The following is a 43,508-nucleotide window of genomic DNA, read 5'->3' on the forward strand; positions in this document are numbered from 1 at the left end:
GCCCTGGTCGAAATTGGGGATGATGGTGCCGGAAAATCCGGTGACCGCCATCGAGCCGGGATAGATGATCTGGGTTTGGCTGTCCTGCGCCCGGGCGGCGCTCCCCAGCCAGAGGCCGGCGATGAGCGCCAACCCCAGCAATCCGCCGGCATGCATGGCGCGGCGCAAGCCGCAATCAAGAGAAGACACAAGCGTGCCGCGGACGCGAGACATGGCGCTACCCCCGTTGGCCACGGGAGAAACATCCGGCCTTGCCGCGCAAATCAGGGCAAGGCGCGGTGGTCCGGCACGTTCTTCCCTGATCGAATTGTCTGCTTTCCTCAGTTTTACGATACGCCTGCTGTTACGCAGGGTCAACGGAATCAGCGGAAAGCCCAGCGCATCGACCCCGTCCCGAAGGCGGTGGTCGCGCCGAGCTCCTGTTGGTCCCGGAGACCATGGAGTCTCTGGGTTGCTGGTCATGGAGGGCTTCCTTTCCGGTCCGCACCATGCGGCACCTGGACGTCAGTCGCAGGCGCGGGTGGAAAGGTTCATGGAAGGCTTGCGCAGAATGCTTGCGCGCGATGCTGCCTGTTCTTATATACGCGCCAGCCCTGCGGCGCCGGTACACCGGTTGCCGAACGGGGATTTCTTGTGAACAGGGGCTTTCGTCGGAACGCCTTACGGGTCCTGAGAGCCTGCTTAGCGGAGAGACTAGAAAAATGGCAAAAGTAATCGGTATCGATCTCGGCACCACCAACTCCTGCATCGCCATCATGGATGGCAAGGAGCCCAAGGTAATCGAGAATGCGGAAGGCGCGCGCACGACGCCCTCCATCGTCGCCATCAGCGGTGACGGCGAACGTCTCGTCGGCCAGCCGGCCAAGCGCCAGGCGGTCACCAATCCAGAAAACACCATCTTCGCGGTCAAGCGCCTGATCGGCCGCCGCTATGACGATCCGGTGACGGAGAAGGACAAGAAGCTTGTCCCCTACAAGATCGTCAAGGGCGACAATGGCGATGCCTGGGTCGAGGCCGGCGGCAAGAAGCAGTCGCCCAGCCAGATCTCGGCCATGATCCTGCAGAAGATGAAGGAAACGGCGGAAGCCTATCTGGGCGAGAAGGTCGAGAAGGCGGTCATCACCGTTCCGGCCTATTTCAACGACGCCCAGCGCCAAGCGACCAAGGATGCCGGCAAGATCGCCGGCCTCGAAGTGCTGCGCATCATCAACGAGCCGACCGCGGCGGCACTTGCCTACGGCCTCGACAAGAAGGAAGGCAAGACCATTGCCGTCTATGACCTTGGCGGCGGCACGTTCGACATTTCGGTGCTCGAAATCGGCGACGGCGTGTTCGAGGTGAAGTCGACCAATGGCGACACCTTCCTCGGCGGCGAGGATTTCGACATGCGCCTGGTCGAATATCTGGCGGCTGAGTTCAAGAAGGAACAGGGCATCGACCTGAAGAACGACAAGCTCGCCTTGCAGCGCCTCAAGGAGGCGGCTGAAAAGGCCAAGATCGAGCTGTCCTCGACGACGCAGACCGAAATCAACCTGCCCTTCATCACCGCCGACGCGACCGGGCCGAAGCATCTGACGCTGAAGCTGACGCGCGCCAAGTTCGAAAGCCTGGTCGAGGATCTCGTCCAGCGCACCATCGATCCCTGCAAGGCGGCGCTCAAGGATGCGGGCCTCAAGGCCGGCGAGATCGATGAGGTGGTCCTGGTCGGCGGCATGACCCGCATGCCCAAGATCCAGGAGATCGTGAAGCAGTTCTTCGGCAAGGAGCCGCACAAGGGCGTCAACCCGGATGAGGTCGTCGCACTGGGTGCCGCCATCCAGGCCGGCGTGCTGCAGGGCGACGTCAAGGACGTGCTGCTGCTCGACGTGACGCCGCTTTCGCTCGGCATCGAGACGCTGGGCGGTGTGTTCACCCGGCTGATCGAACGCAACACGACGATCCCGACCAAGAAGAGCCAGGTGTTCTCGACCGCTGAGGATTCGCAGTCGGCCGTGACCATCCGCGTTTTCCAGGGTGAGCGTGAAATGGCCGCCGACAACAAGGCGCTCGGTCAGTTCGACCTGGTCGGCATCCCGCCGGCCCCGCGTGGCGTGCCGCAGATCGAGGTCACCTTCGACATCGACGCCAACGGCATCGTCAACGTCTCGGCCAAGGACAAGGGCACCGGCAAGGAGCACCAGATCCGCATCCAGGCCTCGGGTGGCCTTTCGGACGCCGACATCGAGAAGATGGTCAAGGATGCCGAAGCCAATGCCGAGACCGACAAGAAACGTCGCGCCGTGGTCGAGGCCCGCAACCAGGCCGAAGCTTTGCTGCATTCGTCCGAGAAGTCGCTGAAGGAATATGGCGACAAGGTCTCGGAAGCCGACCGCACGGCGATATCCGATGCGATCGCGGCGCTGAAGACCGCCGCCGAGGGCGACGACGCGGCCGACATCGAGGCCAAGTCGCAGGCACTTGCCGAAGCTTCGATGAAGCTCGGCCAGGCGATGTACGAGGCCTCGCAGAAGGAAGCCGCGGAAGCCGATGCCAAGGCGGACGCCGCCAAGGACAGTGACGTGGTCGATGCCGATTTCGAGGAAATCGACGAGGACGACGAGAAGAAGAAGTCGGCCTGAGCGGCCTGACGGCAAGAAAAGCGCATGACCCCAAAATCGGAATCGATTTTGGAAAGGATCATGCGCCATCAGAAGTGCTACAGCGTCGCGCGTCCGAGAAGACGCGCGGCGCTGTAGAAAAGCCCGGCGCAAAGCCGGGCTTTTTGCAACCCTTTCCAAAAAAATGACAGAAAAAACCGGACAGGCGCATGCCGGCCCTAGCATCCAGGCAGCACCGCTCCTAAATCGAGGCAACGTGCCGGCAAACGACGCACATTTGCATCAAGACGTTGAGTATCCGGACTGCGGGAAAAAATGAAAGCTGATTTCTACGAAACGCTGGGCGTGCAAAAGGGTGCCGACGACAAGGAGCTCAAGAGCGCTTTTCGCAAGCTCGCCATGCAGTTCCATCCCGACCGCAACCCCGGCGATCATTCCTGCGAGCACAAGTTCAAGGAAATCAACGAAGCGTACGAGACGCTGAAGGACCCGCAGAAGCGCGCGGCCTATGACCGCTTCGGTCACGCCGCCTTCGAGCAGGGCGGCATGAATGGCGGCGCCCAGGGCTTTGGCGCCGGCGGCTTCGCCGACATCTTCGAGGATATTTTCGGCGATATGATGGGCGGGCGCCAGCGCCGCTCGTCAGGCGGCCGCGAGCGCGGCGCCGACCTGCGCTACAACATGGAAATCTCGCTGGAGGAAGCCTTCGCGGGAAAGACCGCGCAAATCCGCGTGCCGGCCTCGATTTCGTGTTCGGAATGCTCTGGGACCGGCGCCAAGCCTGGTACCCAGCCGGTCACCTGCTCGATGTGCAACGGCCACGGCAAGGTGCGTGCCACGCAAGGCTTCTTCTCGATCGAGCGCACCTGCCCGCAATGCCAGGGCCGTGGCCAGACCATCAAGGACCCATGCCCGAAATGCGCCGGCCAGGGCCGCGTCACCGAGGAACGCTCGCTGTCGGTCAACATCCCGGCAGGCATCGAGGACGGCACCCGCATCCGCCTTGCCAATGAGGGCGAGGCCGGCCTGCGCGGCGGTCCGTCGGGCGACCTCTATATTTTCCTGGCGGTGAAGCCGCACGAATTCTTCCAGCGCGACGGCGCCGATCTCTATTGCAAGGTGCCGATCTCGATGACGACGGCGGCGCTCGGCGGCTCCTTCGAGGTGACGACGTTGGACGGCACGCAGACCAAGGTGAAGGTGCCCGAAGGCACCCAGAACGGGCGCCAGTTCCGGCTCAAGGGCAAGGGCATGCCGGTGCTGCGCCAGCCCAATGTCGGCGACCTCTACATCCAGACCGCGGTCGAGACGCCGCAGAACCTGTCGCGCCGGCAGCGCGAGCTGCTGGAGGAGTTCGAACAGCTCTCCTCGCAGGACAATTCGCCCCAATCGAGCGGCTTTTTCGCCCGCATGAAGGATTTCTTCGAATCCTTCGGCGAGCGTTGACCGAGCAGAATGGCGCGTGAACCGATCAAACGCGCCGCATCTCGGGACGCGACGAAATCTATCTTATCCACGACATCGGCAGGGTCGCGCCTTGCCTTGCGCCGCTCAGGTGTTAAGTAACCTGAGGGGGAAGCGCTGAGGAGAGCTTGCATGACACGTGGTCCCGGGCTGCGGAAGGCGCTTGCCGAGAAATTCGACGACGAGCTCAAATTCTTCAAGGGCTGGATCGACAAGCCGAAGACGGTCGGTTCGATCGTTCCGACCAGTTCGATCACCGCCCGCAAGATGGCCTCGATCGTCAATCCCAGGTCCGGCCTGCCGGTGCTCGAGGTCGGTCCCGGCACAGGCGTCATCACCCGTGCCATCCTGGCGCAGGGCGTGCGGCCCGAAAACCTCTACGCGGTCGAATATTCCACGGATTTCGTGCGCCATCTGCGCCAGCTCTATCCAGGCGTCAACGTCATCGAGGGCGACGCCTTCAACCTCAACGCCACGCTTGGCGAGCGGAGCGGGATGATCTTCGATTCCGTCGTTTCAGGCGTGCCGCTGCTCAACTTCCCGGTCGCCCAGCGCATCGCCTATATAGAAAGCCTGCTCGACCGCATCCCGGCGGGACGGCCGATCGTGCAGCTGACCTACGGCCCGATGTCGCCGATCCCGGCCGGCCGTGGCGACTACACGGTCAAGCATTTCGATTTCATCTTCCGCAACATCCCGCCGACGCAGCTGTGGATCTACCGGCGCGAGCCGCACTGAAGAGAGGGGAGTAAGGCAATAGGGGAGTAAGGCAGTAGGAAATGAACGGTTCAATTTCCGGACTATTCCTTACTGCCTTACTGCCTTACTCCCCTATTCCCCATCCAGCCGTTGATTTGATCGAACCTTGGCTGTACCTGTCCGGGAACAAGGTTGGCCAATGGCAGTGATCCCGAAAATCCTCGTCTTCGCCGGCTCGGTGCGCAGCGGCGCCTATAGCGGCAGGACCGCTGACGCGGCGCAGAAGGAACTTGCGGTGCAAGGTGCCGAGGTGACCCGGATTTCGCTCGCCGACTATCCCTTGCCGATCCTCGACGAGGACCTGGAAAAGGAAAACGGCGTTCCCGAAAACGCCGTCAAACTCGGCCGTCTGATCACCCTCCATGACGGGCTGCTGATCGCCGCGCCGGAATATAACGGTTCCATTCCGCCGCTGCTCAAGAACACGATCGACTGGGTGAGCCGGGTGCGCAGGGACGGCGTCCGGCCCGTCAGGCCGCTTGCCGGCAAGGTCGCTGGCCTTTGCTCGTCCTCCAAGGGCCATTTTGCCGGCATCCGCTGCATCAACCATCTGCGCGCCGTGCTGGTGCGCTGCCAGATGGAGGTGGTGACGCCGGAATGTTCGGTCCCGGACGGCGGCGACGCCTTTGACGAAGGTGGCAATTTCCGCGATGAGAGACTGCACAAATCGATGGAGCACCTATGCCGCACGCTGATCGAAACCTCGCGCATGATGTCCACCCGGATCGAGACGTGACTGCCGCAACCATGCAGGCCCAATCCATGCAGGAAAGATTGATCGTCGGCCTTGACGTGCCGACCGTGAAAGAAGCCGAGCAGGCGGTGCGCGAGCTCGACGGCATCGTCTCCTTCTACAAGATCGGTTATCAGCTGGCCTTCGCCGGTGGATTGGACTTCGCCAGGGAACTGGCCAGCGGCGGAACCAAGGTCTTCCTCGACATGAAGCTGCTCGACATCGACCACACGGTTGCGAAGGGCGTCGAGAACATCGTCAAGATGGGCATGACCATGCTGACCATCCACGCCTATCCAAAGGCGATGCAGGCGGCGGTGGAAGCGGCCAGGGACAGCGAGCTTTGCCTGCTGGCGGTCAGCGTGCTGACCTCGATGGACGAGCAGGACGTGATCGACGCGGGCTATGAATATGACCCGCATACGCTGGTGCTGCGGCGCTCGGAACAGGCGCTGCATGCCGGCATGGGCGGCATCGTCTGCTCGGCCGCGGAAGCCGAAGCAGTGCGCCGCATAGTTGGACCCGACATGGCGGTGGTGACGCCCGGCATCCGGCCGGCGGGAAGCGACCATGGCGACCAGAAGCGCGTGGTGACGCCGGCCCAAGCCATACGCAACGGCGCCAGCCATCTCGTCGTCGGCCGGCCGATCGTCGCGGCAAGCGACAGGCGCGCCGCGGCGGAAGCGATCCTTGACGAAATGCGCTCTGCATAGTTTCCAAAGACAGCTTCGGAGAAGAAAGCATGCCCAAGGGATATTGGATCGCCCGCGTCGATGTGCGTGACGCGGAAGGTTACAAGGACTACGTCGCCGCGGCCAAACCCGCCTTCGAGCGGTTCGGCGCGAAATTCCTGGCGCGCGGCGGCGAGCATGAAAAGGCCGAAGGGCCGGGCCGCGCCCGCAATGTCATCATCGAGTTTCCGTCGCTCGCCGCCGCGCGCGACTGCTATCATTCGCCGGAATATCAGCGCGCGGTCGCCATCCGCCAGAAGGTCGCCGACGGCGAGATCGTGCTGGTGGAAGGCATCTGAGATCTATTCCGGTCTTTCAGTGCTTCAGACGAAATCCTGCAGGTTCGCGTCCCGCAGCTTGGCGCCGCCAAGTAGGGCTCCGACCAACTGGTGCTTGAGGGCAAGGCACTGCGAGCGGGCAAGTCTTGCGATGCCCGGGGCGTCGCTCTTTTCGCAAGCCTGCAGCAGCTGTTTCTGCTGTTCGATGATCAGCGGCATGAAATCGCGCGACTTGAAGCCGAGATGGAGCGTCCGTTCCGACTGATCGAGGATCTGGTTGAGCAGCTGTGCCAGCCGCAAATTGCCGGAAAGCTCGGCAATCGCCAGGCGGAAGGCGCGGTCGGCAGCCAGGAACGCAACGGGACTGCGCAGCGTCTCGGGCTTCAGCACCTTTCTGGCCGCCAGCCTGATCTCCTCCAGCCCGCGCTCGGTGATCACAGAGGTGGCGACCCTGAACACTTCCGGTTCGATCAGGCTACGGACGTCGAAGATCTCGTTGACGTCGCGCAAGGTGAGCGTGGTGATGACATAGCCACGGCGCGGCTCGCTCCTGACCAGTCCCTCCTGCATGAGGCGGGCGAGCGCCGAGCGGATCGTCGCCTTCTTGATGCCGTAGCGGGCCTCGATCTGTTTCTCGGTCAGCGCTTCACCAGGCGACAGAACACAGGCGACGATATCGCTCTTCAACTGTTCGTAGGCCTGTTCGCTGCGCAGCACATCCGCCGTCGACAGCGCCGTCGTCCCGCCTGGGGACGTGGTCGATTTCGACGGCGCGGCTTTTGTCGACTTCATGCTTCTCTCGCTTTTAGCGCCTGGCTGCTCGAACATGATCTCGACCTTTCGGGGCCATGCTCTGGCCCGCGGTTGACGCCGGCATCGGCATTGGCTAGCGTTGGACGGCTTAGATACCTTTGCTGAGCATCTCAGAAAGGAGTTGTGGAATGCCCCTATCCGCCGAGTCTCCTCTCTACCCCGCCATCAAGGATATCGTCAACGCGGCGGCAGGCCCCGATCCCTTTGAGCAGGTCAAGGCCGTCCTGAGCGACTATACCAATCGCTTCCACGCGCTCGGCAGACTGGTTCACGAGGAAGAGGACGACGAACTGCTGCTGCACGCAAGCCCGAAGCTGACGATCTACCACATCACGCTCTCGCCCGGCGTGCAGTATCCGCCGCACAACCATTTGATGGATGCGTTGATCGGCATCTATCGGGGCGGCGAGACCAATTTCATCTACCCGCTGGCGGGCGATCGGGTCGACGAACCGGAGCGGCAGGATTTTGCGGCGCCGGCGCTGGTGCACATGTCCTCCAATACCATTCACTCGGTCGCCAACACCGGCAACGCCCGCTCCGGGGCTCTGCATGTCTATCTGGGTGATCTGCCGGGCACCGATCGCCAGCTGTGGAGCCTGGCAGACCACCGGCCGGAGCCGTTCGACAACGTCAGGTACATGGCCGGCGCTCGGCCCATCGAGCAATCGACGTCCGAATCCGAATAGCGCATCGAACATTTGCGAAGCAGCACAATTGACGATTGACATGCAGGTATTTACCTGCATATTGTGACCTCACAACAGAGTGAGGCCTATGGACGCCGACAAGGTTTTCAAAGCGCTGGGCGACCCGACACGCAGAAGGCTGCTTGACCTTCTGTGCGAGAAGAACGGGCAGACGCTCGGCCAGCTTTGCGAACATCTGGACATGGCAAGGCAATCCGCCACCCAGCACATCGACCTCCTGGAGGCGGCCAACCTGGTGAGCACGGTCAAGCGCGGCCGCGAAAAGCTGCACTTCATCAACCCGGTGCCGCTGCACGAGGTCTACGAGCGCTGGGTGCGGAAATTCGAACGGCAGCGGCTCAGCCTGCTGCACGACCTGAAACAAGAACTCGAAGGAGAGGACCAATGACCAGAGAGACGACCAGTTTTGTCTACGTGACCTATATTCGCTCGACGCCGCAGAAGGTGTTCGAAGCCATAACCAGGCCCGACATCGCGCGCCGCTACTGGGGCCATGAGAACGTCTCCGACTGGAAGGCGGGATCGAAATGGGAACATATCCGCGCCAATGACGAACGCACCATCGAACTGGTCGGCAAGGTCGTCGAAATCTCGCCGCCGACCCGACTGGTGATGACTTGGGCGAACGCCTCGCAGGCCGACGACCCGTCGAAATACAGCCGGGTGACGTTCGGCATCGAGGAATACGACACCATGGTGCGGCTGACCGTAACCCATGACGAACTCGAAGCCGGCAGCGGCATGGCGAAAGGCGTCAGCCAAGGCTGGCCGGCAGTGCTGTCCAGCATGAAATCCTTCCTCGAAACTGGCAGCGGCATCGATATTTTCGCCAAGCCGAAATCGGCCTGACTCGGGGTGACAATGACTAAGCACTATAGAGGCGGATGTGCGTGCGGCGCGATCCGCTATGAAACGAGCTGCGAGCCGGTCTTCGAGAACCACTGCCAATGCCGCGACTGCCAGAAACGAAGTGGCACGGGGCATGGGTCCTATCTGACCTTTCAGCGGGCGGATGTGACAACCACGGCCGAAACGAACACCTGGCGTTTAGCGAGTGACAGCGGGAACGAAAAGGTGCACGCCTTCTGCCCGACCTGTGGAACGCCGGTCTATCTGACGAACGTCGCAATGCCGGATCTGATCGCGGTGAACGCGACCAGCCTTGACGACCCCGGCCAATTCAACCCGCAGGTGGTCACATATGCCATCCGCGGCCATGCCTGGGACACGATCGATCCATCATTGAAGACATTCGATCGCATGCCGCACGGATAGTTCCGGAACGGCGGCACCGTCGACAGCTGCGGGTAGGCTTGGAGCGCGCCGTTTAGACGCGACGGTCCGGGCCGGACAGCCGGCTGGCGGCGGTTTCCGCCATGGCGTCTGCAAGCTCCAGGCCCCATTGCTGGCGGCAATAGGCGCGGAAGTCGAAGCAAGGCAGGCCGGGACAGACCTCGAATTCGATGAGATGGATCGTGTCGTCGGCTTCGACCCGCAGGTCGATGGAAAAGACGTCGCGCAGGCCAAGCCCGCTCATCAGCCGCCCGGCGATCGCACGAACCCTGGCATCGGCGGCCGGCTGGATATCGGCAACCGCGACAAGTTCCGGTTCGGTATAATGTCCTGCCGATTTCGCCGCCTCGCCGGTTTCGCCGTAGAGCGCGAGGCTGTCCGCCATGGTCTGGAAATCGGCGCCTGAATCGACATAGGCGACGCCGAGCGCCTCGACCCCGACTTGCGGCGTCAGCCCGAGGAAGCTGGCGCGCACGTTGCGGCCGGCGACATAGGGCTGCACGACGACATCGTCGCGATAGGCGGCGAAAACACGCCGGCTAAGCTCCAGTGCGTGGCCGAGATCATCGCTGCGCGAATCCGGCCATATGCCGATCTTGGCGCCGAGCCGGTTGGGCTTGACGAACCAGCCGGCGGCCGAGGCCGGCGGCTTGACCAGCCATTTTCCATCGCGGGCAAGGCCGGCCCGCGGCACCGGCAGGCCGAGCGCGCCAAGCACGGCGCCGGAGCGGAACTTGTCCTGGCAGAGCGCGAATAGCGAATCATCGGCGCCGATCGTCTTGAACCCACCCAGTCTTGCCAAAGCGGGGGCCGCGCCGCCACGGAAATAGGCGATGCCGTCGGTCAGCGTCCAGACCAGCGTCGTGCCGGGATCCTCGCCGGCGAGTGCCTTTGCGGCATCGTCGAGCAGAACCGGCGCGAAAGACAGGCCGCGCGCCCGGCAAGCGCCGGCAAGCATGTCGAACTCTTGGGCGAGGTCCGTCGACTGCGCCAAATAGAAGGCGATTTCGGCGGCGCGCTCGGGCGCATGACCGTCGGCGACCAGACGGTCGACGCAGGCCCTTTCCGGCTCATGGACGAGGATCAGTCTTGGCGTGCGGCTCGACATGAAACGAACGGTCTCCGGCGCTGCGATCGCCTACCATCGCACGGCCGGCGCAAACGGCTTTCGCGAAACCGACCCGGGCCGGGCGCCTGCGTGACAGCGCCAATGCGCGATAGGGGAGGCCGTTGCGAACGCCCTTGTTCAGGCGATCAGCACGCGCGGCTCGAAGCGGCCGTTGACGGGAATGTCGAGCACAAAGGTCATACCTCCCTGCAGATCCAGCAGGCGCTGCTTCTCGCTCTTGCCCGACCAGGCGGAGGTGACCGCCAGCCGGTCGGCATTCTTGCCGATGAAGGCCGGACAGGACGGTTGCGTCACCGGCATGGCGACCGAGCGGACGAGCTTGCCGTCGGGCCCATAGGCTTCGACGACGCTGCCGCCCCAGACGGCGTTCCACAGGATGCCGTCGCGGTCGAGCACTGAACCGTCGATATAACCCTTGGCCGAACGGTGATCGACGAATATCTTCGGCTCGCCGATGGGCAGGCCGGTGGCCGGATCGCAGTCGACGCGCATTAACAGTCCGGTCGAGGTGTCGGTGTAGTGGGCGAGCGCGCCATCCTGCGAAAAGCAGATCGAGTTCGACACGGTGATATCCGGGAACAGCTTGCGCAATTCTCCCTTGAAGAACCAGTAGATCGAACCGGCGCCCTTCTCCTCCTTCTTGCCCATGGTGCCGACCCAGAAGGCGCCACAGGGATGGACGCGCGAATCGTTCGAGCGCGTGACCGGATTGTCGGCTTCGATCGGCGTGTGCAGCGTCATCTTGCCGGTCGCTGCGTCGCGGACATAGAGGCCGGTCTCGGCGGCGATGAGCTGGCGCTTGTCGTCGATGACGGCGATGGCGCTCGCCATCCGGCCAAGCTCGTGAACGGTCGTCGCGCCGCCAGACAGGGGCTTCTGCAGAAGCTGGCCGTTGACGATGTCGAACCAATAGAGAGTGTCGGTCGCGGGATCGTAGCTCGGCCCTTCGCCGAGCTGGCAGACATGGTCGGAAAAAACGGAAACGATCGCTTCGCTCATCATGCTTCCCCGAACGCTGCATCCCAGGCCACGACGGCGGCGTGGGCCCGCGCGGCCACCTCATCGACGCTCATGCCCGGTTTGAACAGACTGGAGCCAAGGCCGAAGACGGTGACGCCAACCGCCTTGTAGCCGGCAAAGTCCGTCTCCGAGACACCGCCGACGGCGCCGACCAATGTCTGCGCCGGCAGCACCGCCCGGATGGCGGAAATGCCTGAAGCACCGAGCACGCTGGCCGGGAAGAATTTCAGCGCCGAGGCGCCAAGCCGGATCGCCTGGAAGGCCTCGGTGGGCGTGAACACACCCGGCATGGTGACCATGCCGTAATGCATGGCGCGGGCCATCACGTCGGCGTCGATGTTGGGGCTGACCAGCAGCCGCCCGCCGGCCTTGTGCAAGCCGTCGACATCGGCCGGCGTCAGCACGGTGCCGGCGCCGACCAGGGCTGACTTCGGCAGCACTTCGACAATCCGGGCGATCGACGAGAACGGCTCGGGTGAATTGAGCGGCACCTCGATCGCCTCGATGCCGGCATCGAACAGCGCCTGCCCCATGGCAATCGCCTCGGCGGGCTTCAGGCCGCGCAGGATGGCGACCAGCCCGCGCTTGAGCTTCGGGAAGGCTGCGGTCTCAGTCATGCCAAGGCTCCGGTTCTGGCGATCATGCCGTTCTCGCGCGCGGCCTCGACAAGGCCGGCCCGCACCGCTTCATCCGCGTCGACGGCACGGAAGGCAAGTCCTGCAAGCTCGAGTGCAGCCGAATAGAGCGAAGCGAGCGAGCCGGAAGCGATCAGCACGACCGGCGCATCGCCGGCGCCATAGCGGCGCTTCGCGGAGGCGATCTCGCCGCCGATCAAAAGCCCGGACAGGCAGGCCGCCGCGTCCTGCGACTTCAGGTCCTGCAACAGCCCGGCGGCGCGGATGGCAAACAGCTTCGACGTGACATCGCCGCCCTCGTCAAGCGCCCGTTCGCACCATTGCCGGAAGAACGGACTGTCCACCGCCACCGGAGCCGGATGCTCGCCCAGCGAATGCTTGAGGATCGAATGTGCGGCCAGCACCGAAAACAATTCGCCGGTCGGCCATGTGCCGAAGCCGGCAACCGCGCCATCCTCGACCACGACCCATTTCGAGTGCGTGCCCGGCATGCAGGCGAGATGCCGCCCCTTTGCCGGCAAACCAGCGCCGGCAAGCTGTGTTTCCTCACCGCGCATGACGTCGGGCGCGTCGGCCAGACGCTGGGCGAGGCCCGGCACGATGCGGATGTCGCGGCGCTCGCCTTCGATGCGGGCCGCGCCGCGCAGGATGGCGCCGATCGGCGCCGGCACGCTCACATAGGGCGCCTCGATCCAGCCCTGACGAGAGCCGGCCATGCCGCAGATGATGACGGGCAACGCGTCAGGCGCGCCCATGGCGGCCAGGTGGCTTTCCAGCACGTTCGAAAACCCTTTTTCGCGCGCGGTGATCAGGCCGTCATCGCCGCGGCGTTCCGCAAGCAGCTTGCCGCTGCCGTCGATCAGCCATGCCCGAAGCCGGGTCGTGCCCCAATCGAGCGCTGCTACTGCTGGAACATTGCTGGCAAAACCTGGGCTCACAGGAAGCCTCCATCGACGATCAGCATCTGCGCGGTCAGCATGCGCGAGGCATCCGAGGCCAGGAACAGCACCGTGCCGACCATGTCGTCCGGCCGCATGACGTCCTTGATGCACTGCTTGGCGACATGGGCGGCAAGCGCCTGTTCGGTCACCCAGCGTTCCTGCTGCCGTTCGGTGATCACCCAGCCGGGCGCGACGGCGTTGACGCGGATGCGGTCGGGCCCAAGCTTGCCCGCCAGGCCCTTGGTGAGGCCGAGGATGCCCGCCTTGGCGGCGGTGTAGGCCGGCATGTCGGGATGGTTGATCAGATAGGATGTCGAGGTGAAGTTGATGATCGAGCCGCCGCCGGCCCGCTTCATGCCCGGCGCCACCGCTTGCGCGGTGAAGAAATGCGGCCTGAGATTGATCGCCTGGTTGTTGTCCCAGAACTCCACCGTCACGTCCTCGACGGCGTGGCGTTCGTCCCAGGCGGCATTGTTGATCAGCACCGTGACGTCGCCATGCGCCTCGGCCGCCTTGGCCGCCGAGGCCCGCAGCGCCTCGACATCGCGCAGATCGGTCTTGAGGTAGAGCGGCCGGCGGCCAAATTCTTTCTCGATGCGGTCGGCAAGCGCGGTGCTGGGCTCATCGGCGATGTCGATGAAGGCGACATTGGCGCCCTGGCGCACAAACCCCTCGGTCAGGGCCGCGCCGATCCCGGAGCCGCCGCCGGTGATCAGCACCGAGGCTCCCTTGAGGTCGGCAAAATCCGCCGATGGCATCATGTCTTTTTTACTCCGCGCTTAACCGGCGCGCATCCTAGCCAGAGAAGCCGGGCGGGCAAGGGCGAAACGTCGGATTTTGCGGGCTTATGTCAGACAAAACGACAATGCGCCGCACGCGACGGCTGGAGCGGCATGATCGGAACGCTGATTGCCTCGTGGTCGCCGGTCAGATCGCCTTGGCGCGCAGTGCGCCGCGGAACGAGTCCCGGAGATAGCCGAGCGTGGCGTCGGCATCGACCGGTTTGCCGAACAGATAGCCTTGCCCGCCGGCGCAGCCGAACTGGACCAGCCGGTCGGCCTGCGCCTCCTCTTCGATGCCTTCGGCGACCACATCCATGCCGAGCCCCTCGCACATGGCGAGAATAGCGCGGATGATGTGTTCGGACGGACGGTCGTCGAGAATGGAAGAGACGAAGGCGCGGTCGATCTTGAGCTTGTCGAAATGGAATTCGCGCAGGCGGCCGAGCGAGGACTGGCCGGTGCCGAAATCGTCAAGCGAGACGCGGATGCCGACGCGGCGCAGATCCTCGACGATTTGCGCCGCCGATGCCGGGTCGTTCATCAGGCCGGTCTCGGTGATCTCGATTTCCAGCCGGCGCGGATCGAAGCCGGTTCGGTCGAGGATCGCCAGTATGTGCAGGCCGGTGTTCTGGTCGACGAGCTGCGAGGGCGACAGGTTGAAGGACAGGAACAGGTCCTTCGGCCAGCTCCTTGCCGCCTCGGTCGCCTTGCGCAGCACCAGCTGCGACAGCGGGCCGATGATGCCGCGCTCCTCGGCGATGGGAATGAAGACCGTCGGCGGAACCGCGCCAAGGTCGCGATCGGTCCAGCGCGCCAGCGTCTCGAAACCGATGGTGCGGCGGGTGGTGAGGTCGACGATGGGCTGGAAATGCGGTTCCACCTCGCCGGCCGAGACGGCGCGGCGCAGCGCCTGCTCGATGCGGGTGACGCGCTTGGCCGCCTCTTCCATCTCGCGGGTGTAGACGACGACCCGGCCGCGGCCGGAACGCTTGGCGTGGTAGAGCGCCGTTTCGGCCTTGTTGATGAGGATTTCGGTGGTCTCGTCGCCGGAATAGAACAGCGAGCAGCCGACCGAGGCCGAGAGCCTGGCGGTGCGTTCGCCGACATCGTAAGGCGCCGACAGGATCTCGATCAGCATGCGGGATTTTTCCGCCGCCGCCTCCTCGCTGAACACCAGCGGATAGAGGAAGGCGAATTCGTCGGCGCCGATGCGGCAGACCGTCGAGTGGTTATCCATCGAGGCGCGCAGCCGCATGGCCACCTGGATCAGGATGTCGTCACCGGCCTTGTGGCCGAACAGATCGTTGATCGGCTTGAAGCCGTCGAGGTCGAGAATGCCGACGGTGAAGGGTGCGGGATCGTCGGCACGGTCGCTGATCAGGCGATCGACCTTGTCGAAGAAGCGGCGATGATTGCCAAGCCCGGTCAACGGATCGGTGAAGGCCAGATCCGTGCTCTCCCTGTTTGCCTGACCGGTGCCAAACGGAGCTTGCATCGGTGTCCCTGTTTTTTGACGTCGGAATTTATGATCGAGACTGGCAGCAAACCCTTTAGGAAACGTATCCTGAAAATCGATTTTTTCGCGGCCAAATGCATTGCGTCCGCGAAGGTGTCCGTAGCGCTTGAAAAGCCTTCGCCTTTACGCGGATTCTTAGCCGGTGGGCCGGACGCGATAGAGTTCCAGCGCGGCGCCACGGGTTTCCTCCACCGGCTCCAGCCATTCCGGCAGGCTCCCGCGCATCAGCCCGGCGAGAAAACCGTCCGGCGCCCTGGAGGCGAACAGCCGGCTCTCCGGGTTGCCGCGGCAGAGCGCGACAAGGCCGACATGATGGCTTTCAACGATGGCTTTCGCCTCGGCGGCAGAACCCAGCAGGGCATCGAACACCAGCAGGTTTCCGGCGACGTTGCGATGATACGGCCCGGCGAACACGCGATGGCCGGTGAAGGCGAGGATCGGCGAGCCGAGATTGGAGACGGCAAGGACCGTGGTGGCGGGCATGCCGCCAAGTGCCGCGAATGAAGCTTTGCTGTTGCAGGGTGCATCGATGCCGGCGTCCGTGGCGGGTGCACCGGTTTCGAAGGCGCTCGATGCCGCTTGAGCGGCGCCCGACCAGATCGCATTCACCGAGATCAACCAGGCCGCGGCCATCCTGAGCACCGAACCGCTGGACGGGCTGGTCTCGGCCTGCTGCCGCCATTTGGCGATCCAGGCCGAAAGCGGGATCACCGCAAACGCAATCGAGAAGGTCGAGCCGCGCACTTCCCAGGCGCTGACCAGGACCGCCATCACCAGCAGGGCGCCGACGAGGCTGTCCTGCCGCCGCCAGCCGCCTCGGCTGAAGCGAAGCGCCATCAGGATGATCGCCACCAATGGCGTGGCAAAGCGCGCCACGACCCTGGCCGGATTATCGGAGACCAGCTGAACGATGGACTGCGCCTCCTCGATATAACCGAGCCACATCTGCTGCAGGCGCGGGTCGAGATTGGCATAGGGCGCCGCCAGGCATTGCGGGAACAAGAGCACGACGACGACAGCGATGCCCGCGGCAAGCAGACCGAGCGAGACCAGGCGCCGGGCGGGCGTGGCGTTGGCGGCCCTCAAAGACGTGATAACAGCCAAACCGGCACCGGCAAGCCCGGTGACGGCGAACTGCACGACCGAGAATGTGTCGCACTGGGCCTGGCCCCAGGACGACATGGGGATGGTGGTGACGAAGACGAGAGCCGAGGCGCCGGCGACGCCGAGGCCGAAATTCCTGGCGATCTCCCTTTCGCCGTCACGATTGCCAAGAAACAGCATGGCGACGACGGCACCGAGGGCGCCGGCATAGGGCGCGCTTTCCATGCCGATGGCCAAGGCCAGCGTGGCGCAGATGCCGGCGACAAAGGCGGCCGGCCGGCGCGTGAGCGCTTCAAGCAGCAGAGCGAGGCTGGCCAGCGTCAGCACCAGCTGGACATTGTGATGATCGAGCGAACCGGGGGAAAAAATGCCGATATAATACAAGGCTGCCCCGCCGACGACGGCAGCAGGCAGCACCGCGCGCGCGTCGGCGAAAGCACGCGCGGCGCGGATGACGAAGAAGATCGCGATAAAGAACTGCAGCGCAGGCCAGAGGATTTGCACGATTTGTTCGGCCAAAGCGGTGCTGCCCGTCAGGGCCGACATGGCAAGGATGCTCAGCGCCAGCGGCGCATCGAGCAGACGCGACCAGTGCATGACGAAGCCGCCCTCCAGCCCCATCCTGTACTGGTGCAGGTCGAACCAGCCCTGGCCGCCCATGAGGTCGCGGACTTCTACCAGTTGCAGCAGGCTGTCATTGTCACCGGCCGGGTTGGCCAGCTGCGGGAATCCGGCATGGGCATTGATGGCCAGCAGCAGCAAGGCGGCAAGCAGCGCGAATGCGATATCGGACCTCCAGGTGGAGGTTCCGTCCCTTGCTATGCCCATCCCGATCGCCCCTGGCGGGAATGCCGGAACCTTTTCAGGCCAATCGACACTCATGAAGTCGGTCTTAAACCTAGCCTTAACGGCTTCAATAAATAGTAAAACCGCCTGAACGAGGCCGGTTTCCGGCGCGCGGCCGCGTGGCCGGCAAGGCATTCGGAGACGAAAATGCCGCAAGACATCCGACACGAACCTGTCATCGCCGTGCTCCTGCCTTGCTACAATGAGGAGCCGACCATCGCCGAGGTGGTGCGGCGGTTCCGTGAAACGCTGCCGGCGGCAACCATCTACGTCTACGACAACAATTCGAAGGACCTGACCGCCCTGCGCGCCCGTGCGGCCGGCGCCATCGTCGTTCGCGAGCCACGCCAGGGCAAGGGCAATGTGGTGCGCCGCATGTTCGCCGACATCGACGCCGACATCTATCTGATGGCCGATGGCGACGGCACCTATGCGCCCGAGGATGCGCCGGAGCTGATCAACACGCTGTTGACGGAGCGCTGCGACATGGTGGTCGGCACCAGGCGCGGCATCACCGACGATGCCGGCCGGGCCGGCCATGCCTTCGGCAACCGCGTCTTCAACAGCCTCTACAAATGGCTGTTCGGCAGTGATTTCACCGACATCTTCTCCGGCTACCGCGTCTTCACAAGGCGTTTCGTCAAGAGCTTTCCCGCCGTCTCCGGCGGTTTCGAGATCGAGACCGAAATGTCGGTGCACGCCTCGCAGCTCAAACTGCCGGTCAGCGAAATCGCGCTCGACTATGGCAGGCGGCCCGAGGGCTCGTCGTCGAAGCTGTCGACCTGGCACGATGGCGCCAAAATCCTCTGGATGTTCACCATGCTGATGAAGGAGACGCAACCGCTGCGCTTTTTCGGCGCCTTTTCGCTGTTCTTCCTGGCCTCGAGCCTGTTCCTGATGGCGCCGGTGCTGGTCGAGTTCGCCGAGACCGGCCTGGTGCCGCGCATACCGACCTGGGTGCTGTCGGTCGGCCTGCTGCTCTTGTCGATGCTGGCGGCGGTCACCGGGCTGATCCTCGATTCCGTCTCGCGCGGCCGTGCCGAACAGAAACGTATCTTCTACCTTTCCATGCCTTCAGGGCGCGTCGAGCGACGCACTGGCGAGGTGGTGCAAAAGCCGCAACCGGGCAAGACCCCGCGCGCGGCCTGAACGATGCAACGCCTCGTCCGGTTTGTCTTCGCCGGCGGCATCGGTTTCGTCGCCGATGCGGCGGCACTCTGGCTGCTGCTGGCGGTCACGCCGTTTGGGCCTTTCGCCGCCCGCGCGCTCTCGATCGGCTTCGCGCTCTGCGTCACCTGGCAGATCAACCGGCATTTGACCTTCTCGCCGTCGCGCCGCGGCATCGCACAGGAAAGCGCCCGCTATGGCGGCGTCGGCATCGCCACCAGCGTCGTCAACTATCTCGTCTATTCCGCCATCCTGCTCGCGCTGCCCTCGACACCGCCTCTGGCCGCCCTTGCCGTCGCTTCGCTGACCGCCATGGCGCTGTCCTTCCTCGGCTATTCCAGGCTGGTCTTTGACCGTTAATGCATGTCGCCCAAAAGTGGTTTTGGGAACACGACATGCAGAGAACAAAGGCCTAAAGCGCGCCGTATGGACGCGCTTTAGGCCGCTGGCCCGATTGGCAGAAGGCGCCGGGACCCTTATATCGCTCTCGTCGCTTGCGTTGGGGACCTGCCATGAAGCTGAAAATCGCCGTCCAGATGGACCACATCTCCACCGTGTCGATCGCCGGCGACACTTCGTTCGCGCTGTCGCTGGAAGCGCAGCGGCGCGGCCACCAGCTTTTCCACTACACGCCCGACCGGCTGTCGCTGCGCGACGGCAAGGTGTTTGCCCGCGTCGAGGAGATGCAGGTGCGCGACGAGAAGGGCAGCCACTATTTTCTGGGCGAGAAGGTGCGCACCGACCTCTCGGAGATGGATGTGATCCTGTTGCGCCAGGATCCGCCCTTCGACATGAACTACATCACCACCACGCATATCCTCGAACGCATCCATCCGGGAACGTTGGTCGTCAACGACCCGGCCTGGGTGCGCAACAGTCCGGAAAAGATCTTCGTCACCGAATTCCCAGACCTGATGCCGGACACGCTCATCACCAAGGATCCGCTCGAAGTCGCAGCCTTCCGCAAGGAGTTCGGCGATATCATCATCAAGCCGCTCTACGGCAATGGCGGCGCCGGCATCTTCCATCTGCTCGAGGGCGACCGCAACCTTGCCTCGCTGCTCGAAATGTTCGGCCAGATGTTCCGCGAGCCCTATATCGTGCAGCGCTATCTCAAGGACGTGCGCAAGGGCGACAAACGCATCATCCTGATCGACGGCGAGCCGGCCGGCGCCATCAACCGCGTGCCGGCCGAGCATGATTCCCGCTCCAACATGCATGTCGGCGGCCGCGCCGAGAAGACCGAGTTGACGGAACGCGAGCGCGAGATCTGCGCCCGCATCGGGCCCTCGCTGAAGGAGCGCGGTTTCATCCTGGTCGGCATCGACGTCATCGGCGACTACATGACCGAGATCAACGTGACCTCGCCGACCGGCGTGCGCGAAGTCCAGCGCTTCGGCGGCGCCGACATTGCCAGCCTGTTCTGGGATGCGGTTGAAGCGAAGCGGCGGTAGACCGCTCCGCCACGGCGAAAGCTGCCGAGCCAGGATATGTGCCCTGGCGCGACCCGGGCATACGCCGATCAGTCGTGCCGTTTCTGCGCCGCGGTGACCAGTGTCCGGATGGCCCAGCGCTTGACTTCGCGCGCTTCGACATCGTCCAGCTGCAAGACGTCCTTGCACACGACCATGGCCTCGGGCCCCAGGATGAGCGCCAGCGTCTTTGCCAGCCTGTCGAGGTCTTCCGGGTCGTACCGACCGCGGGCGGGCTCGAGCGCCGCTTCGATCAGCGGTGTGCGGCGGTTCTGGCGGGCGGGGAGATCGCCATCGTCGACAGTTCGGTTCCGCCGCTCGATGGACTGCGCAAGCATTGCACGGAGCGGGGCCTCATTGGCGAGTATCATGTCATGCAACGCTCGATCGGCGCGCTCTACGCGCGCCACTGGATCGATCGACGACTCATTGCCGAACAACTCTTCGGCTCCCGGCACAGCGATGTCGATGGAGGCTTCCAGAAGCAGCGCCTCGATGCTCGGGAAGTAGCGGTAGGCGGTGGCCCGTGAGACCAGCGCCTCTGCCGCGACATCTTCCAGCGCCGGCTGGCGACCCTGTTTCATCAGCCGTGTCGCGGCCTCAAGCAGGTCCTTGCGGGTTCGCCGCCGCTGGTTCGGCCGTCCCGCCTTGCCCACTCCAGTCATTGATCAGTCCTGTGGCAGTTGCTGAATAATTGCTGCGAGGTCGAGCCAGACGTTTTCCCGCCTGATATTGCCTTGATCGTTGAACTCTATGACATGCAGCAGCCGGAACTCCAAAGGGCGATCGCGGCCTTCAAGGCCAAAGGGACGTCCCGGCGCGCGGCCCCGCCATAACGACTCATCGACGAGGAAGCCGTCGCCGTAGAGCCGCCGAACGCGTTTGATGGAGCTTTCGGCGAGATCCGAGAACGTGGCCTCATAGAAGGCGCGGGCTTCATCCCGTCCATGGGAAGGGCCGAAAGGCCAGCCGACGACGTCATGCTCGACATCGTCGGATAGTGTTCGCAACACGCCTTCGACATCGTCGCTGGCCTCGAAACCGAAATGCTCGTCGATCTTCCGATCCATGTCCTTGGAGGTAAGGGTCATCTTGATACTCGCTGTTTTCGTTGGGAATTGATGGGTGATGCTGGCGGCCTGCGCCGCAGCGAATGATTGTTTGATCGGTAGGACCGGTCGAACGCGTGCTTCATAATGAGACCTAAATCTCATTGCAATAAAAATCTTATCACTAGATTTCTTTCATCATTGGACATGCTATCGGGGCGCGCCCGGATGCGCGTTAGCGTGACCCGGCCAACGCCTCGTCTGGCAATTTGGAAGGAGCAATGGTAATTTTCGGGAGTTTGGAGCACACCTCGGGGGAGGCTCATGGCTTTGGACGTGATAGGAGCGGGTATGGGCCGCACTGGCACGTACTCTCTGAAGCTCGCCTTGGAGCAGCTTGGATTCGGACCGTGCCATCACATGGCTGAAGTCCTTCGCGACTCCGAGCAAAAGGCGCTCTGGCGTGCCGCTGGTAAAGGAAAGCTCCCCAATTGGGACGTGGCCCTCGCAGGCTACCGCTCCGCGGTCGATTGGCCAACCGCGCACTTCTGGCGGGAATTGAGTGCCTACTATTCGGACGCGAAGGTGATCCTCACCGTTCGCGATCCAGGGCAGTGGTACAAAAGCATGATCCAAACGATATGGCTCACTTGGGATGCCGTCACCAATGATCCAGAGTCTTTTGGCATGGCGGTTGTTGGAAACGGTGTCTTTGGCGGGCGCTTTGACGAGCGTGATCATGCCATCGCGATTTATGAGGCGCACAACAAGGCAGTAAGAAAGGCAGTGGCATCGGAACGCCTGCTTGTCTATGACGTCTCCGAAGGGTGGTCGCCGCTATGCGCCTTTCTGGATGTACCGCTGCCTTCCGAGCCGTTCCCACGCACCAATTCGACTGCCGAATTTCGCGCCCGTATCGGGCAATGAAGGTCGGCGATCCACCTTTTGCCGTCGTCTGCAATTATGAAGATATGGCGGGCTCGTCCGCATTGATCTGCACCCGACGCTGACATTGCACTATTAGGCGGCCGACAGCAGAAGCTGCCGGCGGCACAGGTCATACGATAGCTATCTCGTTTTGCGGGAACATGGCGCGACGTGATTCAGTATCGAGCTCAGCCTTGAATGTATGCTTCGTCTTCATCGCCAAGGCGTGCTGGACGGCAGGGCGTTCGGTCACTTCATCCATGAAGCGTATGACGTTGGGATAGTCGCCAAGACCTTTCGCGCCGAATACATATCCGGCCGAGGCGGCCCAACCCCAAAGCGCCATGTCCGCAATCGTGTACTCGTCGCCCGCCAGGTATCGGGCCTGCCCAAGGCGATGGTCCAGAACTGCGTAGTGGCGCTCGACTTCCTTCACGTAACGATTTTTCGCATAGGCGATATCTTCCGGCGCGTAGTGGAGGAAGTGGATCGCCTGGCCGGAAAACGGCGACAGGCCCGTTGCCACGAACTGCAGCCATGACAGCATGACAGCCCTATTCTTCAGTTCGCTGGGAATGAATCTTCCGTGCTTCTCGGCGAGGTAGAGGAGGATGGCATGCGAGTCGAATATCGTCACATCGCCGTCCACCATCGCCGGAACCTTGCCGTTTGGATTGATCTCCCTGAATTCAGGTGCGTGCTGTTCGCCTTTGAAGATATCGACCGGCGAGATGTCGAAGGGCAATTCCAGTTCTTGCAGCAACACCGCCACCTTCATCGAATTCGGCGTGGCATGAAAATACAGATTGAGCATTTTTTCTGTCTCATCGTTGAACATCTACCCAGACCGCCCGATTGGCCGTCTGCTGATGTTGAAATCAGAACATGCTGGCTTGCGCACCAACGCGCCAATCGATCTTGCGGATTGGTGGCATCGAGCCCGTTCATGGCAGGCGGGCGATGGGGTGGGTGGATTTAAGCAAGCGCCAGACCCATGAACACGATCGATTCGTCCGATCGTGAGGGGCGATTTCTCAAGGCGCGCGCGGGGTTCTAGAGCGGTGACATCAACCGATCGAAAAGGAACCAATCATGATCTCTCGCTCTCTAATGGCTGGCGCGGCCGCCATGGCTTTCTTCATCGCGTCGCCATCGATGGCCGACAGCACGGCCCAGGGAATTTCATTCACCTCCGACCAGAGTTATCCGGAAAGTGTCACGTGGTCGGCAAGGCAGGACAGCTTTATGGTCGGCTCGGTGCGTCATGGCCTGGTGGCCAAGGTCGATCAAGCCGGGAAGTACACGGAGTTCGTCCACGACGCGAAACTGATTTCAACGGCGGGCCTGCTCGTCGACGACAAGCGCAATATGCTTTGGGTGACGAACTCCGACCCGGGCGTCGGCGATCGCACCAATGCGGTGACCCAGGGCAAACTTGCGGGAGTTGCCAAATATGATGCCACGACCGGCCAGCCTCTTGCCTACTATGATCTCGGCAGCCTCAGCGAAGGCACGCATTTTGCCAATGATATCGCGCTCGACGCCGACGGAAACGCTTATGTGACCGACAGCTTTGCCCCGATCGTCTACCGGATCGATAAGGCGGGCAAGGCGACGATCTTTGCACGGGACCCGCGCTTCAAGGATGGCGATGGCTTCAATCTGAATGGCATCGCCTGGCACAAGGACGGCTATCTGCTCGTGGGCAAATACAATACGGGTGAACTGTTTCGCGTCAGCATCGCCGATCCCGGCAAGATCGAGCTGGTGAAACTGCCGGAGCCCCTGACCGGTGCCGACGGCATTCAGCTGATCGATGACCAGCATCTCGTCGTCGTGCAGAACCTTGGCGCCGATCGTACCGTCGAACTGGTTTCCGCCGACGGGTGGGCATCGGCAACGATCGTCCGGCAGGAGCGCAGCATCATGTCGATGCCGACGGCCGCGGCGATCCTGGGCGACGACATCTACGTGCTGAACTCGCGGCTCGACACGCTGTTCGATCCCGCTGCCGGCAAGGTCGGTGACTACCTGCTTCAGAAGTTCTGATTGCGCGACATACGGTGGCCGGAATGGCGTCCGGCCACTACTCCTCGTGAGCGTCGCGCACGCTTTGCATCACCAGTTTGCGCAGCCACATATGGGCTGGGTCGCTGCGCATCCGCGGGTGCCAGAACAGGTTCATGGCGAACGGCGAGAGCTCCAAGGGGGCTTCGAACAGATCGAGGACCTGAGCGAAGCGCTTCAGGAAACGCCGGGGCAGGGTGCAGATCAGATCGCTGTTCGCCAGAACGAGGGGAGCCAGGGCGTAGCTCTGGATGGAGACCGTCACGTTGCGCTCGCGGCCAATCTCGGCAAGCGCGTTGTCGATCATGCCTGCAAAATGGCCGCCGCTTGTCGAAATCAGCAGATGGTCGAGGGCACAGAATTCGTCCAGGGTGATTGGTCCCTTGCCGCGCGGATGGCCGTGCCGCTGGGCCGTGACGAATTCCTCTTCGAACAATTTTTGCCCGATCAGACCACTCGAACCGTCTTCCGCGGCTCCGATGAAGAGGTCGATTTCACCTTCCTCCAGATGCTCGACGATCCTCGGCTTGTCGGGCACCGTAAAGGCGACCTTCGCGTTGGGAGCTTGGGATTTGAACCGCGGAATGAGGTCCGGAGCCAGGATCGCCGCCGGATTGTCCGTTGCGGCAATGCGATAGACACGTTTGCTTGTCGCAGGGTCGAACAAATGGGCGGTATTGACGAAATCGCTCAACCGTTCGAGCAGCCGCGTGAGTTCGGCCTCAAGTGCCAGGGCGTGAGGCGTCGGGGTCATTCCCCGTCCGGAGGCCGCCGTGGTGAAGAGTGGATCGTTCAGCAATTGACGCAGCCGCGTCAGGCGGGCCGACAAGGCCGATTGGGTGATGTTCAATCTCGACGCCGCATGGGTGACGTTCTGGTGCTTCAACAGCACATCAAGTGTCAGCAGCAAGCCAATGTCGAAATCCGATAATCGTTGTGTCAATGGGACCTCGCAAGAGCAGGCGCTATTCAACCGAAGCGATCTCTAGCACGGCTCCCCTGTTTGCCGAGCATGAGGTTGCAGTCAAACTTGCGATGGCTTCCAGCCTGATCCTGTCGTTGGCTGCTTCCAACATCCAGCGGGCCTTGTTCTCCTGACGTCGTGCTATGAGGCCAAGCGGCCGTAACCCGTTTTCATTTTGTCTTAACCATGTTCCGTCTTTGCAACCAGACGCGATACGGCTGCAACCAAAGCGATTGCCTGTTCCCGTAATGTTCTTGATTTGACCGGGGAATTGTGATTGTCTCCCCGAAGGGCCATTCTTGGCCAATCGCAGGGGTTGCGGCCGGGGGCAAGACATGGTGGCGCGGGTTCGTACGGTCGCTTTCCAGGGCATCGAGGCCGTGCCGGTCGACGTGCAGGTGATGATCGCGCCCGGCAAGGTCAACATGCATATCGTCGGCCTGCCTGACAAGGCGGTGGCCGAAAGCCGGGAGCGGGTGCAGGCGGCACTGCATGCGTCGGGCCTGTCGATGCCGTCAAAGAAGGTGACGGTCAACCTGGCGCCCGCCGACCTGCCCAAGGAAGGCAGCCACTACGACTTGCCGATCGCGCTTGGCCTGATGGCCGCCCTTGGCGCCATTCCGGGCGACATGCTGGCCGGCTATGTCGTGCTCGGCGAATTGTCGCTCGATGGGACGATTACCGCAGTCGCCGGTGCCTTGCCGGCGGCGATCGGCGCCAATGCCGAAGGCAAGGGCCTGATCTGCCCATTCGCCTGCGGCCCGGAAGCGGCCTGGGCCGGCAAGGATTTCGACATTCTGGCACCGCGCAGCCTGATTGCCATCGCCAATCATTTCCGCGGCACGCAGGTGCTGTCGCGACCGGAGGCCGGCATCCATGCCTCGGCGCGCGACCTGCCTGATCTCGCCGACATCAAGGGCCAGGAGACCGCCAAGCGGGCGCTGGAAGTGGCCGCGGCCGGTGGGCACAATCTCTTGATGATCGGCCCTCCGGGTTCGGGAAAATCGATGCTGGCGCAGCGGCTCCCATCGATCCTGCCGCCGCTGGCGCCGAAGGAATTGCTCGAAGTCTCGATGATCGCCTCGGTGGCCGGAGAGCTTGGCGAAGGCAAATTGACCGACCGGCGGCCGTTCCGCGCGCCGCATCATTCGGCCTCGATGGCGGCGATGGTCGGCGGCGGCGTACGCGCGCGGCCGGGCGAGGTGTCGCTGGCGCATCACGGCGTGCTGTTCCTCGATGAGTTTCCCGAATTCACGCCGCAGACGCTCGACGCGCTGCGCCAGCCGCTGGAGACAGGCGACTGCATGATCGCGCGCGCCAACCATCGCGTCACCTACCCGGCGCGCATCCAGCTGGTGGCGGCGATGAACCCGTGCCGCTGCGGCATGGCCGGCGAGCCGGGCTATCGCTGCCTGCGCGGCGAGCGCTGCCGCACCGACTACCAGGCGCGCATCTCAGGCCCGCTGCTCGACCGCATCGACCTCAGGATCGAAGTGCCGGCGGTCTCGGCCAGCGACCTGATTAGGCCCGACCGGGCGGAGAAGAGTGCTGATGTGGCGCTGCGCGTGGCCCGCGCGCGCACCCTGCAGCGCGAACGTTTCGAGCGGCTCGGCGTCACAACCGCCACCACCAACGCGCATTGCGCGCCGGCGGTGATCGAAGAGATCGCCATGCCCGACGCATCAGGCCTGTCGCTGCTCAAGGATGCCAGCGAAAAGCTCGCCTTTTCGGCGCGCGCCTATCACCGGATACTGAAAGTGGCGCGGACGCTGGCCGACCTCGACGCCAGCGAGACCGTCGGCCGCATCCACCTGGCCGAGGCGATTTCCTATCGCATGAGTTCGGAGCGGATGGCGCAGGCAGCGTGACGGCGCCAAGTCGGTCTACGCGATGTCGCTGCCCTGTTTCAGCTGCCCTTCTATTCCTGCCGACAAGACCGATCTCTTGGTGCGATCTGTTGCCTGGACTGCTTTATCCCGCTTGGCTATCAGCTTCGCGACGGCCAAAACACAGCGTTTCTTACCGACCCCTCCAGAAACAAAAGAAGCATCCTGTTCGAGTTCGTCGCCTCCAACTTCTTTAGATAGGCATATGTAAAGATTGCAACGCGACCAAAATCCGGGCCGATTACTTGACAAAGGCGCCAGGAGCGCATCGCCAAACTCGTTCCTTCTTCCTCGAAATTCGAAACGCCTATTGAGATCGCGTTGCCGTTGCTCAGTTTTTCAATGTTGGTCAGATTGATGCTGGTGAGCAGCGAGCCGGCATCCGTAAGCAACTGGTTCGGCCCAGCCCGGAAAGTGGTGACGTTCAAGCGAAGTGTCCCGGTGTCGGGTCCGTCCTCATAGAACATACCCCCATCCTCGGCTTCGTATTCCTCAATCCAAACGTATGGAATCTCAAAGGTGATCAATCCGCCGCGATATTCGATCTTCTTGGTCTTCATCCGGCAGGGTTTCCCTGATCAGAATCCAGGCTGTTTCGCCTTCAGCTCCAGCCGCCGCGCGTGCAGGACCGGCTCGGTGTAGCCGTTGGGCTGGCTCGTGCCCTTGAACACCAGGTCGCAGGCGGCCTGGAAGGCGATGGACTTGTCGAAATCCGGCGCCATCGGCCGGTAGAGCGGGTCGCCGACATTCTGCCGATCGACGATGGCCGCCATGCGCTGCAGGGAATCCCGCACCTGGATTTCCGAGCACACCTTGTGGCGCAGCCAGTTGGCGATGTGCTGCGAGGAGATGCGCAGCGTGGCGCGGTCTTCCATCAGGCCGACATCGTTGATGTCGGGCACCTTGGAGCAGCCGACGCCCTGGTCGATCCAGCGCACGACATAGCCCAGAATGCCCTGCGCGTTGTTGTCGAGTTCGCGCTGGATCTCGTCGGGAGTCCAGTTCGGCCGCACGGCCACCGGCACCGACAATATGTCGTCGAGTTTCGCCTTCGGGCGGCTCTTCAGCGCCGCCTGCACCGCGTGGACATCGACCTTGTGGTAGTGCGTGGCATGCAGCGTCGCCGCCGTCGGCGACGGCACCCAGGCGGTGTTGGCACCGGCCTTGGGATGGGCGATCTTCTCAACCAGCATCGCCGCCATCAGATCGGGCATCGCCCACATGCCCTTGCCGATCTGGGCGTGGCCGGCCAGCCCGCATTCGAGCCCGGTGTCGACATTCCACGCCTCATAGGCGGAAATCCAGGCGGCCTGCTTCATGTCGCCCTTGCGGATCATCGGGCCGGCTTCCATCGAGGTGTGGATCTCGTCGCCGGTGCGGTCGAGGAAGCCGGTGTTGATGAACGCCACGCGATCTTTTGCGGCGCGGATCGCCTCCTTGAGGTTGACGGTGGTGCGCCGCTCCTCGTCCATGATGCCCATCTTGATGGTATTCCCGGGCATGCCGAGCAGCGCCTCGACACGATCAAAAATCTCGACGGCGAAGGCGACTTCGTCGGGCCCGTGCATCTTGGGCTTCACGACATACATCGAGCCGGCGCGGGAATTGGCGCGCCGCCCGTTCGGGCCGACATCGTGCAGCGCGATCAGCGCGGTGATCGCGGCGTCCATGATGCCTTCCGGCACCTCGTTGCCGTCGCGGTCCAGGATCGCCGGATTGGTCATCAGGTGGCCGACATTCCTGACCAGCATCAGCGAGCGGCCGGGCACGGTCAGCGTGCCGCCGGCCGGCGCCGTATAGGCGCGATCCGGATTGAGCTTGCGGACGAAACTCTTGCCGCCCTTGGTGATCTCTTCCGCCAGATCGCCCTTCATCAGGCCGAGCCAGTTGCGGTAGACGACGACCTTGTCCTGCGCATCCACCGCCGCGACAGAATCCTCGCAGTCCTGGATAGTGGTCAGCGCCGATTCCAGGATGACGTCAGCAATGCCCGCCGGATCGGTGCGGCCGATCTGGTTGGCGCGGTCGATCACGATCTCGACATGCAGGCCATTTTTCACCAGCAGCACGGCTTGCGGGTTGGCGGCGTCGCCGCGATAGCCGACGAATTGTTTGGGATCGGCAAGCGGAGTGACGCCGGCGCCCTCACCCAGTTTCAGCGCGCCGTGCGCCACCGACAGGCCATTGACGCCAGCCCATTTTCCGGTGGTCAGCGGCACCGACTGGTCGAGAAAGTCCTTGGCCCAGGCGATGACCTTGGCGCCACGCGCCGGGTTGAAGCCCTTACCCTTTTCGGCGCCATCCGTTTCGGGGATGGCGTCGGTGCCGTAGAGCGCATCGTAGAGCGAGCCCCAGCGTGCATTGGCGGCGTTGAGCGCATAGCGCGCATTCATCACCGGCACCACCAATTGCGGACCGGCGACATCGGCGATTTCCGGATCGACATTGTCCGTCGACACATTGAAGGCCGGCCCCTCCGGGACGAGATAGCCGATCTCGTTCAGGAAGGCCTTGTAGGCTTCCATATCGACCGGTGCGCCATTGTCGCGATACCAGCCGTCGAGCTGTTCCTGCATGGCGTCGCGTTTCTCGAGCAACGCCCGGTTCTTCGGTGCGAGGTCGTGGACGATGGCCGAAAAGCCGTTCCAGAAGGCGGCTGCTTCGATGCCGGTGCCGGGCAAGGCCTCGCCGGCCACAAAATCATGCAGCTCGCGGGCAATCCGCAATCCGGCGATCTCGACGCGATCGGTCATAAGCTTTGTCTCCAGACGAAAGGCTCGGGCGCGCCTTTGGCATGTCAGCCTTGCAGGGTCAATTCGGCTTAAGGTGAAGGGGGCATTTAGGCAAGGTTTGGCGACTAAAGCGTCCTTCTCCCCGTTTACGGGGAGAAGATGGCGGCAGCCAGATGAGGGGCGGCGCAGAGTTACGTGAAATGGCGGTACGCCGAAATCGCGTTGGCCAGCGGTGCCCCTCATCCGCCCTTCGGGCACCTTCTCCCGGTGAACGGGGAGAAGGAAGAAGCTATACCGCGATCCTTGGCCTTCCCGAGGCCACCGCGACCACATGCGCCTCGATGAACATGCGCTGGGCTTCGACGGTGGAGACGCGGAATTCGGTCGCGACGTCGATCTCGGCGCTGTCGGTGCCGGCGTCCTTGGCGCGCTGGGCGACGATTGCCCGCACATCGGCCTCGGCGGCCGCGATCGCCGCTGCCTCGTCGAGGAAATCGCGCACCGTCTCGCCCGAGGCAAGGCGGAACAGCCCTTCCTTGGGCTGGCTAACCCGCGCCTCTGCCGAAACCCTGACCTGGCCGACAACCGCACCAAGCGCGTTGGCGACGTCGGTATCGTCCGGCACCAAGCACTCATTCCCGACCAGGGGTGCCAGGCCGGCATAGTGCAGCGGCGCCGAGGCGCCGAGGCCGATGACCGGACGGTCGAGCGCGACGCTGAGGCGTGCAATACCGGGGTGGGCGTCGACGGCGCGCTGCACCAGCGCATGCGCCACGGTGGCCGCGCCATCGAGCCCATCCTCGGCGAAGGCAGTCTCGAGAATGTATTCGGCCGACCAGCGCGTCAGCGTCACCAGCACCCGCTCCGAGATCACCTCCGGAGACGCGGCAACAGGCTGGCCGCGGCCGTCGCGCCTGCGGGCGAACAATTCGGCGCCAAGGCGGGCGGTGACGGCATCCCAGTTGGCCTGCTTTCCCTGCACATGCGCCGCGTCCGACGGGGTGAAGCCGCAAATGTGCACCAGCCCGCGCGAGACCAACCGGTTCAAGGTGGCGTTCTGGGCGTTCGATGTCAGCAGCCTGTCGAGGGCGAGCGGGACCGCGCCTATCGCCTCGTAAAGCCGCGCTTCCGGGGCGGTGAGCCCGGCGGCGAGCCTGTCCGGCACACCGGTGCGCACCGCGAAGCGGCCATCCATGCGGCCGGTATTGGGGGCGCGCAGCTGGCGTTCGAGTTCCGATTTGACCGCCTCGCCATGCGCCATGCCGGCCAGCGCCAGCGGCACCAGGCGGCGCGGGCCGAGCAGGATCCTCGGGTTGAGCGCGCCATCCTCCAGCGCCACTTCGGAATCGCCGCCAAGGCCGAAGGTGCGCATGGCGACGGCCTCGACCATGGTCCTGAACCCGCCGACGGTGGCGCCTTCGGGATCAAGCCGCGGCCGGCCCTTGTCGAGCACGGCAACGTCGGTGGTGGTGCCGCCAATGTCTGAAACCACGGCGTTCTCGAGCCCGGTCATGTGACGGGCTCCGACCAGGCTGGCGGCGGGGCCGGAGAGAATCGTCTCGATCGGCCGCTGGCGGGCAAACGCCGCCGAGACCAGCGCGCCGTCGCCGCGCACCACCATCAAGGGAGCCGCGATGTTGCGCTCTGCGAGAAAGCCCTCGGTCGCCGCCACCAGCCGGTCGATCATCGAGATCAGCCTGGCGTTGAGCAGCGTCGTCAACGCCCGGCGCGGCCCGCCGAGCTTGGCCGACAGTTCGTGGCTTGCCGTGACCGGCAGGCCGGTTTTTTCCCGGATCAGCTCGCGGGCGGCGATTTCGTGCGCCGGATTGCGGGTGGCGAAATAGGCGCAGACGGCAAAGCCGGACACCGAGGCGCCGAGTTCCGGCAGAGCCGCTTCCAATCCGGACAGATCGAGCTCGGCGGCATTGCCGTGGACATCATGGCCGCCTGGACAAAACACCACCGGATCGGTGCCGAGCGCGGTCTTCAGCCCATCGCGGGCAAGGTCGGCTTCGGAAAAGCCGATCATGACCAGTGCCACCCGGCCGCCCTGTCCCTCGACCAGCGCGTTGGTGGCCAGCGTCGTTGACATCGAGACCAGTTTGATCGCAGCCGGATCGGTGGCGGCCTTCTGCAGCACCGCGTCGACGGCACCGGAAATACCGACGGCGAGATCGTGCCGGGTGGTCAGCGCCTTGGCCTTGGCCAGCACCTTGCCCTTATTCGGCCCCTCTTGCTGACCTTCGGTTTCAGACCACAGCACGGCATCGGTATAGGTGCCGCCGGTGTCGATCCCGAGGAAGAGCGGTTTTGGCTTGGTCTTGGCGGTCATTTTTTTAGCAGGTCCGAGAGGTCTTCTGCCCCGCCCCTTAGCCGATACGGACTTACGGATAAAGGCACGAGCGCTGGACCAGCGTAATCTCCCCCCTCGAGGGGGAGATGTCGCCGAAGGCGACAGAGGGGGTCGATACGACCTGACGCGACGACCTTCTAGCCTTGAAAAGAGGATGCGCAGGCGCCAACCTTCTGCCGCAGGAGGTCGCGTCCCGTCGTACCGACCCCCTCTGGCCTGCCGGCCATCTCCCCCTCGAGGGGGGAGATCCCTACGTCAGCCCACAAACCCCACCTTCTTGTGCGAGCCATCGCAGAACGGCTTGTTGGCGGAATGACCGCAGCGGCAGAGGAAGGTGCGCTGCGTGCGATCGATCGTGTGGCCGGTGCCAGTGACGATTTCCAGATTGCCTTCGATCTTGAGCGGGCCGTTCGTCGTCGGGGTGACAGTCAGCGGGCCATTCCTCGCGTCGAGCGCCGGCGTATCCTTCAACGCCGGCTCGCCGGTGGCCGTAAATCCGGCCTTGGTATGGCTGCCGTCGCAGAACGGCTTGTTTTGCGACGCGCCGCAGCGGCAGAGCGTGGCGCGATAAGACGTCTCGCCATCGAGCACGATCTCGGCGTGCAGGGAAAGCGGACCGTTTTCGCGCAGCCGCACGGTGTTGACCACCGGCGGCTGCTCCTGCGGTCCGCCATCCTTCCTGGTGTAGGTGATGGCGCCGGACGGGCAGCTTTCAGCGATGGCGACGATTTTTTCGACGCTGGCGGCCTCGGGATGGATCCATTGCCCCGGCGCGCTGGGCACGAAGACATGCGGGTCGCCGAGCACGCAATTGCGCGAATGGATGCAGCGCTTGCCGGAAAATCCGACGTCGATCTTGTCGCTTTCGACCATGCCGGCCATGGCTTGCTCCTGTTGCCTGGGGCGCGTCGCATCCATGGACGCAGCGCGCTCTGGGTATATGCGCAGGCTATGGCCCCCGTGGGAAAACCGTCAAGCTGGCAAACCGGTCAGGGGACGAGATTGATCTCCTCGGTCTCGCCGCCGCTGCAGGTGTAGCAGCAATCCTCGCATTTTTCCTTGTTGCCGGGGCCGACGCCCCAATAGGTGCCCTCGTCACCATCGACCCAGGCGCCGTAGCAGATCGATTCACCCTCGTTGCAGGAGATCGGCAACGACTTGGTCTCGCCGTCATCGAGATAGAAATCCTGGCCGTTGCCGGGCCAGACATAGTCGCGATCCTGGCTGTAGAGCTCGATGCGCATGGCGTTGGGATGGCTGTTCTTGATGGCAAAGGTGACGTCGCCGGCATGAGCGGCCGGCGCAAACAGGACTGCTAGCGAAAACGCGGCGGCAAACCGGCGCGCGGACGTGAAAGACATGGAAACCCCCGATGAAGAATCGGCCCCCACGGCCGATCGGGGGATCATGGCATGACACGGGCGAGCGCTAAAGGGGATGAAGGCGACAATCCCTGATAAAGTCGGGCATCGGATCTCAAGATCCCACTTGCTTTCGGCCGTCATGCCGCACGTGCGAGTGCCGGAGACTCCCCGCGGCCGCGCAACTGGCGGTCAGGCGTCATTGCGGCATTCTATCGTTGCCAGAAGGGCAGCTTGGCGATCTCTTCCTCGACCTGCCTTTCGGTCAGGCCGATGTCGTCGATCAAATGCGGATTGGCCTGCGCCATCTGCTTGAGTTGCCAGCGAAAGCGTGCCCGCTCGCGCCGGGCCGCAATCGTGTTTAACAGGGCCGCAAGACTATAGCGCCGACGCGATGCCTGCTCCCCGGACGTTCTCCGCCGCACGGATTGATGCGGGGCCGAGGCAAGAATATTGGTCATGGCAACCTCCATAGGTTCCGGGCACCCCAGAGGACGGAGATTTGGGAACCCTTGACGTGAATGAGGTTGAATTCTGCAGGATACGGACGGCGCCGTAATTAAAGCCTCCCAAATAGTTCTCAAAAGTTCCAAACCGGCTCTAACTCGCTGTTCTGACATGGTTTCCCAGGGGAAAGCGCCACGCGCTTCTTCCGGCAAAACCGCTTCCCAGTTTTCCTGGAATTGCTCTATAGATGCACCCCATGCAGGGATCGCGCTTTGCCTTCGGTCCGTTCGTGCTTGATCCGGATGCGGGAACGCTGCTTCGGAACGATGATCCCGTTGCCGTCGGCTATCGTGGACTGAAGCTGCTTGCGGCGCTCGTCCAACGCCCCGGCGACATCCTCGGGAAGACCGAGCTGATGGACGCGGCGTGGCCGGGCACGGCCGTCGAGGAAGGCAATCTCACCGTCCAGATCGCGCAGCTGCGCAAGCTGCTTGGTCCGGCCACAGGCGGCGGTGAATGGATCACCACGGTTCCGCGCGTCGGCTACCGCTTCACGGGCGCCGTCGAACCGCTCGGCGGCGCGAAGCGAAAATCCTTGCCGCTGCCCGACAAGCCATCGATAGCCGTGCTGCCTTTCGTCAATCTCAGCGGGGATCCCGAGCAGGAGGCCTTCGCCGACGGGTTGACCGAAGACCTCATCACCGACCTATCCAGGGCCTCCGGCCTGTTCGTCATCGCGCGCAACTCGACCTTTGCCTATAAGGACAAGGCGATGGATGTGCGCGCGATCGCCGGCGAGCTTGGCGTGCGCTATCTGCTGGAAGGCAGCGCACGGCGCGCAGCGGGGCGCGTGCGCATCAACGCACAGCTGGTCGACGCAATGAGCGGCGAGCATCTGTGGGCCGAACGCTTCGATCGCGGCCTGGACGATATCTTTGCCGTTCAGGACGAGGTGACGGGCAAGATCGTGGAGGCGCTGCTCGGCCGGCTGCGCGCGCCGCCGCCGCGCAATCGGCCCAAAAATCTCGAGGCCTACGATCTGTGCGTGCGGGCGCGCAAGCTGATCGACGATTCGCCGCAGACGGCGCGGGAAGCGCATCTGATGCTGACGCGCGCGGTTGCGCTCGATCCTGATTACGCCGAGGCCTATCGCTGGCTTGCCATGAACCACTGGATGGGATGGGTGCATTGGGGCGAACCCATTGAACCCAACCGCCGCACTGCCCTGGAGCTGGCGCGCAAGGCCGTGGCGATCGATCCCAACGATGCCGGCTGCCACTGGGTGCTCGGCAATTTGCTTGCCTATGAGCACAGCTTCGCCGAGTCGGAGGCGGAGTTCGCCAAGGCGTTCGCGCTCGACCCGAACGAGGCCGACGCCTGGGCGACATTGTCCGACATCATGGTCCTGGCCGGACGGGTCGAGGAGGGCCTCGAACAGATCCGCAAGGCGTTCCGGCTGAACCCGTTTCCGGCAAGCTGGTACTATCTCACCCTCGGCCAGGCGCAATATGCGGCGCGCGATTACGAGGCCGCCGTCGAGACACTGCGCAGGGACGAGACGTATCGCACGAGCTCGCGCCGTTTCCTGGCGGCAAGCCTCGCGCAACTCGGCCGGCTCGACGAGGCGCGCGCCGAGGTCGAACTGTTCCTCATAGGCAACCCGCATTTCACAACCAGCCACTGGGTTTGGACGGAGCCATTCCGCGATGACGCGACGCTTGAGCATTTCGTCGATGGCTTCCGCAAGGCGGGTCTTCCCTAGACTGGTGATGCGCCTGCGCGATCTCCCGCGCCGGGTCAGAGGCACCAATCACGGCACCAGATCGATCGTCTCGGTCGAGTGTTCCACGCAGATGAAGCAGCAGGTGTCGCAAGGCTGGTCGTTGTCAGGCCCGACGCCGGCGGAGATCTGGTCATTGCCGTCGACCCAGGCGCCGTAGCAGATGCGCTCGCCCTGGTTACACGAGATCGGCACCGATTTCTGCGAGCCCGGATCGATCAGGAACACCTTGTCGTTGCCCGGCCAGACCGTCTCGCGATCACGACTGAACAGCTCGACCGCAACCGCTTCCTTGCGCAGGTTCTTGACGAAGAAGGCCATGTCGGCGGCATTGGCCGAAGTGGCGAAGACCAACGCCGCAAGTGCTGCCATGCGAAACAACGTCACTGCCGGACCTCCCGAATCATCCCGGCAGAATCGCATGCCTGCCGGGAACTAGGAAGAACCCGCGATCTCCCGCCCCAGCCGCACCGTTTCACCGACAAGAAGGTCGAGATCGTCGCGGCGGGTGCGATGGTTGGCGATCGCCACGCGCAGCCAGTGGTCGCCATGCACCGTGGTGTCGGAGAGGGTTGCAATGCCCTGTTCCTGCAGCCGCAGCATGATCTCGGTGTTGAGCGCCTTGAGGGCCTCGCCAGCGATGCCCGGCTGGTAGCGGAAGCAGACGATGTTGATGGTCGGCGGCATGGCCAGTTCCAGCGACGGCTCGGCCTCGATCAGGCCGGCGAGATAGAAGGCTTGCGCGATGTTCTGGTCGATCAGGCGCCCGAACTTGTCGACGCCATGCTCTTTCAGCGCCATCCACACTTTCAGCGCGCGAAAGCCGCGCGACGTCTGCAGGCCGTAATCATGCAGCCATTCGCCCGAGGCAAGGCCGCGCGGCGTCGATTCCAGATATTCCGGCGTTACCGCGAAGGTCCGGCGGTGCGCGACGGCATCCCTGACCAGGGCGCAGCCGACCTCGAACGGCGCGTGCAGCCATTTGTGCGGATCGAGCGCGATCGAGTCGGCCCATTCGATGCCGGCAACGCGATGCGCGTTGTCAGGCGCAATCGCGACCAGCGCACCGATGCAGCCGTCGACATGAAACCAGAGGTCTTCCTCATGCGCGAGTTTGGCGAGCGCGCGCAGGTCGTCGATCGCGCCGGTGTTCACCGTGCCGGCAGTGCCGATGACGCAGGCCGGCCTGAAACCGGCCGCGCGGTCCTCCGATATCGCCGCCCGCAACGCCAATATGTCGATGCGCGATCCAGCGTCCGTCGGGATGCGGCGCAGCGCCCGGTTGCCGAGGCCGAGCGCTTCCATCGCCTTGCGGTGGCAGGAATGGAGCTGGTCCGAACCGTAGAAGCGCAGCGGCTTTTCGATCGCGGCGACGCCGTGCTCGCGCACGTCGATGCCGGCCCTGGTGTTGCGCGCCACGGTCAGCCCGATGATGTTGGCCATCGAGCCGCCGCTGACCAGCGTGCCGGAGGCCGACGCCGGAAAGCCCAGCATCTCCTTGCACCAGTTGACCACCTGGCCGTCCATCAGCCCGGCGGCGTGGTTGCCGCCGCCGAGATTGGAGCCCTGGATCGCCGCCAGGAAATCGCCGAGCGCCCCGGTGAAGTTGCTCGACCCCATGTACCAGGCCCAGAAGCGCGGATGGATGTTGCCCATCGGGTAGGACATCACCGTGCGGGAGACCTCGTCATAGACCGCGTCCAACGGTGCCGGCGATCGCGACAGGGGTGCCGTGAAGGCGTCTCTCACGTCAGCCGGCATCTCCCGCCAGACCGGGCGGTCGCGCAATTCGCGCAGATAATCGACGGCATCATCAATGACCCGGTGCGACAGGGCCTGCACATCGGTCCAGTCGGAGGGGTCAAGTGTTTCCTCGGCCACTATGCCATGGGTTTCATGCGCGACGTCCATGACAGCCTCCCATCAAGCCGCCGGGAACTGGCAGCCGGGCGTCGAGCGCGACAGAGCCATCTCGTCGGCATCCATCTCGGCCTCGATGCCGTCGAACAGTGGCGTCGACATATACCGCTCCCCCGTATCTGGCAGCATGCACAGGATCACCGATCCGGCCGTCGCGTTCTCGGCGATCTGCCGCGCCACGGCGAAGGTCGCCCCGCCCGAAATGCCGGTGAAGATGCCTTCCTTCTGCGCGAGTGCCCTGGCCCATTTGATACCTTCGGGCCCGGCAATCGGCATCACCTCGTCATAGAGACTGGCGTCGATCGCCTCCTGCAGCACGTTGGGGATGAAATCGGGGGTCCAGCCCTGGACCGGATGCGGTTCGAAGGCCGGATGGCTGGCGGCGGGCGCGCCATCGGCACCACGCTGCTGCGCCTTGCCGCTGCCGATGAGCTGCGCGTTGGCCGGTTCGGAGAGCACGATGCGGGTGTCCGGACGCTCGCGGCGCAGCACACGCCCCACACCGACGACGGTGCCGCCGGTGCCATAGCCGGTGACGAAGCAGTCGAGCCGGGAGCCTGCGAAATCGTTGATGATCTCGCGCGCCGTGGTCGCCTCATGGATGGCGGCATTGGCCGCGGTTTCGAACTGGCGAGCGAGGAACCAGCCATTGGCCTCCGCCAGCTCCACCGCCTTCTTGTACATGCCGAAGCCCTTTTCGGCGCGCGGCGTCAGCACCACCTTGGCGCCCAGCATGCGCATCAGCTTGCGGCGCTCGACGGAAAAGCTGTCGGCCATGGTGACGACCAGCGGATAGCCTTTTTGCGCGCAGACCATGGCGAGGCCGATGCCGGTGTTGCCGCTGGTCGCCTCGACCACCGTCTGGCCTGATTTCAGCGCGCCGCTGCGCTCGCCTTCCTCGATGATGTTGAGCGCCAGCCGGTCCTTCACCGAAGCCCCTGGATTGAAGAACTCGGCCTTGACATAGATCGTCGCGTGGCCCGGTGCGAGATTGTTGATGCGCACCACCGGCGTGTCGCCGACGGTGTCGAGAATGCTGTCGAACAGGCGACCGCGCCCTGCCGTGGTCCTGATTTTCTGCTGCTGCAACATCTTGATCTCCTCGATTGCGGTTTGTCTTCACAGGCCGGTTACAAACCGGCGGCTTGGGCGGCGAGGTTTCGAGACCTTGCCGCGCTAGGACTGACGTGTCGGCGATGCGGCAATGGCCGCGGCCATCGCGAAATTCGCTGCCAGATGCGCCGTGTCATGTTCGGTGGTAAAACAGAGGTCGACAGGCCAGCGTGGGAGCAGGCGTGGAAACGGACGTGGAATCCGCATCATCGGGACTGGATGGCGACATGGCGACCCTGTCCGTGCGCCTGCTCGGGCCGCTGGCGATCATCCGCGATGGCGCGCCTGTGACCTTGCCGGCGTCGCGCAAGCTGCGTGCGCTGTTCGCCTATCTGGCGCTGGCGCCGCATCCGGTCGGCCGCAGCCGCCTGTGCGAGCTGCTGTGGGATGTGCCCAACGATCCTCGAGGCGAATTGCGCTGGTGCCTGAGCAAGCTGCGCGGCGCTCTCGACACGCCGGACCGGCGCCGAGTCTCGACGCAAGGCGACACTGTGGCGCTTGATCTCAGCGATTGCCTTGTCGATGCGCTGGAGATCAGCCGTGCCGTCGCGCAAGGGATCGGCACGCTCGATGTGGAGCGGCGGCGCGCGCTGGCCGGACTGTTTGCCGGCGATTTGCTCGACGGGCTGGAGCTCGAGCGCAGCCCGCTTTTCAACAGCTGGCTGATCGCCCAGCGCCGCCGTTTTCACTCGTGCCACGCCGCCATATTGGAACAGCTTGTCGCCAGCCTGCCGGTGGAGGGCGACGAGGCTGTCGCTCATCTCGACAAATGGGTGGAACTGGCACCGTTCGATGGACGTGCGCATGCGGCACTTCTGGCCAGTCTCGCCCGGCGCGGCGAGATCGGCGCGGCCGAGCAACACCTGGCTTCGGCGGAACGGCTGTTTCACTCGGAGGGCCTGGATTTCGCGCCGCTTCGCCAAGCCTGGCGGACAATCCGCGATCAAAGGGCAAATGCCTCGCTTGCGGCGCGGCCGGCCTGCCTGTCCCCAGCATGGCCTTTGATTTCCTCGCCGGGTGATGCCGGTCCCGTCGAGCCGAGCCACGCTTCGCTGGCGGTGATGCCGTTTGCCGAGGAGAGCGGCGCGCGCGGTGGGCTTGCCGACGGTTTCACCCATGACATCATCACCCGGCTCGCCAAGCTGCGGGATTTCTTCGTCATCGCGCGCGGATCGGTGTTCGCGCTGGCCGAAAAGACCATCGCACCGGAGGAGGCCGGCAGAAAGCTTGACGTCGACTATGTCGCCACCGGCACGGTGCGTAGCACGGCCGGCCGCCTGATCGTCAGCGTCGAACTGATCGAGGTGCGCACGGCCAGGATCGTCTGGGCCGAGACTTTCGAGCGTCGGCCCGACGATATCTTTGCCGTGCTCGACGATATCGGCGACAGCATCGTGTCGTCGATCTCGGCCGAGATCGAAACCGTCGAGCGCAACCGCGCCATGCTGAAGGCGCCCAACTCGCTCAACGCCTGGGAGGCCTATCATCGCGGCCTCTGGCACATGTACCGCTTCACGCAGGCGGAAAACGAGCAGGCGCGGAACTTCTTTGCCAGTGCCGTCCAGCTCGATCCGACCTTTGCCCGCGCCTATGCCGGCCTGTCCTTCACCCACTGGCAAGCCGCCTTCCAGCGCTGGAGTGATCGCGACCGCGAAAGCGCGCTGGCCTTCGAGAGCGCCGGCCACAGCCTGCTGGTCGACGACCACAATCCGGCCGCGCACTGGGCGATGGGGCGGGCGCTGTGGCTGCGCGGCGAGCAGGACGGCTCGCTCTGCGAACTGCAGCGGGCGGTGGATCTCAGCCCCAATTTCGCGCTTGGCCATTACGCGCTGTCCTTCGTGCACTCGCAGTCGGGCGACCCGCAAGCGGCGATAAGCTCCTCCGACCATTCGCGGCATCTCAGCCCCTTCGACCCGCTGCTGTTCGGCATGCTGGGGGCGCGGGCCATGTCGCATGTCCGGCTCGGTCAGTTCGAGGAGGCGGCCGAATGGGCCCTGAAGGCGGCGGCGCGGCCCAACGCCCACACCATCATCCTGGCGATCGCGGCGCATTGCCTGGCACTGGCCGGACGGCTCGACGAGGCGCGCGGCTTCGCCGCGGCGATCCGCAAGACATTGCCCGATTACCGCGCCGATGATTTCATCGGCACCTTCCGCTTCGAGCCCGACGCCGAGGCCCTGTTCCGGCAAGGCGCGAGGCGGATTGGGCTGGGCTGAAGCCGGGCTTGAAGTCCACCGGTTAACAAAGTCGGAAGGAGTTGCTTAACCGTTCGCGGCTATGTGACGGCCCCGGGGGGTCCATGGCAAAGTGAGTGTGATGAGCGACAGCCCCGACAAGCGCAGCGAATGGCGCGCCATTTTTTACGTCCAAGCCCGCGTCGCCATCCTGTTCGTTCCGGTGGTTGCCAGCCTGCTGATCATCGCCGCCCTTGCCGGCAACGAACGCAAATCCGTGCCCGATGTCGACCGGACCGTCACCGGGTCGGTGCGATAAGTCGCCGGGCCGGCTCTGAGGCCCTCAATAAAACCGCGGGATCGGACCGTTCTGCGGCGTCGTGCGGTCGCCGAGGTCGAGGAAGACCTCGTCGACATAGCACCAGCCCCAGCCTTCCGGCGGATCGTAGCCCTCGATGACCGGATGGCTGGTGGCGTGGAAATGCTTGGTGGCATGGCGGTTGGGCGAGTCGTCGCAGCAGCCGACATGGCCGCAGGTGCGGCAGAGCCGCAGATGCACCCACCATGAGCCGCTCTTCAGGCACTCCTCGCAGCCAAGGGCGCTCGGCGTCACGTCCTTGATCCCAGCCGCGTGCCTGCATTCATCCGCCATCACACTCTCCCCAACCGTTCAGGCTCAACTATTCCCTTTGGCGCAATTCCCAAGGGAAAGCGCTGCGCGCTTTTCCCGGGAAAACCGTTACACAGTTTTCCTGGTATTGCTCCCGGTGGCGTGGCTGCCGTCCTGCGCGAGATAGGCATGCAGTGCGGCGACCACCTGGGCACCCTCGCCGACGGCCGCCGCGACGCGTTTGATCGAGCCGCAGCGCACGTCGCCGATGGCAAACACGCCGCTGCGGCTGGTCTCCATCAGACCGTGCGCCGATCCCAGCTCCGATCCGGTGCGGATGAAACCCTTGGCGTCCAGCGCCACATCGCATTGCGCGAGCCAGTCGGTGTTCGGGTCGGCGCCGATGAACAGGAAGAGATGCCGGATCGGGCGCGTCGTCTCCTCGCCGCTGACGCGGTTGCGCCAGCGCACGGTGGCAAGATTGCCCTCCTCACCCTCCAGCGCCTCGATTTCGGTCCCGGTCAGCACCTCGATGTTGGGCTGGGCCCTGATGCGCTCGATGAGATAGCGCGACATCGAGGCTTCGAGGCTGCCGCCGCGCGCCACCAGCGCCACCTTGCGCGCATGGCTGGCGAGATAGACAGCCGCCTGGCCGGCGGAATTGCCGGCGCCGACCAGCGCCACCTCCTGGCCGCCGCAAAGCCGCCCTTCGATGGGTGAGGCCCAATAGTGCACAGACGTGCCCTCGAACCGCGACAGGTTGGCGATTTCGAGCCGGCGGTAGCGCGCGCCGCTGGCGATCACCACGCTGCGTGTCCGCACGGTCTCGCCGTCGCCGACATCGAGCAGATAACGGGCGCCTGAATTGTCGGTCGCGGCACTCAACAGTTTTGCCTCGTCGGGGATGGCCATTTCGACGCCGAACTTCTGCGCCTGGTTGTAGGCGCGCGCCATCAGCGCCATGCCGGTAATGCCGGTCGGGAAACCGAGATAGTTCTCGATGCGCGAGGACGCACCGGCCTGTCCGCCGAAGGCACGGCAATCAAGCACGATGGTCGACAGCCCTTCGGAGGCCGCGTAGACCGCGGCCGCCAGCCCCGCCGGCCCGGCGCCGACAATGGCGACGTCATAGAGCGTGTCGGCATCGATCGGCCGCAGCAGGCCGATGCAGCGGGCAAGGTCCTTTTCGCCGGGGTTGAGCAGCAGCCTGCCGTTGGGGCACAGCACCACCGGCAGATGATGAGGGTCGACGTCGAAGCGCTCGACCAGGGTTTTCGCGCATGGGTCGCTGCCGGAATCGAGCACGCGGTGCGGCTGGCCGCTACGCGCCAGGAACCCTTGCAGCCGCAGCACGTCGGCATTGCCGAGCGGTCCGATGATGATCGGCCCGCTGGTGGCGCTTTCCAGGAGACCGACACGGCGCAGGATCAGCGCCCGCATGATGCGCTCGCCGAGATTGGCCTCCTGAACCATCAGGTCACGCACCCTCTGCGAGGGAATGACGAACGCCTCGACCGGCTCGGCGGCCTCGGCATTGACCAGCGACGGCCGAGCCGAAAGCTGCGCCAGCTCGCCGACGAAGCTGCCCGGACCATGGCTGACGATCGTCTCGCGCCGGCCGAGGCCATCCTGGGTGATGTCGACCTTGCCCGACAGCACGACGATCAGCCCGGGCGCCACATCGCCGGCCCTGATGATGTGCTGGCCGGCGGCATAGGCGCTGGCTTGGCCGAACCGGCGCATGCGGTCGATATCCGCCTCGGCCAGCGTGGGAAACGCCTGATCGCGACGGGCGCCGAAGATGGCGGTGCTGGATTGAGACATGGCTGGCAGCGTAGCGAAGCAGACACGTGGTTTGAAGCGGTTTGTTCGCAGCCTAGCCGGGAGGGGAGGCTGGATGACGGGACCCCGTCCGTGGTCGGCTTCTATGAGAAGGAACTCGCTGATCCCGTTGGTAGTCGGGAAAAATGGTGCCCAGAAGAGGACTCGAACCTCCACTCCTTGCGGAACACGGACCTGAACCGTGCGCGTCTACCAATTCCGCCATCTGGGCTGGTGCGGGCTCAATAAGCGGGCAAGCGGTGTGTGTCAACGCGCTTTTTTCGAGGGCTGCCGCTCGCCGGCTCAGTTCCGGA

43 protein-coding genes and 1 tRNA gene (1 of these 44 running past the window's edge) are annotated in these 43,508 nt (G+C 64.0%); 19 read left to right on the forward strand and 25 right to left on the reverse strand.

All coding sequences use genetic code 11. The annotated features are described in order from the left end of the window. On the reverse strand, window positions 1-213 hold the start of the coding sequence (locus JT360_RS04645; RefSeq protein WP_250888604.1) for an NHL repeat-containing protein. 1,752 nt of this gene lie to the left of the window's left edge; the window shows 213 of its 1,965 coding nt (coding positions 1-213); it begins with the start codon at window positions 211-213; the stop codon falls past the left edge of the window. 488 nt (window positions 214-701) lie between these two features. Here JT360_RS04645 and dnaK point away from each other — a divergent pair, with 488 nt between their 5' ends. The 6 genes from dnaK to JT360_RS04675 all read left to right on the forward strand — a co-directional run bounded on the left by dnaK (window position 702) and on the right by JT360_RS04675 (window position 6,583). Beyond that, on the forward strand, window positions 702-2,618 hold the full coding sequence (gene dnaK, locus JT360_RS04650) for a molecular chaperone DnaK (protein ID WP_214470369.1): 1,917 nt from the start codon (window positions 702-704) through the stop codon (window positions 2,616-2,618). Between the two features lie 294 nt (window positions 2,619-2,912). Further along, on the forward strand, window positions 2,913-4,043 hold the full coding sequence (gene dnaJ / locus JT360_RS04655) for a molecular chaperone DnaJ (RefSeq protein ID WP_214470370.1): 1,131 nt from the start codon (window positions 2,913-2,915) through the stop codon (window positions 4,041-4,043). Between the two features lie 150 nt (window positions 4,044-4,193). Further along, window positions 4,194-4,799: a phospholipid N-methyltransferase PmtA gene (gene pmtA / locus JT360_RS04660; protein ID WP_214470371.1), complete on the forward strand. Its 606-nt coding sequence runs from the start codon at window positions 4,194-4,196 to the stop codon at window positions 4,797-4,799. 160 nt (window positions 4,800-4,959) lie between these two features. Then, window positions 4,960-5,556: an NADPH-dependent FMN reductase gene (locus tag JT360_RS04665; RefSeq protein ID WP_214470372.1), complete on the forward strand. Its 597-nt coding sequence runs from the start codon at window positions 4,960-4,962 to the stop codon at window positions 5,554-5,556. Window positions 5,557-5,567: 11 nt separating this feature from the next. Continuing rightward, window positions 5,568-6,266, forward strand: coding sequence for an orotidine-5'-phosphate decarboxylase (pyrF, locus tag JT360_RS04670; protein ID WP_250888621.1), 699 nt, complete (start codon window positions 5,568-5,570; stop codon window positions 6,264-6,266). A 29-nt stretch (window positions 6,267-6,295) separates the two neighbouring features. Continuing rightward, complete coding sequence (locus tag JT360_RS04675) at window positions 6,296-6,583, forward strand: DUF1330 domain-containing protein (protein ID WP_214470374.1); 288 nt, start codon at window positions 6,296-6,298, stop codon at window positions 6,581-6,583. Window positions 6,584-6,607: 24 nt separating this feature from the next. Here the strand turns inward: JT360_RS04675 and JT360_RS04680 are convergent, their stop codons facing one another. Then, window positions 6,608-7,354: a GntR family transcriptional regulator gene (locus JT360_RS04680; protein WP_214470375.1), complete on the reverse strand. Its 747-nt coding sequence runs from the start codon at window positions 7,352-7,354 to the stop codon at window positions 6,608-6,610. A gap of 149 nt (window positions 7,355-7,503) precedes the next feature. Between JT360_RS04680 and JT360_RS04685 the strand changes: the two genes are divergently transcribed. The 4 genes from JT360_RS04685 to JT360_RS04700 all read left to right on the forward strand — a co-directional run bounded on the left by JT360_RS04685 (window position 7,504) and on the right by JT360_RS04700 (window position 9,360). Further along, window positions 7,504-8,064 carry an autotransporter gene (locus JT360_RS04685; protein ID WP_214470376.1) on the forward strand — a complete coding sequence of 187 codons (561 nt, stop codon included), beginning with the start codon at window positions 7,504-7,506 and terminating at the stop codon, window positions 8,062-8,064. Window positions 8,065-8,152: 88 nt separating this feature from the next. After that, a complete protein-coding gene (locus tag JT360_RS04690) occupies window positions 8,153-8,473 on the forward strand; it encodes an ArsR/SmtB family transcription factor (RefSeq protein ID WP_140551710.1) in 321 nt (106 codons plus the stop codon). Further along, window positions 8,470-8,934, forward strand: coding sequence for an SRPBCC family protein (locus tag JT360_RS04695; protein WP_214470377.1), 465 nt, complete (start codon window positions 8,470-8,472; stop codon window positions 8,932-8,934). The genes JT360_RS04690 and JT360_RS04695 overlap by 4 nt, the downstream gene beginning before the upstream one ends. A 12-nt stretch (window positions 8,935-8,946) precedes the next feature. Then, a complete protein-coding gene (locus tag JT360_RS04700; protein ID WP_214470378.1) occupies window positions 8,947-9,360 on the forward strand; it encodes a GFA family protein in 414 nt (137 codons plus the stop codon). Window positions 9,361-9,412: 52 nt separating this feature from the next. On the opposite strand, the gene JT360_RS04705 is transcribed toward JT360_RS04700, so the two are convergent. The 7 genes from JT360_RS04705 to JT360_RS04735 all read right to left on the reverse strand — a co-directional run bounded on the left by JT360_RS04705 (window position 9,413) and on the right by JT360_RS04735 (window position 17,333). Then, a complete protein-coding gene (locus tag JT360_RS04705) occupies window positions 9,413-10,486 on the reverse strand; it encodes a D-alanine--D-alanine ligase family protein (protein WP_214470379.1) in 1,074 nt (357 codons plus the stop codon). A 138-nt stretch (window positions 10,487-10,624) separates the two neighbouring features. Beyond that, the gene (locus JT360_RS04710) at window positions 10,625-11,506 is read right to left on the reverse strand and encodes an SMP-30/gluconolactonase/LRE family protein (protein ID WP_214470380.1); all 882 of its coding nucleotides are present in this window, start codon (window positions 11,504-11,506) and stop codon (window positions 10,625-10,627) included. Beyond that, complete coding sequence (locus tag JT360_RS04715; RefSeq protein WP_214470381.1) at window positions 11,506-12,144, reverse strand: 2-dehydro-3-deoxy-6-phosphogalactonate aldolase; 639 nt, start codon at window positions 12,142-12,144, stop codon at window positions 11,506-11,508. Before JT360_RS04715 ends, JT360_RS04710 begins: the two co-directional genes overlap by 1 nt. Further along, complete coding sequence (locus JT360_RS04720; RefSeq protein ID WP_214470382.1) at window positions 12,141-13,100, reverse strand: 2-dehydro-3-deoxygalactonokinase; 960 nt, start codon at window positions 13,098-13,100, stop codon at window positions 12,141-12,143. The genes JT360_RS04715 and JT360_RS04720 overlap by 4 nt, the downstream gene beginning before the upstream one ends. Continuing rightward, a complete protein-coding gene (locus tag JT360_RS04725) occupies window positions 13,097-13,864 on the reverse strand; it encodes an SDR family NAD(P)-dependent oxidoreductase (RefSeq protein ID WP_214470383.1) in 768 nt (255 codons plus the stop codon). The genes JT360_RS04720 and JT360_RS04725 overlap by 4 nt, the downstream gene beginning before the upstream one ends. Before the next feature lie 166 nt (window positions 13,865-14,030). Beyond that, complete coding sequence (locus JT360_RS04730; RefSeq protein WP_214470384.1) at window positions 14,031-15,380, reverse strand: putative bifunctional diguanylate cyclase/phosphodiesterase; 1,350 nt, start codon at window positions 15,378-15,380, stop codon at window positions 14,031-14,033. A 156-nt stretch (window positions 15,381-15,536) separates the two neighbouring features. Next, the gene (locus JT360_RS04735) at window positions 15,537-17,333 is read right to left on the reverse strand and encodes a GtrA family protein (protein WP_214470385.1); all 1,797 of its coding nucleotides are present in this window, start codon (window positions 17,331-17,333) and stop codon (window positions 15,537-15,539) included. 165 nt (window positions 17,334-17,498) lie between these two features. Between JT360_RS04735 and JT360_RS04740 the strand changes: the two genes are divergently transcribed. The 3 genes from JT360_RS04740 (at window position 17,499) to gshB (ending at window position 19,972) form a co-directional block, all read left to right on the forward strand. Beyond that, window positions 17,499-18,500: a glycosyltransferase gene (locus tag JT360_RS04740; protein WP_214470386.1), complete on the forward strand. Its 1,002-nt coding sequence runs from the start codon at window positions 17,499-17,501 to the stop codon at window positions 18,498-18,500. Between the two features lie 3 nt (window positions 18,501-18,503). Then, entirely contained in the window at window positions 18,504-18,878 is a 375-nt protein-coding gene (locus tag JT360_RS04745; protein WP_214470387.1) for a GtrA family protein, read from the forward strand. 152 nt (window positions 18,879-19,030) lie between these two features. Continuing rightward, window positions 19,031-19,972, forward strand: coding sequence for a glutathione synthase (gene gshB, locus JT360_RS04750; protein WP_214470388.1), 942 nt, complete (start codon window positions 19,031-19,033; stop codon window positions 19,970-19,972). Window positions 19,973-20,040: 68 nt separating this feature from the next. On the opposite strand, the gene JT360_RS04755 is transcribed toward gshB, so the two are convergent. Continuing rightward, entirely contained in the window at window positions 20,041-20,655 is a 615-nt protein-coding gene (locus JT360_RS04755) for a TetR/AcrR family transcriptional regulator (RefSeq protein WP_214470389.1), read from the reverse strand. A gap of 3 nt (window positions 20,656-20,658) precedes the next feature. Further along, window positions 20,659-21,081, reverse strand: coding sequence for a nuclear transport factor 2 family protein (locus JT360_RS04760; RefSeq protein WP_214470390.1), 423 nt, complete (start codon window positions 21,079-21,081; stop codon window positions 20,659-20,661). A 282-nt stretch (window positions 21,082-21,363) separates the two neighbouring features. Here JT360_RS04760 and JT360_RS04765 point away from each other — a divergent pair, with 282 nt between their 5' ends. Then, window positions 21,364-21,966: a sulfotransferase family protein gene (locus JT360_RS04765; RefSeq protein ID WP_214470391.1), complete on the forward strand. Its 603-nt coding sequence runs from the start codon at window positions 21,364-21,366 to the stop codon at window positions 21,964-21,966. A 130-nt stretch (window positions 21,967-22,096) separates the two neighbouring features. Here JT360_RS04765 and JT360_RS04770 read toward each other — a convergent pair whose 3' ends face one another. Beyond that, entirely contained in the window at window positions 22,097-22,780 is a 684-nt protein-coding gene (locus tag JT360_RS04770; RefSeq protein WP_214470424.1) for a glutathione S-transferase family protein, read from the reverse strand. Window positions 22,781-23,058: 278 nt separating this feature from the next. Between JT360_RS04770 and JT360_RS04775 the strand changes: the two genes are divergently transcribed. Beyond that, window positions 23,059-24,015, forward strand: a complete 957-nt coding sequence (locus tag JT360_RS04775) for a hypothetical protein (protein ID WP_214470392.1) — start codon at window positions 23,059-23,061, stop codon at window positions 24,013-24,015. 37 nt (window positions 24,016-24,052) lie between these two features. On the opposite strand, the gene JT360_RS04780 is transcribed toward JT360_RS04775, so the two are convergent. Beyond that, on the reverse strand, window positions 24,053-24,943 hold the full coding sequence (locus tag JT360_RS04780; protein WP_250888605.1) for a LysR family transcriptional regulator: 891 nt from the start codon (window positions 24,941-24,943) through the stop codon (window positions 24,053-24,055). Window positions 24,944-25,332: 389 nt separating this feature from the next. Between JT360_RS04780 and JT360_RS04785 the strand changes: the two genes are divergently transcribed. Continuing rightward, on the forward strand, window positions 25,333-26,865 hold the full coding sequence (locus JT360_RS04785; protein WP_214470393.1) for a YifB family Mg chelatase-like AAA ATPase: 1,533 nt from the start codon (window positions 25,333-25,335) through the stop codon (window positions 26,863-26,865). A gap of 119 nt (window positions 26,866-26,984) precedes the next feature. Here the strand turns inward: JT360_RS04785 and JT360_RS04790 are convergent, their stop codons facing one another. The 6 genes from JT360_RS04790 to JT360_RS04815 all read right to left on the reverse strand — a co-directional run bounded on the left by JT360_RS04790 (window position 26,985) and on the right by JT360_RS04815 (window position 33,790). Continuing rightward, on the reverse strand, window positions 26,985-27,443 hold the full coding sequence (locus JT360_RS04790) for a hypothetical protein (protein ID WP_214470394.1): 459 nt from the start codon (window positions 27,441-27,443) through the stop codon (window positions 26,985-26,987). 18 nt (window positions 27,444-27,461) lie between these two features. Then, a complete protein-coding gene (locus tag JT360_RS04795; protein WP_214470395.1) occupies window positions 27,462-29,636 on the reverse strand; it encodes a malate synthase G in 2,175 nt (724 codons plus the stop codon). A 268-nt stretch (window positions 29,637-29,904) separates the two neighbouring features. Beyond that, a complete protein-coding gene (locus JT360_RS04800) occupies window positions 29,905-31,947 on the reverse strand; it encodes a hydantoinase/oxoprolinase family protein (protein ID WP_214470396.1) in 2,043 nt (680 codons plus the stop codon). 276 nt (window positions 31,948-32,223) lie between these two features. Further along, window positions 32,224-32,850, reverse strand: a complete 627-nt coding sequence (locus tag JT360_RS04805) for a CDGSH iron-sulfur domain-containing protein (RefSeq protein ID WP_214470397.1) — start codon at window positions 32,848-32,850, stop codon at window positions 32,224-32,226. 107 nt (window positions 32,851-32,957) lie between these two features. Then, window positions 32,958-33,329 (reverse strand): hypothetical protein, encoded by a 372-nt coding sequence (locus JT360_RS04810; RefSeq protein ID WP_214470398.1) that lies wholly within the window; start codon window positions 33,327-33,329, stop codon window positions 32,958-32,960. A 212-nt stretch (window positions 33,330-33,541) separates the two neighbouring features. Then, window positions 33,542-33,790 carry a DUF1127 domain-containing protein gene (locus JT360_RS04815; protein WP_214470399.1) on the reverse strand — a complete coding sequence of 83 codons (249 nt, stop codon included), beginning with the start codon at window positions 33,788-33,790 and terminating at the stop codon, window positions 33,542-33,544. 233 nt (window positions 33,791-34,023) lie between these two features. On the opposite strand from JT360_RS04815, the gene JT360_RS04820 reads away from it, so the two are divergent. Further along, window positions 34,024-35,538 (forward strand): winged helix-turn-helix domain-containing tetratricopeptide repeat protein, encoded by a 1,515-nt coding sequence (locus JT360_RS04820; RefSeq protein ID WP_214470400.1) that lies wholly within the window; start codon window positions 34,024-34,026, stop codon window positions 35,536-35,538. Window positions 35,539-35,586: 48 nt separating this feature from the next. Here the strand turns inward: JT360_RS04820 and JT360_RS04825 are convergent, their stop codons facing one another. Genes JT360_RS04825 through JT360_RS04835 form a run of 3 tightly spaced genes read right to left on the reverse strand, consistent with a single transcriptional unit; the run spans window position 35,587 to window position 38,568 of the window. Beyond that, entirely contained in the window at window positions 35,587-35,943 is a 357-nt protein-coding gene (locus JT360_RS04825) for a hypothetical protein (RefSeq protein ID WP_214470401.1), read from the reverse strand. Between the two features lie 48 nt (window positions 35,944-35,991). Continuing rightward, window positions 35,992-37,467 carry a pyridoxal phosphate-dependent decarboxylase family protein gene (locus tag JT360_RS04830; RefSeq protein WP_214470402.1) on the reverse strand — a complete coding sequence of 492 codons (1,476 nt, stop codon included), beginning with the start codon at window positions 37,465-37,467 and terminating at the stop codon, window positions 35,992-35,994. A gap of 12 nt (window positions 37,468-37,479) precedes the next feature. After that, window positions 37,480-38,568 carry a PLP-dependent cysteine synthase family protein gene (locus JT360_RS04835; RefSeq protein ID WP_214470403.1) on the reverse strand — a complete coding sequence of 363 codons (1,089 nt, stop codon included), beginning with the start codon at window positions 38,566-38,568 and terminating at the stop codon, window positions 37,480-37,482. A gap of 248 nt (window positions 38,569-38,816) precedes the next feature. On the opposite strand from JT360_RS04835, the gene JT360_RS04840 reads away from it, so the two are divergent. Beyond that, complete coding sequence (locus JT360_RS04840) at window positions 38,817-40,805, forward strand: BTAD domain-containing putative transcriptional regulator (RefSeq protein WP_214470404.1); 1,989 nt, start codon at window positions 38,817-38,819, stop codon at window positions 40,803-40,805. Window positions 40,806-40,905: 100 nt separating this feature from the next. Next, on the forward strand, window positions 40,906-41,082 hold the full coding sequence (locus JT360_RS04845) for a hypothetical protein (RefSeq protein WP_214470405.1): 177 nt from the start codon (window positions 40,906-40,908) through the stop codon (window positions 41,080-41,082). Window positions 41,083-41,106: 24 nt separating this feature from the next. Here JT360_RS04845 and JT360_RS04850 read toward each other — a convergent pair whose 3' ends face one another. The 3 genes from JT360_RS04850 to JT360_RS04860 all read right to left on the reverse strand — a co-directional run bounded on the left by JT360_RS04850 (window position 41,107) and on the right by JT360_RS04860 (window position 43,426). Continuing rightward, window positions 41,107-41,415 (reverse strand): UBP-type zinc finger domain-containing protein, encoded by a 309-nt coding sequence (locus JT360_RS04850; protein ID WP_095773379.1) that lies wholly within the window; start codon window positions 41,413-41,415, stop codon window positions 41,107-41,109. Window positions 41,416-41,502: 87 nt separating this feature from the next. Beyond that, window positions 41,503-43,197: an FAD-dependent oxidoreductase gene (locus JT360_RS04855; protein WP_214470406.1), complete on the reverse strand. Its 1,695-nt coding sequence runs from the start codon at window positions 43,195-43,197 to the stop codon at window positions 41,503-41,505. A 144-nt stretch (window positions 43,198-43,341) separates the two neighbouring features. Further along, window positions 43,342-43,426: transfer RNA gene (locus JT360_RS04860), tRNA-Leu, on the reverse strand. Between the last annotated feature and the right edge of the window lie 82 nt (window positions 43,427-43,508).

The sequence above is a fragment of the Mesorhizobium sp. dw_380 genome, assembly GCF_018588885.1.
In the GTDB taxonomy this organism is placed as follows: Bacteria; Pseudomonadota; Alphaproteobacteria; order Rhizobiales; family Rhizobiaceae; genus Mesorhizobium.

Bases quoted from the DNA above. Each gene is read 5' to 3' on its own strand.
- JT360_RS04850 (WP_095773379.1), bottom strand. From the start codon at position 41,415: ATGGCGGATGAATGCAGGCACGCGGCTGGGATCAAGGACGTGACGCCG.
- JT360_RS04810 (WP_214470398.1), bottom strand. From the start codon at position 33,329: ATGTCTTTCACGTCCGCGCGCCGGTTTGCCGCCGCGTTTTCGCTAGCA.
- JT360_RS04815 (WP_214470399.1), bottom strand. From the start codon at position 33,790: ATGACCAATATTCTTGCCTCGGCCCCGCATCAATCCGTGCGGCGGAGA.
- JT360_RS04710 (WP_214470380.1), bottom strand. From the start codon at position 11,506: ATGAGCGAAGCGATCGTTTCCGTTTTTTCCGACCATGTCTGCCAGCTC.
- pyrF (WP_250888621.1), top strand. From the start codon at position 5,568: ATGCAGGCCCAATCCATGCAGGAAAGATTGATCGTCGGCCTTGACGTG.
- JT360_RS04705 (WP_214470379.1), bottom strand. From the start codon at position 10,486: ATGTCGAGCCGCACGCCAAGACTGATCCTCGTCCATGAGCCGGAAAGG.
- JT360_RS04770 (WP_214470424.1), bottom strand. From the start codon at position 22,780: ATGCTCAATCTGTATTTTCATGCCACGCCGAATTCGATGAAGGTGGCG.
- JT360_RS04835 (WP_214470403.1), bottom strand. From the start codon at position 38,568: ATGTTGCAGCAGCAGAAAATCAGGACCACGGCAGGGCGCGGTCGCCTG.
- JT360_RS04845 (WP_214470405.1), top strand. From the start codon at position 40,906: ATGAGCGACAGCCCCGACAAGCGCAGCGAATGGCGCGCCATTTTTTAC.
- JT360_RS04665 (WP_214470372.1), top strand. From the start codon at position 4,960: ATGGCAGTGATCCCGAAAATCCTCGTCTTCGCCGGCTCGGTGCGCAGC.
- JT360_RS04690 (WP_140551710.1), top strand. From the start codon at position 8,153: ATGGACGCCGACAAGGTTTTCAAAGCGCTGGGCGACCCGACACGCAGA.
- gshB (WP_214470388.1), top strand. From the start codon at position 19,031: ATGAAGCTGAAAATCGCCGTCCAGATGGACCACATCTCCACCGTGTCG.
- JT360_RS04820 (WP_214470400.1), top strand. From the start codon at position 34,024: ATGCACCCCATGCAGGGATCGCGCTTTGCCTTCGGTCCGTTCGTGCTT.
- pmtA (WP_214470371.1), top strand. From the start codon at position 4,194: ATGACACGTGGTCCCGGGCTGCGGAAGGCGCTTGCCGAGAAATTCGAC.
- JT360_RS04730 (WP_214470384.1), bottom strand. From the start codon at position 15,380: ATGCAAGCTCCGTTTGGCACCGGTCAGGCAAACAGGGAGAGCACGGAT.
- JT360_RS04745 (WP_214470387.1), top strand. From the start codon at position 18,504: ATGCAACGCCTCGTCCGGTTTGTCTTCGCCGGCGGCATCGGTTTCGTC.
- JT360_RS04830 (WP_214470402.1), bottom strand. From the start codon at position 37,467: ATGGACGTCGCGCATGAAACCCATGGCATAGTGGCCGAGGAAACACTT.
- JT360_RS04790 (WP_214470394.1), bottom strand. From the start codon at position 27,443: ATGAAGACCAAGAAGATCGAATATCGCGGCGGATTGATCACCTTTGAG.
- JT360_RS04805 (WP_214470397.1), bottom strand. From the start codon at position 32,850: ATGGCCGGCATGGTCGAAAGCGACAAGATCGACGTCGGATTTTCCGGC.
- JT360_RS04740 (WP_214470386.1), top strand. From the start codon at position 17,499: ATGCCGCAAGACATCCGACACGAACCTGTCATCGCCGTGCTCCTGCCT.
- JT360_RS04765 (WP_214470391.1), top strand. From the start codon at position 21,364: ATGGCTTTGGACGTGATAGGAGCGGGTATGGGCCGCACTGGCACGTAC.
- JT360_RS04795 (WP_214470395.1), bottom strand. From the start codon at position 29,636: ATGACCGATCGCGTCGAGATCGCCGGATTGCGGATTGCCCGCGAGCTG.
- JT360_RS04855 (WP_214470406.1), bottom strand. From the start codon at position 43,197: ATGTCTCAATCCAGCACCGCCATCTTCGGCGCCCGTCGCGATCAGGCG.
- JT360_RS04695 (WP_214470377.1), top strand. From the start codon at position 8,470: ATGACCAGAGAGACGACCAGTTTTGTCTACGTGACCTATATTCGCTCG.
- JT360_RS04755 (WP_214470389.1), bottom strand. From the start codon at position 20,655: ATGACTGGAGTGGGCAAGGCGGGACGGCCGAACCAGCGGCGGCGAACC.
- JT360_RS04760 (WP_214470390.1), bottom strand. From the start codon at position 21,081: ATGACCCTTACCTCCAAGGACATGGATCGGAAGATCGACGAGCATTTC.
- JT360_RS04700 (WP_214470378.1), top strand. From the start codon at position 8,947: ATGACTAAGCACTATAGAGGCGGATGTGCGTGCGGCGCGATCCGCTAT.
- dnaK (WP_214470369.1), top strand. From the start codon at position 702: ATGGCAAAAGTAATCGGTATCGATCTCGGCACCACCAACTCCTGCATC.
- JT360_RS04680 (WP_214470375.1), bottom strand. From the start codon at position 7,354: ATGAAGTCGACAAAAGCCGCGCCGTCGAAATCGACCACGTCCCCAGGC.
- dnaJ (WP_214470370.1), top strand. From the start codon at position 2,913: ATGAAAGCTGATTTCTACGAAACGCTGGGCGTGCAAAAGGGTGCCGAC.
- JT360_RS04725 (WP_214470383.1), bottom strand. From the start codon at position 13,864: ATGATGCCATCGGCGGATTTTGCCGACCTCAAGGGAGCCTCGGTGCTG.
- JT360_RS04775 (WP_214470392.1), top strand. From the start codon at position 23,059: ATGATCTCTCGCTCTCTAATGGCTGGCGCGGCCGCCATGGCTTTCTTC.
- JT360_RS04735 (WP_214470385.1), bottom strand. From the start codon at position 17,333: ATGGGCATAGCAAGGGACGGAACCTCCACCTGGAGGTCCGATATCGCA.
- JT360_RS04840 (WP_214470404.1), top strand. From the start codon at position 38,817: ATGGCGACCCTGTCCGTGCGCCTGCTCGGGCCGCTGGCGATCATCCGC.
- JT360_RS04685 (WP_214470376.1), top strand. From the start codon at position 7,504: ATGCCCCTATCCGCCGAGTCTCCTCTCTACCCCGCCATCAAGGATATC.
- JT360_RS04785 (WP_214470393.1), top strand. From the start codon at position 25,333: ATGGTGGCGCGGGTTCGTACGGTCGCTTTCCAGGGCATCGAGGCCGTG.
- JT360_RS04800 (WP_214470396.1), bottom strand. From the start codon at position 31,947: ATGACCGCCAAGACCAAGCCAAAACCGCTCTTCCTCGGGATCGACACC.
- JT360_RS04715 (WP_214470381.1), bottom strand. From the start codon at position 12,144: ATGACTGAGACCGCAGCCTTCCCGAAGCTCAAGCGCGGGCTGGTCGCC.
- JT360_RS04675 (WP_214470374.1), top strand. From the start codon at position 6,296: ATGCCCAAGGGATATTGGATCGCCCGCGTCGATGTGCGTGACGCGGAA.